This window comes from Pseudomonas sp. dw_612 (assembly GCF_018449725.1).
GTDB lineage: Bacteria > Pseudomonadota > Gammaproteobacteria > Pseudomonadales > Pseudomonadaceae > Aquipseudomonas.
The window spans coordinates 57,672-115,342 of record NZ_JAAVVC010000009.1 but is presented as its reverse complement, the minus strand read 5'-3'; the positions used below and the strand labels follow the sequence as shown (position 1 = coordinate 115,342).

At 55.9% G+C, this 57,671-nt stretch carries 50 protein-coding genes (2 of these 50 cut by a window edge); 23 read left to right on the top strand and 27 right to left on the bottom strand.

The genetic code is table 11. The annotated features are described in order from the left end of the window. The 6 genes from HB680_RS16010 to HB680_RS15985 all read right to left on the bottom strand — a co-directional run. Positions 1-1,147, bottom strand: partial view of a UvrD-helicase domain-containing protein gene (locus HB680_RS16010; RefSeq protein WP_346657400.1) — the 5' portion only. It extends 164 nt beyond the left edge of the window; 1,147 of the gene's 1,311 nt are visible here — the first part of the coding sequence; the start codon lies at positions 1,145-1,147; the stop codon falls past the left edge of the window. Positions 1,148-1,217: 70 nt separating this feature from the next. After that, positions 1,218-2,930: an AAA family ATPase gene (locus HB680_RS16005; RefSeq protein ID WP_213939590.1), complete on the bottom strand. Its 1,713-nt coding sequence runs from the start codon at positions 2,928-2,930 to the stop codon at positions 1,218-1,220. A gap of 240 nt (positions 2,931-3,170) precedes the next feature. Further along, complete coding sequence (locus HB680_RS16000; RefSeq protein ID WP_213939589.1) at positions 3,171-3,998, bottom strand: pentapeptide repeat-containing protein; 828 nt, start codon at positions 3,996-3,998, stop codon at positions 3,171-3,173. A gap of 769 nt (positions 3,999-4,767) precedes the next feature. Further along, positions 4,768-5,163, bottom strand: coding sequence for a hypothetical protein (locus HB680_RS15995; RefSeq protein WP_213939588.1), 396 nt, complete (start codon positions 5,161-5,163; stop codon positions 4,768-4,770). A 423-nt stretch (positions 5,164-5,586) separates the two neighbouring features. After that, entirely contained in the window at positions 5,587-5,982 is a 396-nt protein-coding gene (locus HB680_RS15990) for a hypothetical protein (RefSeq protein WP_213939587.1), read from the bottom strand. Positions 5,983-6,003: 21 nt separating this feature from the next. Then, on the bottom strand, positions 6,004-6,453 hold the full coding sequence (locus HB680_RS15985) for a hypothetical protein (protein ID WP_213939586.1): 450 nt from the start codon (positions 6,451-6,453) through the stop codon (positions 6,004-6,006). 192 nt (positions 6,454-6,645) lie between these two features. On the opposite strand from HB680_RS15985, the gene HB680_RS15980 reads away from it, so the two are divergent. Continuing rightward, positions 6,646-7,125, top strand: coding sequence for an XRE family transcriptional regulator (locus tag HB680_RS15980; protein WP_213939585.1), 480 nt, complete (start codon positions 6,646-6,648; stop codon positions 7,123-7,125). A 1,033-nt stretch (positions 7,126-8,158) separates the two neighbouring features. Here HB680_RS15980 and HB680_RS15975 read toward each other — a convergent pair. From HB680_RS15975 to HB680_RS15960, 4 genes are all read right to left on the bottom strand, one after another. Next, positions 8,159-9,181 carry a hypothetical protein gene (locus tag HB680_RS15975; protein WP_213939584.1) on the bottom strand — a complete coding sequence of 341 codons (1,023 nt, stop codon included), beginning with the start codon at positions 9,179-9,181 and terminating at the stop codon, positions 8,159-8,161. A gap of 86 nt (positions 9,182-9,267) precedes the next feature. Next, the gene (locus HB680_RS15970; protein WP_213939583.1) at positions 9,268-10,122 is read right to left on the bottom strand and encodes a hypothetical protein; all 855 of its coding nucleotides are present in this window, start codon (positions 10,120-10,122) and stop codon (positions 9,268-9,270) included. Between the two features lies 1 nt (position 10,123). Continuing rightward, on the bottom strand, positions 10,124-11,029 hold the full coding sequence (locus HB680_RS15965; protein WP_256735552.1) for a TniB family NTP-binding protein: 906 nt from the start codon (positions 11,027-11,029) through the stop codon (positions 10,124-10,126). Positions 11,030-11,137: 108 nt separating this feature from the next. After that, on the bottom strand, positions 11,138-12,913 hold the full coding sequence (locus tag HB680_RS15960) for a Mu transposase C-terminal domain-containing protein (protein ID WP_213939582.1): 1,776 nt from the start codon (positions 12,911-12,913) through the stop codon (positions 11,138-11,140). 1,337 nt (positions 12,914-14,250) lie between these two features. Between HB680_RS15960 and pstS the strand changes: the two genes are divergently transcribed. From pstS to HB680_RS15930, 6 genes are all read left to right on the top strand, one after another. Next, positions 14,251-15,282, top strand: a complete 1,032-nt coding sequence (gene pstS / locus HB680_RS15955) for a phosphate ABC transporter substrate-binding protein PstS (protein WP_213939581.1) — start codon at positions 14,251-14,253, stop codon at positions 15,280-15,282. Positions 15,283-15,356: 74 nt separating this feature from the next. Then, a complete protein-coding gene (pstC, locus tag HB680_RS15950) occupies positions 15,357-16,322 on the top strand; it encodes a phosphate ABC transporter permease subunit PstC (protein ID WP_213939580.1) in 966 nt (321 codons plus the stop codon). Continuing rightward, on the top strand, positions 16,322-17,215 hold the full coding sequence (gene pstA / locus HB680_RS15945; protein WP_213939579.1) for a phosphate ABC transporter permease PstA: 894 nt from the start codon (positions 16,322-16,324) through the stop codon (positions 17,213-17,215). Before pstC ends, pstA begins: the two co-directional genes overlap by 1 nt. A gap of 74 nt (positions 17,216-17,289) precedes the next feature. After that, entirely contained in the window at positions 17,290-18,051 is a 762-nt protein-coding gene (pstB, locus tag HB680_RS15940) for a phosphate ABC transporter ATP-binding protein PstB (protein ID WP_218232072.1), read from the top strand. A gap of 93 nt (positions 18,052-18,144) precedes the next feature. Continuing rightward, positions 18,145-18,843: a hypothetical protein gene (locus HB680_RS15935; RefSeq protein ID WP_213939577.1), complete on the top strand. Its 699-nt coding sequence runs from the start codon at positions 18,145-18,147 to the stop codon at positions 18,841-18,843. Between the two features lie 77 nt (positions 18,844-18,920). Continuing rightward, entirely contained in the window at positions 18,921-19,478 is a 558-nt protein-coding gene (locus tag HB680_RS15930; RefSeq protein ID WP_213939684.1) for a hypothetical protein, read from the top strand. A gap of 57 nt (positions 19,479-19,535) precedes the next feature. On the opposite strand, the gene HB680_RS15925 is transcribed toward HB680_RS15930, so the two are convergent. Next, on the bottom strand, positions 19,536-20,516 hold the full coding sequence (locus tag HB680_RS15925) for a 2-oxoglutarate and iron-dependent oxygenase domain-containing protein (protein WP_213939576.1): 981 nt from the start codon (positions 20,514-20,516) through the stop codon (positions 19,536-19,538). Positions 20,517-20,786: 270 nt separating this feature from the next. On the opposite strand from HB680_RS15925, the gene HB680_RS15920 reads away from it, so the two are divergent. After that, positions 20,787-22,823: an NADH:flavin oxidoreductase gene (locus tag HB680_RS15920; RefSeq protein WP_213939575.1), complete on the top strand. Its 2,037-nt coding sequence runs from the start codon at positions 20,787-20,789 to the stop codon at positions 22,821-22,823. Between the two features lie 90 nt (positions 22,824-22,913). Here HB680_RS15920 and HB680_RS15915 read toward each other — a convergent pair whose 3' ends face one another. Beyond that, positions 22,914-23,690: a pyrroline-5-carboxylate reductase dimerization domain-containing protein gene (locus HB680_RS15915; protein ID WP_213939574.1), complete on the bottom strand. Its 777-nt coding sequence runs from the start codon at positions 23,688-23,690 to the stop codon at positions 22,914-22,916. After that, positions 23,680-24,387, bottom strand: coding sequence for a TetR/AcrR family transcriptional regulator (locus tag HB680_RS15910; RefSeq protein ID WP_213939573.1), 708 nt, complete (start codon positions 24,385-24,387; stop codon positions 23,680-23,682). Before HB680_RS15910 ends, HB680_RS15915 begins: the two co-directional genes overlap by 11 nt. Before the next feature lie 339 nt (positions 24,388-24,726). Here HB680_RS15910 and HB680_RS15905 point away from each other — a divergent pair, with 339 nt between their 5' ends. Both HB680_RS15905 and HB680_RS15900 read left to right on the top strand, forming a co-directional pair. Next, complete coding sequence (locus HB680_RS15905; protein WP_213939572.1) at positions 24,727-25,494, top strand: SDR family NAD(P)-dependent oxidoreductase; 768 nt, start codon at positions 24,727-24,729, stop codon at positions 25,492-25,494. 11 nt (positions 25,495-25,505) lie between these two features. Continuing rightward, positions 25,506-26,261 (top strand): SDR family oxidoreductase, encoded by a 756-nt coding sequence (locus tag HB680_RS15900; protein ID WP_213939571.1) that lies wholly within the window; start codon positions 25,506-25,508, stop codon positions 26,259-26,261. Positions 26,262-26,378: 117 nt separating this feature from the next. Here the strand turns inward: HB680_RS15900 and HB680_RS15895 are convergent, their stop codons facing one another. Genes HB680_RS15895 through HB680_RS15880 form a run of 4 tightly spaced genes read right to left on the bottom strand, consistent with a single transcriptional unit; the run spans position 26,379 to position 31,094 of the window. Next, positions 26,379-27,296 carry a DMT family transporter gene (locus tag HB680_RS15895; RefSeq protein WP_213939570.1) on the bottom strand — a complete coding sequence of 306 codons (918 nt, stop codon included), beginning with the start codon at positions 27,294-27,296 and terminating at the stop codon, positions 26,379-26,381. A 33-nt stretch (positions 27,297-27,329) separates the two neighbouring features. Next, entirely contained in the window at positions 27,330-28,676 is a 1,347-nt protein-coding gene (locus HB680_RS15890) for an FAD-binding oxidoreductase (protein WP_213939569.1), read from the bottom strand. Next, positions 28,673-30,190 carry an aldehyde dehydrogenase gene (locus HB680_RS15885; RefSeq protein WP_213939568.1) on the bottom strand — a complete coding sequence of 506 codons (1,518 nt, stop codon included), beginning with the start codon at positions 30,188-30,190 and terminating at the stop codon, positions 28,673-28,675. Before HB680_RS15885 ends, HB680_RS15890 begins: the two co-directional genes overlap by 4 nt. After that, positions 30,183-31,094: a dihydrodipicolinate synthase family protein gene (locus HB680_RS15880; protein WP_213939567.1), complete on the bottom strand. Its 912-nt coding sequence runs from the start codon at positions 31,092-31,094 to the stop codon at positions 30,183-30,185. Before HB680_RS15880 ends, HB680_RS15885 begins: the two co-directional genes overlap by 8 nt. Positions 31,095-31,730: 636 nt before the next feature. Here HB680_RS15880 and HB680_RS15875 point away from each other — a divergent pair. After that, positions 31,731-32,966: an SRPBCC family protein gene (locus HB680_RS15875; RefSeq protein ID WP_213939683.1), complete on the top strand. Its 1,236-nt coding sequence runs from the start codon at positions 31,731-31,733 to the stop codon at positions 32,964-32,966. Between the two features lie 60 nt (positions 32,967-33,026). Here the strand turns inward: HB680_RS15875 and HB680_RS15870 are convergent, their stop codons facing one another. Then, the gene (locus HB680_RS15870; protein WP_213939566.1) at positions 33,027-33,980 is read right to left on the bottom strand and encodes a LysR family transcriptional regulator; all 954 of its coding nucleotides are present in this window, start codon (positions 33,978-33,980) and stop codon (positions 33,027-33,029) included. A 447-nt stretch (positions 33,981-34,427) separates the two neighbouring features. On the opposite strand from HB680_RS15870, the gene HB680_RS15865 reads away from it, so the two are divergent. The 6 genes from HB680_RS15865 (at position 34,428) to HB680_RS15840 (ending at position 41,264) form a co-directional block, all read left to right on the top strand. After that, complete coding sequence (locus HB680_RS15865; protein WP_213939565.1) at positions 34,428-35,465, top strand: glycine betaine/L-proline ABC transporter ATP-binding protein; 1,038 nt, start codon at positions 34,428-34,430, stop codon at positions 35,463-35,465. Positions 35,466-35,513: 48 nt separating this feature from the next. Then, positions 35,514-36,479, top strand: a complete 966-nt coding sequence (proW, locus tag HB680_RS15860; RefSeq protein WP_213939564.1) for a glycine betaine/L-proline ABC transporter permease ProW — start codon at positions 35,514-35,516, stop codon at positions 36,477-36,479. Between the two features lie 65 nt (positions 36,480-36,544). After that, complete coding sequence (gene proX / locus HB680_RS15855) at positions 36,545-37,588, top strand: glycine betaine/L-proline ABC transporter substrate-binding protein ProX (protein ID WP_213939563.1); 1,044 nt, start codon at positions 36,545-36,547, stop codon at positions 37,586-37,588. Positions 37,589-37,674: 86 nt separating this feature from the next. Continuing rightward, positions 37,675-39,024 carry an MmgE/PrpD family protein gene (locus HB680_RS15850; RefSeq protein WP_213939562.1) on the top strand — a complete coding sequence of 450 codons (1,350 nt, stop codon included), beginning with the start codon at positions 37,675-37,677 and terminating at the stop codon, positions 39,022-39,024. Positions 39,025-39,029: 5 nt separating this feature from the next. Further along, entirely contained in the window at positions 39,030-40,064 is a 1,035-nt protein-coding gene (locus HB680_RS15845; protein WP_213939561.1) for a GlxA family transcriptional regulator, read from the top strand. A 48-nt stretch (positions 40,065-40,112) separates the two neighbouring features. Further along, positions 40,113-41,264 carry an MFS transporter gene (locus tag HB680_RS15840; RefSeq protein WP_213939560.1) on the top strand — a complete coding sequence of 384 codons (1,152 nt, stop codon included), beginning with the start codon at positions 40,113-40,115 and terminating at the stop codon, positions 41,262-41,264. Positions 41,265-41,385: 121 nt separating this feature from the next. On the opposite strand, the gene HB680_RS15835 is transcribed toward HB680_RS15840, so the two are convergent. The 3 genes from HB680_RS15835 to HB680_RS15825 all read right to left on the bottom strand — a co-directional run bounded on the left by HB680_RS15835 (position 41,386) and on the right by HB680_RS15825 (position 44,746). Further along, complete coding sequence (locus HB680_RS15835) at positions 41,386-42,621, bottom strand: saccharopine dehydrogenase family protein (RefSeq protein WP_213939559.1); 1,236 nt, start codon at positions 42,619-42,621, stop codon at positions 41,386-41,388. Positions 42,622-42,650: 29 nt separating this feature from the next. Then, positions 42,651-43,748: a carboxynorspermidine decarboxylase gene (nspC, locus tag HB680_RS15830; protein WP_213939558.1), complete on the bottom strand. Its 1,098-nt coding sequence runs from the start codon at positions 43,746-43,748 to the stop codon at positions 42,651-42,653. 353 nt (positions 43,749-44,101) lie between these two features. Continuing rightward, positions 44,102-44,746 (bottom strand): dTMP kinase, encoded by a 645-nt coding sequence (locus HB680_RS15825; RefSeq protein WP_213939557.1) that lies wholly within the window; start codon positions 44,744-44,746, stop codon positions 44,102-44,104. A 208-nt stretch (positions 44,747-44,954) separates the two neighbouring features. On the opposite strand from HB680_RS15825, the gene potE reads away from it, so the two are divergent. Beyond that, positions 44,955-46,364: a putrescine-ornithine antiporter gene (gene potE / locus HB680_RS15820; RefSeq protein ID WP_213939556.1), complete on the top strand. Its 1,410-nt coding sequence runs from the start codon at positions 44,955-44,957 to the stop codon at positions 46,362-46,364. Continuing rightward, positions 46,361-48,646 (top strand): Orn/Lys/Arg decarboxylase N-terminal domain-containing protein, encoded by a 2,286-nt coding sequence (locus HB680_RS15815; RefSeq protein ID WP_213939555.1) that lies wholly within the window; start codon positions 46,361-46,363, stop codon positions 48,644-48,646. The genes potE and HB680_RS15815 overlap by 4 nt, the downstream gene beginning before the upstream one ends. A 71-nt stretch (positions 48,647-48,717) precedes the next feature. On the opposite strand, the gene HB680_RS15810 is transcribed toward HB680_RS15815, so the two are convergent. Continuing rightward, the gene (locus tag HB680_RS15810; RefSeq protein ID WP_256735551.1) at positions 48,718-49,923 is read right to left on the bottom strand and encodes an MBL fold metallo-hydrolase; all 1,206 of its coding nucleotides are present in this window, start codon (positions 49,921-49,923) and stop codon (positions 48,718-48,720) included. Between HB680_RS15810 and HB680_RS15805 the strand changes: the two genes are divergently transcribed. Continuing rightward, positions 49,910-50,560 carry an MliC family protein gene (locus tag HB680_RS15805; protein WP_213939554.1) on the top strand — a complete coding sequence of 217 codons (651 nt, stop codon included), beginning with the start codon at positions 49,910-49,912 and terminating at the stop codon, positions 50,558-50,560. The genes HB680_RS15810 and HB680_RS15805 overlap by 14 nt on opposite strands. A gap of 5 nt (positions 50,561-50,565) precedes the next feature. Here the strand turns inward: HB680_RS15805 and HB680_RS15800 are convergent, their stop codons facing one another. After that, positions 50,566-51,444: a LysR substrate-binding domain-containing protein gene (locus tag HB680_RS15800; RefSeq protein WP_213939553.1), complete on the bottom strand. Its 879-nt coding sequence runs from the start codon at positions 51,442-51,444 to the stop codon at positions 50,566-50,568. Positions 51,445-51,544: 100 nt separating this feature from the next. Here HB680_RS15800 and HB680_RS15795 point away from each other — a divergent pair, with 100 nt between their 5' ends. Next, entirely contained in the window at positions 51,545-51,961 is a 417-nt protein-coding gene (locus HB680_RS15795) for a nuclear transport factor 2 family protein (protein ID WP_213939552.1), read from the top strand. Here HB680_RS15795 and HB680_RS15790 read toward each other — a convergent pair. Then, a complete protein-coding gene (locus HB680_RS15790; protein ID WP_213939551.1) occupies positions 51,934-52,857 on the bottom strand; it encodes a DMT family transporter in 924 nt (307 codons plus the stop codon). The genes HB680_RS15795 and HB680_RS15790 overlap by 28 nt on opposite strands. Positions 52,858-52,983: 126 nt before the next feature. On the opposite strand from HB680_RS15790, the gene HB680_RS15785 reads away from it, so the two are divergent. Continuing rightward, complete coding sequence (locus HB680_RS15785; protein ID WP_213939550.1) at positions 52,984-53,841, top strand: LysR family transcriptional regulator; 858 nt, start codon at positions 52,984-52,986, stop codon at positions 53,839-53,841. On the opposite strand, the gene HB680_RS15780 is transcribed toward HB680_RS15785, so the two are convergent. The 3 genes from HB680_RS15780 to HB680_RS15770 all read right to left on the bottom strand — a co-directional run bounded on the left by HB680_RS15780 (position 53,838) and on the right by HB680_RS15770 (position 57,238). Continuing rightward, complete coding sequence (locus tag HB680_RS15780) at positions 53,838-55,022, bottom strand: patatin-like phospholipase family protein (RefSeq protein ID WP_256735550.1); 1,185 nt, start codon at positions 55,020-55,022, stop codon at positions 53,838-53,840. The two genes, HB680_RS15785 and HB680_RS15780, sit on opposite strands and share 4 nt — an antisense overlap. Before the next feature lie 127 nt (positions 55,023-55,149). Further along, positions 55,150-55,785 carry a response regulator transcription factor gene (locus tag HB680_RS15775; RefSeq protein ID WP_213939549.1) on the bottom strand — a complete coding sequence of 212 codons (636 nt, stop codon included), beginning with the start codon at positions 55,783-55,785 and terminating at the stop codon, positions 55,150-55,152. A 4-nt stretch (positions 55,786-55,789) separates the two neighbouring features. Beyond that, positions 55,790-57,238: a PAS domain S-box protein gene (locus tag HB680_RS15770; RefSeq protein WP_213939548.1), complete on the bottom strand. Its 1,449-nt coding sequence runs from the start codon at positions 57,236-57,238 to the stop codon at positions 55,790-55,792. 229 nt (positions 57,239-57,467) lie between these two features. Here HB680_RS15770 and HB680_RS15765 point away from each other — a divergent pair, with 229 nt between their 5' ends. Further along, a protein-coding gene (locus HB680_RS15765) for an acyl-CoA synthetase (protein WP_213939547.1) crosses the window boundary here: on the top strand, positions 57,468-57,671 show its 5' portion. 1,419 nt of this gene lie beyond the right edge of the window; the window shows 204 of its 1,623 coding nt (coding positions 1-204); its start codon is at positions 57,468-57,470; its stop codon lies beyond the right edge, outside the window.

The following is a 57,671-nucleotide window of genomic DNA, read 5'->3' as shown; positions in this document are numbered from 1 at the left end:
TGAGTAGCAACGGAGTAGAAACTACTCGTTTTGTCGGCCCACGCCCTGTATGGCTCAAACGCTGACGCGCCTGCTGACATGCGACCGTCAAGCAATCGCTGCGTCCGAACGAAACCTCTACCAAAGCCCGTCGCGCGTCGCTTAGCAGCTCGCCTCGGTGCGTACGGGATAGTGGATGAGCCTTCTCATGTGATAATACATCGGCAGCACTCTCTGCAGAGCCGGTGAGTTCAAATTTATCCCATGCGGCCTGTCGTCGAACATTAAGGTCGTATAGGTTATCAACTGCCGCTGGTTGATCGATGTCGCGAGCCATTGCGTCATCCAACAATGCGTTCAAAGCAGCAATTCTCTGCCACGCATTCACCGATGCATCCCATTGCTGACCAAACTGGATAAGGCGCGCGCCCGCCATTTCCTCAATGGCCTGATAAGCACCTCTACTGGTTCTAGCGAGGTTATCGCAAATCCCCCGCCGACAATGGATTGCAGCTGTCGATCCATTGCGCTCATCAATGCCTTCAAAGAAAAGCGACATATCGAAGGCATTAGCTGCGGCTCGATAGTTAATTGGCCCCTGCCTTAAATCAATGGGGCTACCCGCAAGTAGTCTCTGACGAACGTCGGCGATCCAGACACCTAACGCGGGGTTACAGGTGCTCCATCGATGTGGCTCGGTGAGTTCATACGCCACTGGAAAGCTCGGAACTACCTCGGCACTCCAACTAATTTTTGACTCCACAAACTCGAAAATACCCTGCATCGGATCACCGAAGATCAGCGTAGGGACAATGCGGGCCAAGGTATTGGCGATGGTGTGCTGGAAACTCTCGCAATCCTGATACTCATCGATGTAGATCCGATCGTAGGAAGACTGAACGATCCTTTGAGCTATGGGATTAGACAGTACATTTAGAGCCCCTTGGTAGACCTGGTTCCACTCAACACCTCTCGGATTTTTGGGTGGATGGTTGGCAAGTATTGGAAATGCATATGCGTAACGGCTTGCCCAGCTCGCAATGGTGTCGATTGCTACCCGCTCTTTGGGAATGCCCAGGCGCTTCACACGATCGCTAATGGCATGCACGCCGGCATGGGTATGAGTAAGAATTAGCGAACGTGGAAAGTAGGCGGCTGCCTTGGCCAAGATCTCCGTTTTTCCATATCCGGCTGGAGCTACGATTGAGCGACAACTCAAGTTGAAGAGCCAATCAAGGTCACTGGACATACAGCCACCGCTCTATTGCTTTAAGGCAAAGAGACAATCGGCTGGGTTGGCCTTGCTCTACAAGCTGATTAACAGAAGGTGCGATGGCGCGTCCCCGCTCTTCCGACTTGAACCAATTGTACTGAACCGCAAGCTCCGCAATGCGAGATTGGTTTCCCCCACTCCCCGGCGCTGCGGGAATCCAGTTAGCAAAGGGTGCGGTTACATCACTGCCTGGAAACGAAGGTCTCAGCTGCGCCAGGATAGTCGCTGACCCCAACGTATTCGTCGTAGCTCTAAGCAGCATATCAACGATGTCAGGCCAACTTGCTTGCAAAATGGCTTGCTCAGTACAAAGGTCGTCCCCGTACTCGAAAACTGCCACGTTTATCTGCTGGAGACTCGCGGAGGTTGCCGCAGGTAAACGCCGATCAGAGTCTCGAAACAATCCGGTGCTATACCCTAATCCTGCCAGCGCGAGTGCGAGTGAAGGGGCGGCTGCTCCATTACCATCGACGATAGCCGATCCAAGATGCTCAACTGGAACATCATTGTGGCGAGGCCTGTAGAGTTCTCGCAGCCCGAGAATCAGGCCAAGTTCAGTGGCGCCCTCACAGACAAGGATCCTGCGAGCGAATAAGGCTCTAGGCGCGTGCTTCAGGACTTTAGCCAACGCATCCGTCTGCGCCTGATTGATCCATGCGAGACCATTGAACCGACGCATTACAAAGATCGATTCGCTCTTCAGCTCTGAAAGTACTACATCCGAGTGGGTCGTAATCAGGAGTTGACCTGTCGCAACGCGTGCAGTGAATGCTCGCTCATGGGCCGTCCGAAGGGCCGAAACCGCTCCAAGAACACGATGAGGCTCAAGTCCCTGCTCCAACTCATCAACCAGGACGATGGCTCCTTCCATGATCGAGGCTCGCTGGATTGCGAGAGTTGCTAATCGACGCGTGCCTAGGCCGGACAGCCTAAGTGGTGTCGTACCATCATGCAGCGCGATAGATCCTGAGCTAAATCCGCCTCTACCGAGCTCAAGATCCGGAGCAAAGCCTTCCTTAACGTATGCGCCTAACTCCTTGGCCAATTGCTCAGCACGTTCGGCTGCCGCTACCAGCGAGGGAATTGATGACAGATTGGCTGTTTGCTTAGCGACCCGATACGCCTCTGCAAGTTGCTGCGCAGCGCCCTCTTGGTCGCCTGTCATCCTAGCAAGTACAGAGCCCTGCCCCCAGGTCAGATGACGAGCTTCTTCCCCGGCTAGGCGCACCACTCCAAAGAGAGAGCGATCACGGTTGGATAGAACACGCGGTGTTGGATAACGGTCGCAAACGAGTTCCCACACCGGTTCCATGGTCGCGTCGACAGTGAGCCTGACGCTCAGTACCGGCTCATGATCTGCCGCTGGTTCGTCATGAATAATTCCATCAGATCTCAGGCCTCTGATGTACAAGCCAAACCGCTGGTCGGAGAGTAACGCCTTAGATAGCTCCCCTATCGTGACCTCGATTTTTATGACGGACTGAGTGTCTCCCTCATGGAAGTCTGCTTCATTGAATGTGAACCACCTCGACGACAATGACGCTTCAACCGCATCCAAGACGGTGGTTTTTGCACTGTCGCCTGGGCCAATAATGCAACACAGCGCTTGAGACCCGGGAGACCAGACTAATAGTTTAATACCCCGAAAGTTTTGGACTTCAAGCTTTGCAATTCGCATAAGTCAGTCCTTCACGGTTAGCGTCCATATGAAAAGCCGGAGATTCGACACTCGATGATTTCTTACCGACTGGCCCACTTCTTTCGTCTGCACTAATCACAGAATGGAGACGGCGAATGCTGAGAAGCCTCTCGCCTACTTCGCGCGGGGTCATGGCTAACCTCACGCGAGCAGGAAGATTGCTGAGATTAGTCGAGTAACGAAATATCACCACAGCGCCTTGGCTATTTTTCGGCCTGACTAAGACTTAAGGTCATCGTCAGCAATAACAGCCCCACATGGGCCTACGTCCCAATCATCGTCTGGAACGTTACCGCTCACAAACGCCCGTTGAGCACGGTTGAAATTGCATTCGAAAATATTGGCATTTCGAAAATCCACTCCTTCCAAATTCGCGCTACAAAAACTCGCACCTCGAAGGTAGGATCCACGAAAATCCGCTCCAGTTAAGTCGGCATTGTCGAAATCTGCCATCCAACAATTGACCCCCGGGAGTACCAACGGATCGACGCTAATCGAATAGAATTTTGCATCTCTGAAATTGGATTTTCTAAAACTCTTTACGTCCAATATCCAGTGCGAGTGCACAAGACTTCCTGGCGCTTGAAGATTGCTGAAGTCCGGAAGTTTTTTCCGATCAAGCACTAGGCTGATTCTGCTGAAAAGCAGGCTGCTGAAGTGAAAGCCACTGAAATCTACATTTCTTTTTTTGGCTGCGACGGCAAGGGGCACCTGATCTCGTAGGCACTCAATAAGCGCATCAAACTGAAGCAGGAATCGAGCACGACGAAACTCGCCGCTGTAGGGCTGCCTCCAGTACCCCTGCGCATAGGAATGCTGCGCGTACCTAGAAATCAGCTGCTCTTCAGCTGTGATTTCCTCGTATGTGGTCTCGTATTCTCTGGCGATGGCTCGCAGGCATGTCGCGAGCTTGATTTCTGTCTTGGGACGAGACAAATACCGAGCAAGCCTTTTGGTGGCATCAGGACAACCGTCACGGAAATCGCGAAGCAGGACAGCTGCATCCGACTTGAAAGCACTGAGGGAGGGGGTAACAAAACGACTCATGGCCAAACCTCTCACGGCCAACGTTGAACCCTAGTATTCCGTTGACCATTCGAGATGGCTGGGATGAAGAAGTTGAAGCAACGGTGCAGAGGCTTTATCTAGCTAGGGCTGAACGCCACCGTCATTGGCGCAGTGGCAATACTGAAAATTCTCTCTCTAAAAGTCAAGTCGCAGACACTAGCCCAGCAGATCTATACATTACTGTACTTAATTCGTCCGTCGAGTCGCGGTTAGTGACATCAAAAAACTGATTTTCGCAGAAAGACCGCTGCATGCCGCTGCTTTGGGTTTGGTAGGCTGTGATTCGACTTGGGCGATTTGATGAGAGCGAAGGATGACGAATTGGATATGGGTTCTGCCATCTGAGGCAGTGGTGGGTAACGTGATTGCGGGTCGAAGAATTGTCAGAATCTCTAATAAGAAGAAAATGTTATCAACGAGCTTATGCAAGGTAACGCTTCGCTCAATGTGGCCTGGCTACTACCAAAGCGTGATGATCGAGTGAGTAAATTTTCCAGCCTCATGTTTAAAGCCGAAGGACTGAGAACCATCCACCCTCCCAGGTGAAGGACATTCAAATTCGCTTCAATTTCAAATCTAAAAATCGTTAGCACCGATCAGCGCCCCACGTAAGCGGAGCGCGCAGGCCTATGGCCGAAGACGTCAGGATGGAAGCCCGGCAGGGCCGAGACGCGGAGTGGCTCGGTTCACGACAGCCATCCGCGAAAGCGGCACGCCAGCCCAGTTAAACGAGTCGGATCCTACGGCTTTATTCGGTACTGCTACCGTCGTGGGTCGAACACAGCGTGCTAACCCACTGCCCTCCGACAAGGCTGCCAGGAGCCCCGCACCTTTCACAAGTTTTCAGCGAAAGCCCGGCTGCCAAATCAACTGCTCCACGGCAATACGCGTCACCACCGTCATAAAAGAAATGAAGCTCGCCAAATTTCGATTTGATCTGGGCGACAGTCACCGGCATGACATCAGGATGCCGTGTTAGATGCGACTGCAAGGTGTCGCAAAGGGACAAAAGAAGATCGCGCCAACCTGGATCACAGAAAATCTCATCGACTCTAGGATCCGAGAAAAGCTGCGGATAGCGCGCTCTGAACTCTTCAATCTTGATTTCAGGTAAGGCATGGCCGTTTGAAGGAATATCGTTCATGTTCAGCTCAGCAAGGTAGCTCCAGTTGAGGTTCTGCCGTTTTTAGATAATTCAGCAAACTCTCGCTTCCACCATCCGGTCGAAATGTTACAAGCACGTACCTGCTGCCCACCTCATCTGATAAGACCCAATAACCCCCTTCCTTCTGAGCCATCACCACAACACCGGTTTGAATAACCCGGCAGTCTTCGAACCTTCCGTGAGGGTCGTCGCCCTGATGTCCGAATAGGACTCCAACACATGTCCGGGACTTAATGAAGGCTTCAGTGAGGTATGCAGTAACCGGTTCAGCGAAGCCTTGGGAAACGGCTCCGGCTATGCACTGGAGATCAAAGTCAGAATGCTGTTTGCTGTGAAAATCTACATCGATGGAGCCGGGCATGAAGTGTCCTTACCAGATGGACTGACCACTGCTATACGCGATCAGAAAAAAGAGAAAATCGTTTTGAGACTCGCCGTTTGAAGTCGACCTGGGCCGACCAATACATACACCGTGTTCTTCGTCTCAGCCAGGATGCTACCGTCGGACGATGTGCACATACTCGACCGCACCCAATCGCCTGGCTGAAAGCGACCACGGCTATCTTCTATTACTCGATGGGCAAAGACCACCAATGGAAGATGCCCAGCGGCGTGAATCTTGGCCAGATCATCAGCGGATACGTCTGCCTGAAAAAGAGTCCACTGCTCGACCACGCAATAAGCTTTCCTCGGAAAGCGCTCAGACACTAGCTCACGAGCCTCATCCAGGCTCAGCGATAAGCCGTCTATAAAAGCATGGTCATCATTCAACAGCTCGTTATCGTCCGCGATAGCCATTCCCCCTGCACCTCTGACGAGTCAGTGCACGCCTCGCCCAGCGTTGCGATTGTAAAGAGTGCGCACGTTGGTCAACGTCTTTACATCCAGGCTGGAGCGATACGAGTCGTGATAAATCGAGCCGCCCTCAACCGTCACTACACTGACGGCGTCACCATCTGAATCTTGCCCCAAGGCCAAGCTCTCGACCTTCTCCATCCGCCAAGCGTCGCCACCATTCATGTTGGCCGGGGTGACAATCTGAATCTCTTTGACGAAGACCTCATCGTCTTGGGACTGGAGCACTTGATGGAGCTTTGGTTCGTCATTGACCATCAGCTCAAACTCTTGCGCCCTGCCCTTCACGATCATTTTGACGGAAAGGTGGAACCAATGCTTCCTGAGCATCCTGGAAACTGCATGCCAGTGCGCAAGGCCCTGCCCGAAAACTCCTGGGACGCCTGCCAAATCATTATCGTCTGTTCTAAACATCGGTTTCTCGTTGAATCCATCGCGACGGCGATGCATTGAGGGTTGAGGGTTGAGGGCAAGGGTCAGTGCACTACGGTGCAACCATCACGAGATGGCTGACGCTAAGGTTGGCCGTGACTTGCGAATAATACACTGTATTGACGTTTATTCGTGCGGGTCAATTGTGGCTATATCCTGAGTTTTGGGCAAGTCATGGAATTGAGAACCGCATTTGCAGGGGTGCTTCGTGCGCTCCGCGCAGTACGACATGCCCGGTATGCCGACGTCTCGGACGCCACCCACCGGCGTAAGGTAAGTGCTCTGGAGAATGCTGAAACGAGCATCACACTCGAGAAATTTGCAGAGCTGGCTGAGTCGCTTGAAATGAGTCCAGTGGCGATGCTTACTTTGTGCATTGCTCGCCAAGAGGGAAAGCAGCCTCTTGAAGTGATCCGTGGATCTGCAATCGAGGTTTCAAATTTCCAAACCGCTGGAGGAACGGAAGCGCTCAGTGAGCAATTTGACGGGGATGGCTCGCTTATAAAGCGAGGTCGGGGTAAGCCGTTGAATGCTGAGAATGAGAGAGCCGTGCTAGATCTTAAGGCGACCGGCGCGACTCAGCAGCAGGCAGCGGCACAGTTGGGATTAGCATTGTCGTCTGTACGAGAGTACTGGAAAAAAAACAGAAAATGATCCAGCTTGCACTGGATAACAATCAAATGCGTCTCCGCATAAATATGTCTAATTTCCTTTGTTTTGAGCGAATTTTTTTGTAAACGCTAGGTAAACCCAAACCAAGGCACTTATCTGAACCACGATCCTGTGCCCCCATTCTATTTCCGAAGTCAAACCTGATTATGCGACTAGATGCCAGAGTCGAGAAAGGTGTGGCCCTGCCAACAGCATCGGCAAATCAGAAACCCGTCGCCGGCCTCGCCTCACTGGTCGAGTTCAATGTGTGCATGGCACCGCCACGCGTCGGACAGGAACACAGTGTCAACACTCCCAGACTAAATTCCTGAGCGAGCCGTCCATTTTTCGCAAGGTGGATTACGGGGCTATTCCGATGCAACGAATAAGTGCGCAGCAGGTTTAATGCTCCAACGTCGGAGCCGTCCGCTGTGCCTACGTCGCGGCCTTGATTCATAATGCCGGCGGTTTGCGCAGGAAAACTCATATTTGATTTGACGTCGTACATATTGAACGAAGACTTTTTATTGTCGGTGAGCAACAGATAAATCAGCCCTGGGTGGTGCAAAATCCATTAGCGTATTCAACCGAGCGGTTGATTCTTTGGAGTAGAAGATTGTTGGAAGTCCGTATGGGACTATAGAGATGACCGAGGTGACTGGCGTTTAAATCGTAAAAACTTTTCATGAGGCGATTGGCTAAGAGGCCCAATTTAGCGGATGGAAATTTCCGGATGACGCGAAGAGGGCCAAAACTGTCGAAATCCCCCCTGGCAAGTCTTGGTGACGCCAAAACCGACGCCGTATGCCTATTCAAATCACATTGATCTGCTTGCCACAACCAGAAACCGTGAGGATTCAATGTATTGATCAAGGATGGCTTAGATATATCATCACACCCTTCCTTGAATTGGATAGAGTAGGTTAGGATCTCCAAGGTAATCAAGTCCACATGCAAGACAACAACGAAGTGATGATACGAAAAGGTACCAGGGCGATGCACTAGACACCCCGGCACCCAAGTGAGTGTACTGATCTTACGCATCGTAACGAATCCGAATCAATTTAGGGATCTCCATAGATTTTAAGTTTAGGTATGAAGTTTCATAAAGCTTAAGTTCAGAAAAAAGCAAGCTCAGAATTCCTGATGTCTTGTCGAGTATTGACCATATCGCGTCAGTGCTCCAAGGTGAAAAATAACCTTCATGAAGAGTCTTCCGCGCTTGTTCACTGGTAATCCAGCCCAAAATAATGGCGCTAAAATAAAGAGCGTACACCCGAGCCAACGAAGTGCTTCGATAGATTTCCTGGTAGAAATCGCCATGAAACCCCAGGCCCGCATACGGGTCGCTGCCACCCCAATGATGAAATGCGATTCTGGGATAGCCGTGATGGAGCGCAGGACTCATCATGGCCCTCATTAGTGTCACCATGAACATCTGAACATTGAAACTCTGTCCAGATTTGGACGCAAGTCTAGTCAGTTTGTGCAAGCGCTGTTGTGCTTTTAGCGCCAGGCTATTCCTCATCCTCCAGACGTCACAGATGGCATCGCAGTTCTCCTTAAACTTAGGCTCATCCCAGTAGGACACAAATGCCTGAATTGTGTAATCGTCATGATTTATAAAAAAAATCGAAGAGTCGTGCAGTGGAATATGATGTAAATCACAGAATGGCTTGGTTAGGTAGAACCACTGAACCTTACTGATCGGAGTGCCTACCTGTTCGAAGGACGCCATAAAGCATTGCGAACAAAACGCCCTTCTGAACTGGGTCGGTATGGTCGGTCGACTGAATTCAGGAAATCGCTCACTTAACCAACTCTGAGAGATATTGAATGTTTTTTTGAATAACTCAACATAAACGTTTTCATTCAATAGATCACGATCTTCAAACCGTTCAGCCCAGAGTTCCATTGAGTCGCGATTTTTGATCTCGCCTTCCGGCGAACTGAATCGCACATGGGAGATAATAGGTATTTGAGAGTTCACTCTCCACATCCATGAAGATAGGGTTTCGTCTGCTAGTGGTTCCGGCACTACGGGCTTTGTCGAATTCACTGGTGCTGTTCCTTTGTTGGAAAGTAAATCGTTGGCGACGCTGTCATTTGCGTAGCGTAATTTGCGGACACTGTGCTTGAGCTGTGTCAGCCGAACGCCTCATATTCAATGGCATGACGAAGGTCAGACAAATGATAAAGCGACTCAGAAGTGGATGGGTTTTTTGTAAAATCTGGCATCTTCTCGTTGAAACTGTTTGATATCTTCAAAAGTTCAGAGCAAAAAATGGTTTCACACGAATAAATAATACGGTCGATAGGCATATCTTGCTCACGTTTGAAGAGTTGAGAGATGCAGGGAAATTGAACGCAAGTATCGTATTGCCCATTGCACCAGTCGTAAAACCCTCGAACAACGTCTTTTACATCGGCTGCCGATATTATTCCAGACACTGGAACAACCATGCTTTTGATGCTCCTAACCCGGCAGTAATCACCGAGCAACCTCTTGTCCCTCGTAGACATAATGATCTTGAATTCACTTGGGCATCGTGCGAGCTGTTGGAGCTGGTCAAAGAGAACCTCATGCGTATCGTTTTGGTTAGAAATGATATCCAAATCGTCGAAAATAATAATTTTTCGCGCGGCCCGACGGAATTGCATCAAGCTGTTCGGTACGTATTTGTGGCTCCGAAAATTGCTATATGGAAAAAGAGCGTGAAGTACTTGGCCAATCATGTTTAGCCGTTTTGAATAAAGACGCGGCGTCACAAAAATTACCTGGCTACGGTATTTCGAAGCGAACTCTTTAAGTATTGAGCTTATTCCTGCCCCTGCCGCCCCCCGCAACATCAGAAAAATGGCTTCATCGGAATTGGCTACGCTGTCCAAAGCTTCGATAACGTCTCTGCGCTCAGGCCAGAGATACTGGAAGCCGTGGAGGCCTTCCAGTACTGCGCGGGCGATCTGGCGTTTTTTAAAAAGTGACAGATCATGCTTCATCTTATGCAGACTGCTCCTCTTCTTCCGGGGGCATCTCTGCGCCACGAAGTGCATAGTTAAAATTCGCCATGATCTCATCGATGTTATCAAGGTGAAGGTGGTTGATGTGTTCGGTACCATCAATGATGCTGGCCATCGCCGATGCCTGCAGGATTTTCACCACGTTGTCGGTGATACCCTGCCCTTTTTTCATGATTTTCAGGAAGAGCACTTGATCCTGGAAGTTGGTTTTTTTCTTCAGTGGCAAATGGTGGATATAGCTGGACACAAAGTTGCGAAACTCTGGGCCATTTTCCCACCCATTTAGGGCCACCACGGGATATCGACGTTCAAGCTGAGGATCCTGCCGAAGTACACGCGCTGCATCTGGAACCCCGAACGCAAACACCGAGAGGCCATAGGTGGAGCCAGACAAATTCTTCAAAAGCGAAAGATTGATGCGCTGCTGAAGCTCGGTTAATGTTAGTGCATCATGAATTTCATCAATAACGATGGCGCGAATATTTTCAGTCCTGATGATGTATTGAAGTTCAGGAGTAATGTTATGGCCTTGCCGCGCCCTTCGCCCTACCCCCAAACCAAGTTCGCCCAGGATAAGATCCTTTAGTGAGTAGCCGTTAGGGCTTTGGTGCATGGTCACGAAGATCATTTTGTTTTCATTCGTCGCATTCCGGGCCTTCATCTCACCAATCAAGGCAGTTTTGCCTCCTCCTCCAGGAGATGTAACGAGCATACTGGGTGCGTTGATCTTGTTCCGCATCTTCATTGCCATTTCCATCCTTAGTATGATTTTCTGAGCGTTAGGATGGTGCACCCAGAAATCGTTGGAACAGGTGATAAGACGAACATCGTCTGGCTCATTGAAGTGAATTTGAGATGCCGGGTGTACGTGCGAGTAATCTGTCATGGGAGTTCACAAAAGTGTGAGCGCATGAATGCCTCTAGACTGATGTCTAAATAATAGACAACAAAGATCAGCCCATGCGCTCAGGTTAAATACAATATAAGCGTTTAATTAGTTGCTATCGTAAAAAGTTGGAGGTTGGTTGTAGTCAACATTTTCGGTCTTTTTGAAGAAACCGCCAATATCAAAAATATTCGACTTCTTAGATGACTTGCCGGTTTGATTTGCCTTGCCGATAGTGCTGGGCGTGTTCGGAGTAATACGGCTCAGTGTGCTGTCACCTTCTAATTTTTTGCCGTGTAAACCTGCTTGTTTTTTATAGTCAGCTTTTCCTTTTACCGTTTTCCTCCTGCGCTTTTCCTGAGTAGTTAATTTTACCTCCTTATTTTTCTGCTTTGTAATTTCACCATAAGACTGCGCTCCTTCCTTCGTCATGGTGCCATCTCGATCTCCCTTCTGCTGGCGCTGCCAACGGTATATCTCATAGTCCGAACTCCTACAGAAACTATTGCGCACACAAGGAATTCTCTCGAAAATCTCGCCAAGTTTTACGTAAATGAAACTCAAATCGTGTGGATCATACTTAACTGTCACCTCGTCGCGAACCCTGTCCTTAAGTAAGCGACCGTAATAAAATCTGCGAAAAATCTCAATACCTCCCGGCACGACTTTCTTATTAGACACTTCTGGGTAAAACCGGTATTTGAAGTCTTCATACTGGGAAGTTTCCAAAACCCGACTGTTCGGTTTTTTAGAAAAGTGACCCTCCCATGCTTGCGCGGGAGTCTTATTTAGCTCCGAGTGTTTCGTCTGATGGTAGGCGTGTAGAGTATAGGCCAGCATACGGCGCAGCCCAGTTAGCCCTATTGCAGACTTCTTGTTACTTTTCAGATGTTTACCCTGCTGAGCATTGGAGCCTGTGGTGCCTGGCAGCGGATGGATCGTGTGGATCATCAACTTTCCAATCAGACTTTCAATATGGCCACCTTGGTGTTTTTCGGGAATATCTCGATGCTCAACGTCAATGCCAAAGTCCTTGGCGTTGAGGACGAATACGTCAGATATGAACTCCTTTGCATTATCAGTGTGGATGACTTCCGCCAATCCGTAGTAGGGAAGCAGGTGTTCGGGGAGTCCTAGGCTTTTCAGAAACTCCGCTTTGGGCAAGGCGCAGTTTTCCATAAGCATTGCAACAGATACAGCGCTTGGCGGAAGTAATGAAACGTAAAAACCCAGTATCACACGTGTATGCAAATCAACCGCTAAACTTATGTAAGGACGTCCCAAGACGACCGTTCTGTCTTCCTCATCCACTACCATAAGATCGACAACAGTGTGGTCAATCTGCACCCACTCCAACGGCTTCTTAGTAGCTTTATAACCGGGCTTTGCCCCATACCTTTGCTTATTTTGGTCTCCTGTGTGAGTCATCTCGTAAAGAAGCGACTCTGTTTTGGCCTTGATCCAAGTCGAAACGGTATGGTAACTCGGCCTAAGCGTCCGCCTATTATCGGCTTGAGTTTGACAATGTTTCCAAACCGCAGCGATGGTCTTGTGGCTAGGGTAATGTTCCTCGAACATCTCCTCTATTAACTTCAATGTCTCAGGATCTGTCACTGTCAGGCCTGGCTTTCTCCCTGTCACATTCGATACCAGTGCCCTGTAACTTTTAGCTCCCTTCATGTATTTCAGTAGTTTGTAAAAGCGAGACTTCTTGATGCACAGAATCTCCATAGCTACATCAGCACTAATTGTTCCTGTCAAATAGTCCTTGAGAATTTCGTATCGCCTAACCGCCTCCTCATGCCGTCTTATTTCGGCAATAGTACTGGTTGAATCTAGCTTCAGATTAGAAGCTTCCAAAATATGTCCAGGAAGATCTTTCAATTACCATTCCTCTAACATGTGGTCAGATCTATGGTTTCTATTTTTTTGACGCAATAATCGCCAAACCTTAGATCGACCACTTTCGATTTTTTAAAGAGCGGGTTGTAACCGTCCAGCTATTGGATGGCGAGCAGTAAACCCAAATCCATTTTGAAGGTCAAGAGCGTCTCTTGGCACTGTCAATACATGTAAACTAAATTTTTTCCTAAGCTTCACTTGGCACACTAAATCGCTGGAAGCCCCAAGTAACGGGCGCTCTAGAATTTTCGAATATTTTTTATTCCTAAAAAATACCCATACCTTTATGGTTATATTGACAGCCGATTAGGACTTCCAGTTAGTCATTTGAACTCAATGATGTTATTTAACGTCAAGACCTGTCGAAAATTCAGATGCAAATAACTTTGAAGTGCTAGAAAAAGCCGATGCTGAATATTTATGGATATATTGCCACTCTCCCCTTATTTCTTTCGGAGAGCGGGGACGGATAATTTATGAGTATTGACAGAAATCTTGGCAACCAAGTGCTCTGAGTGGCGCATGCGGAGACACAGGAGAGGTGAAGGCACGGGTTAGCTAGATTTTTTGCAGGACGCTTAGAGTGGTTTGAATTAATGAGTGGCAACTCACGAATTGGGCCTAAATAAACAAGCGGAAAATCATGATTTATTTTGTTTCTTGAATGGAAAAACCGTTATGGACTCCACTCATTTCCTTAAGAGGAGGGTTTGGAGTAGGAATTGCTGCGTTTCAGGGGGGTTCCACTCAAATCGCGATTGGCGCATATGCGCCTGCTATCCAGCCAACCTCTAGTTTTCGCAACATCGAAAATCTGGCCTTGTTCCATCAAGGTCAAAATGAGTTCGTCAGAAACTCGATAACGTCCACAGTCCGGACAATCTCTCTCTTCCCATGGGCCATGACCCTGTATGCGCTCAGCGACGCCAACACAAATTAGACAATTCATCACGATCACCTTTCTTGTACTTGTACCCGACCCATCGCCGGACCGTTGCGGCGCCTTGTACACAGAGCTGTACTTGTCTGCGTAGATGAAGCTCGTTTTTTGTCGACCGAAATAAACCTGCGAAAGTTCGGGATGTTGACGCTTTCAGTACAAATGGGTCGTATCTGCTCCCGGCCTGATCGAAGGTGGTCAATGGATTGCTTTGCTGCGCAGGCCGTTGGATTCGTAGCGTCAACATACGCCCTCACCTTTTTGGCCTGACTATCGGTGTTTCACAAGCGACAGGACTACTCCTGCAATTCAACATTCATAAAAGCTTAACGAAAGTGCTGCAGAGTTCGGAGGCCCGTTATCACAAGGAGTTCCTTCGATGAAAAATTTGATGAAGTCTGCTGCACTCGCCGTTGCGGTTTCTCTTTGTGCCAGCTCCATGGCTTTTGCTGAGGAAAGCGTTCGCCTGACCGGCTCAGGCGCCAGTTTCCCGGCACCGATCTACCTCACCTGGTTCAAGGATTTCAGCAAGAAAACCGCCGGCGTCACCGTGGATTACCAATCCAAGGGTAGCGGCGCGGGTGTGCAGGACTTCCTGAACAAAACCGTCGATTTCGCGGCCAGTGACTCGGCAATGAAAGACGAAGACATTGCCAAGGTTGCCGAGGGTGCGCAGTTGCTGCCGATGACTGCGGGTGAAATCGTGCTGGCCTACAACTTGCCGGGCAATCCCAAGGGCCTGAAGCTGCCACGCGACGTTTACTCCAACATCTTTCTGGGCAAGATCACGCGCTGGAACGATCCGCAGATCGCCGCCGCCAACCCGGGCCTGAAACTGACCGATACGCCGATCACCGTCGTCGTGCGTGCCGACTCCAGCGGTACCACCGCCGTATTCACCAAGCACCTGGCGGCGATCAACCCGGCGTTCCAGAAAGAGCTGGGTGAAGGCAACACCGTCAACTGGCCGGCCAGCGACAAATTCATCAAATCGCCCAAGAACGATGGTGTGACAGCCACCGTACGCCAGACCCCGGGTGCGATTGGCTACATTGAATACGGCTTCGCCAAGCTGGCCAAGGTTGACTTTGCCCAGTTGCAGAACAAGGCCGGTCAGTATGTTGTGCCGAACGCCGAAAGCGGTGCAGAAGCCCTGGCTGCAGTGAAGATGCCGGAAAGCCTGGTGGCCTGGCTGCCCGATCCAGATGGTGCCAAGTCCTACCCGATCACTTCCTACACCTGGATGATTTTCCGCAAGCAGAACGAGAGCCCGGCCAAGGCCAAAGCGATGCGCGCAATGGTCGAATACAGTCTGACTGAAGGTCAGAAAATCGCCGACTCGATGGGTTACATCCCCCTGCCGCAATCGGTCGTCGATCAGGTTCGCAAAGCTTCCGCCAACATCCAGTGACGCTCGCGAGGTCTCTTTCGGCGGGTGCTGTCAGCCTCGCCGAAGAGATTTCCCCCACGCTCCGGAATTAGCCCATGAACAAACCATTTGTCGTACCGGTTAATCCGGACTCTGCATGCCAACCCCCTTCTGCGAAGGATTTCCTGGTTGACCGCACCTTTCGCGCGCTGGCGCGCATCGGTGTGGTTCTCGTTCTGGCGCTGGTATTTGCCTTGGTGTTCGAGGTGGGACGCAAGGCACTTCCAGGCATGGAGAAGCACGGTCTGGACGTCCTTTTGGGTACCGTCTGGGATGTGAACCAAGGCAAGTACGGCATTCTGCCGGCCATTTGGGGCACGCTCTACAGCGCCCTGATCGCGTTGCTGATCGCAGGCTTTTTCGGCGTCAGCATGGCGATTTTCCTGACCCAGGATTTCCTGCCTGCCCAGCTTGCAGCCATTTTTCGCACCATTGTCGAATTGCTCGCGGCGATTCCCAGCGTCGTTTACGGCCTGTGGGGCATCTACGTGGTGATTCCGGCCATTCGGCCCCTCACGGATTGGTTAAACAGCGAGCTTGGCTGGATCCCCTTTTTCGGCACGACTTTGAGCGGACCGGGACTGTTACCCGCAGCCTTGGTGCTTGCCATCATGATCCTGCCGACGATTGCCGCCGTTTCTCAGGACGCCCTTACCGGCGTTCCGATGAAAACCAAGCAAGCTGCGTACGGCATGGGGACCACGCACTGGGAAGCGATTCTCAAGGTGATGGTGCCCTCCGCGGCCACCGGGATTTTCGGCTCACTGGTGCTGGGGCTGGGTCGGGCCTTGGGTGAAACCATGGCCCTGGCCATGCTGGTGGGCAACTCGAACAACATTTCCCTTTCTCTGTTTGCACCGGCCAATACACTGGCGGCTTTGCTAGCGCTGAATTTCCCGGAAGCGGGCCCGACCGAGATTGAGGTTTTGATGTATGCCGCACTGGTACTGATGTTTATCACGCTGCTGGTGAACATTATCGGTTCCATGATTATGGTCTATGCCCAACGTGGTACTAAATGATGACTGACCTCACTCCTTCCGCCGCCGCGTTGCCAAGTCTGCAGCGCAAATTCGAAGGCCGCGCCCTGCGCAGTCTGGTGCTGACTACGCTGGTCTGGGCTGGCGCCCTGCTGGCCAGCGTGCCCCTGATTTCCGTGCTCTACATGCTGATCACCCGTGGTGGTGCTCGCCTCAGCCTGGAGGTGTTCACCGAGCTGCCTCCGACCGGGTTCGAGACGGGCGGTGGTTTCGGCAACGCGATGGCGGGCACCTTTGTCATGGTCGGTATCGCGGCCGCGATCGCGGTGCCGGTCGGCATCATGGCGGCCATCTTTCTGGCTGAACTAGGGCCGGACAGCAAGCTGGCAAATGCCGCGCGCTTTGCCGCCAAGATGCTCACGGGCTTGCCATCCATTCTGGCCGGGGTGTTTGCCTACGCGCTGGTGGTGATGACCACCGGTACCTACTCGGCACCGGCGGGTGGCGTGGCACTGGCGGTACTGATGTTGCCCATCGTTGTACTTACCGCTGAAGAGTCGATGAGGATGGTGCCCAAGATCATGAAGGATGCCGCCTATGGCATGGGCTGCACCCGCTCGCAGGTGATCTGGAAAATCGTATTGCCTACCGGCATGCCGGCGATCCTGACGGGCGTAATGCTGGCGGTGGCACGGGCGGCCGGCGAAACCGCGCCATTGCTGTTTACCGCCCTGTTCAGCAACTACTGGATCTTCCACGACGGCAGCCTGGCGGTCATGAATCCGACCGCATCGCTGGCCGTACTGATTTACAACTTCTCTGGCATGCCGTTCGACAATCAGCTTGAGCTCGCATGGGCTGCGTCGCTGGTGTTGGTGATGATCGTGCTGATCGTGAATATCGTCAGCCGTATTTTCGGCAAGCCAAAGTTTTGAGAATGGGAGCAAATAGTGTGAACGTATTATCTGCGCAAAAAGTCGCCCCGCTCGAGGCCCAGGCACCTGTGGTCATGGACTGCAAACTGGACAAGATTTTCTACGGCAACTTCATGGCGGTACGTGACAGCCATGTGCCGATCGAAAAAAACAAGATCACCGGATTCATCGGCCCTTCCGGCTGTGGCAAGAGCACCGTGCTGCGCAGCCTCAATCGAATGAATGACCTGGTAAAAGGCTTTCGATTTGAAGGCCATGTGCATTTCCTCGGCCAGGACGTTTATGGCAAGGGCGTCGATCCAGTGGTCGTGCGTCGCTACATCGGGATGGTTTTCCAACAGCCGAACCCGTTCTCGATGAGCATTTTCGATAACGTTGCTTTTGGCCTGCGCCTCAATCGCTACCAAGGCGATCTGGGTGACCGCGTCAAGCACGCCCTGCAGGGTGCCGCGCTGTGGGATGAAGTCAAGGACAAGCTCAAGGTCAGCGGTCTGTCCCTCTCAGGGGGCCAGCAGCAACGACTCTGTATCGCCCGCGCCATCGCTACCGAACCGGAAGTGCTGTTGCTGGATGAGCCGTGCTCGGCACTCGACCCGATTGCCACCCGCCGTGTCGAGGAACTGATGGTCGAGCTGAAGAAGGATTACACCATCGCTCTGGTCACCCACAATATGCAGCAAGCGATCCGTGTCGCTGACACGACGGCATTTTTCTCGGTGGATATTTCCCAGGGCACGCGTACCGGCTATCTGGTTGAGATGGGCCCCACAGCCCAGATCTTCGACAATCCGCGCGAACAAATGACCAGCGACTACATCAGCGGCAAATTCAGCTGACCAACCACCCTCCGGTCCAGACCGAATGCAGCCAGGGGCCAACGGGCATTGGCGTGCATTCGGTTGTACCCCCCTCTTTCATCAGGATTGCCAATGTCTGCGAAGCGTCGTCTTGATTTGCCAGCGATCGAACGCGCACTGCGTGAGGTGCAAAGTCGTTTTGCCGAACTCAGCAGGCACTTCACCGAACAACGTGATCCCCTGACGGACGAAGTGCTGCAAAACGTGCTGGAGGGCTATGCCCTGATCGACGATTACGTCGCACGCGGGGTCGACCTGTTTGATCTTCAGCAGTTGAATCTGATGCTGGAAATCAATGCCACTGTCCTCTGCGGCCGAGACCCGGCGCGCCGGCTGGAATTCGCTCAACACCTGGCGGCCACCGAGCAACACTTCTTCAACAACGTGGAGGGGGGAATCAAGGACTTATACAACTGGTACTGCGCGTATCGCAGTGAGTCCGTCTGGAAGCGAGCGGCCGGTGTGTATGTTCGAATCCTCAGCAAACCGCAATTGTTCATTGAAGGTAATAACCGCAGCGGGTCGCTCATCGTCTCCTATCTGCTCATGCGCGCCGGGCATCCGCCGTTCGTGCTGACGCTGGACAACGCCGAGGGCTACTTCAACCCATCATCGGTCATCCGCAACTCCGCCAAACACGGCGTCAAGGCATTGTACGAATTGCCCAAGATCAAGAAAAAATATGCAGCTTTCCTGGAAGAAAAGGCCCCTGATCCAGAGGAGTTTTTTCTGAGCGATAAACCCATACCCGTCTACCTGGGAGGCATTTGATGAAAAGGTCTCCGACACTCGACAAATACCGGATTTGCGGCAGTCAGGCATGGCAAGCCATCAAGCGTCTTGTACCGATGCGCCTGTCCGGGCGTCCGCAAATACGTATCTCGTTTGATATTGATGACACGTTAGCCTGCCAGCGCCACCACTGCGCAACCGAGCACAGCAGGTTGCCGGTCTGTGTTCATCGCTGGTTGGGCGAACCGTTGCGCATGGGTACACGTTCGCTGACCCGGGAGCTGCGTCGCCAGGGTTGCAGCATCTGGGTCTACACCTCGTCCGGTCGGACACCGTCCTACATCAGGCGCTGGCTCTTGCTGTACGGTATCCACGTTGACGGTGTGGTCAACAGTGTTCGGCATAACCATGCCCTGACGGCGCATGGGCTTTCGAACTCCCCTTCGAAATTTCCACCGGCATTCGATATCGACTTGCATGTCGATGATTCAGAGGGTGTGCAGATTGAAGGCTATGACCACGGTTTTCGCGTTGTGGTCGTACATCCGAATGATGAGAACTGGGCGCAGAGCGTTTTAAAAGCAGTCGCTGAAGTCCAGGCACAGTTGGCCTGGCAGCAACCGCTCAGATACAAGGAGCTCGCGCAACAACGCGCAGAAGCTTTTTCCTCCTGAATGTCGAATCACCTCGTTCTACAACTTCACTGCAAACCCGCGACGGACACGGCCTCCCTACGCACCTTTCAAATGGGCATAGCTATCTACAAAACGCTTAAATTTATGTTGGCCGCACGTGTACGCGTCGTACTTCGCGGGCAATGCCTCACTCACACAAGTGGGCACCGGCTCGACAATCGCGTCGTAATCCAAATCAATAAAGAAAGGTATTGAATAACGCTCCAGGCCGCTCGTATTGATCACACGATGCATGGTCGAGGTGTAGCGATCGTTGGTGAGGGTCTGAACCAGATCACCAATATTGACGATAAACGTGCCTTCAACTGGTGGGGCGGTGACCCACTCCCCTGCTCGGTTCATGACTTGCAGACCGCCAACGGCGTCCTGGGACAGGACCGTCAGGAAACCATAGTCCGTGTGAGCCCCAATACCGATCTCCTCTTGGGTCACCCTGCCGATCTGCGGCGGATAACGCAAAATCCGCTGAATCGTGATGGGCTTGCGCTGACGCTGTTCAAAGTAGTCTTGCACCAAACCCAGGCTGAGCGCGATTCCGCCAATCAGCTTTCGTGCGAGGGCCAATACCGCGTGATGATAAGCCTCGGCCACCTGCTCGAATTGCGGCAGTGCAGACGGCATTTGATTCGGGCCAAAAAAGGGAGAAACCTCATCGTAATGGGCTCCACAATCAAAACACTCTTTGAAATCGCGGGTATTGGCCGGGTCGACGTTTTCCGCGTACATCGGAATGTAACCCCGTAGCGTCAGGCCGGAATTCACGATATTGAGTTTGTTCTTTTCTTCATACGAAAGTTTGAAAAAGCGTTTGGTGAAGGTGTACATCTCATCGATCAATTGCTGATCGATGCCATGATTTTTTATATAAAAGAACCCCACCTTCTCGCAGGCATCACCTATTTGACCGGCCACCTGCAGCGGATTTTCACCGTTGATGAGCGACGCTATATCGATGACGGGGATTTCAGTGAACGCGGTCTGTTTGCTCGCCAAACGAATATCAAATAACTCTGTCACTTTTGCTTTCCTCTGCAAAACATCAATAGGACAGAAGATTCAGAAAGCACAACGGCGCCCTCTTCATCTCACTGAGTCACATCTGAACCGTCACCTTTAAACACTCACTGTTCCATCCAGGTCTCAGTTTCGATTGGGCGGATGTTAATCCTGGATTTTTTGCCACGCAAGCAAAATGTACACCTGTGTCACCAATCGTTGACACAGGTGTACATTTATCCTAATTTCAAGTCACCGAGTCAGATAAAGCCCACTTTGGAGCGCACTGCGATGTCCAGTGATCCCTTGCTGCAACCCTATAAAATCAAGAACCTGACCCTTAGAAACCGGATCATGACCACCTCCCATGAACCGGCCTATCCTGTGGACGGCATGCCCAAGGATCTTTACCGCGCTTATCACGTGGAGCGCGCAAAAGCCGGAGTCGCCCTGACCATGACGGCCGGTTCCGCTGCCGTCTCAAGGGACAGCCCACCGGTGTTCAACAACGTGCTCGCCTACAAGGATGAAGTGGTCGGATGGTTGAAAGACCTGACCGATGAATGCCACGAACACGGTGCAGCGGTGATGATTCAACTGACGCACCTGGGCCGTCGCACCCGCTGGGACAAGGCCGACTGGTTACCCGTGGTGTCGCCTTCGCACCGCCGCGAGGCGTCGCACCGTTCCTTCCCGAAGAAAATGGAAGAATGGGACATCGAGCGGATCATCAAGGACTATGTGGACGCTGCGGAGCGCATGAAAGCGGCAGGTCTCGATGGCCTGGAGCTTCAGGCCTACGGGCATTTGATGGACCAGTTCTGGTCGCCGTTGACCAATGACCTCGACGGGCCTTACGGCGGCTCGCTGGAAAACCGCATGCGCTTTACCTTCGACGTCTTGCGTGGCATCCGCCAGCGGGTCGGCGAAGATTTCCTGCTGGGCGTTCGCTACACCGGTGATGAAGAGTTGCCTGGTGGCTTCACGGCCAGCGAGGGCATGCAGGTGTCTCACATGCTCAAGGACAGCGGGCTGGTCGACTTCCTGAACGTCGTGCGCGGTCATATTGATACGGATGCCGGCCTGACCGATGTGATCCCGATTCAGGGCATGCGCAACTCACCGCATCTCGACTTCGCGGGCGAGATCCGTTCGTCAACAGGCTTCCCGACCTTCCACGCGGCGAAGATTCCCGATGTGGCCACCGCGCGCTACGCGATCGCCTCGGGCAAAGTGGACATGGTGGGCATGACCCGCGCGCACATGACCGATCCGCACATCGTGCGCAAAATCATCGAGAAGCGCGAAGAAGACATTCGCCCCTGCGTGGGCGCCAACTACTGCCTGGATCGCATCTACCAGGGCGGCGCGGCCTATTGCATCCACAACGCAGCGACGGGGCGGGAAACCACCATGCCCCACGACATCCCCAAAGCCGCCATCAAGCGCAAGGTGCTGGTGGTCGGCAGCGGCCCGGCGGGGCTGGAAGCAGCGCGGGTCGCCGGTGAGCGCGGCCATGACGTGACGGTGCTCGAGGCGGCCGACCAACCCGGCGGGCAGATTCGTCTGACGGCGCTGAGCGAGCGGCGGCGTGAAATGATCAGCATCATTGATTGGCGCATGGCGCAATGCGAACGGCTGGGGGTGAAGTTTCACTTCAACACCTGGGCCGAAGCCGACACCGTGCAGGCCTTCGAGCCAGACGTGGTGATCGTTGCCACCGGCGGCCTGCCAGATACCGAGGTGCTCAGAGCAGGCAACGAACTCGTGGTTTCAACCTGGGACATCATTTCCGGCGACATCAAGCCCGGCCGCAACGTATTGATCTTCGACGATGCGGGGGATCATGCCGCCCTGCAGGCTGCCGAGGTCATCGCGCAAAGCGGTGCGACCGTGGAGATCGTCACGCCAGACCGCTCCTTTGCACCTGAAGTCATGGCCATGAACCTGGTGCCCTACATGCGCAGCCTGCAGGACCTGGCCGTCACCTTCACCGTCACCTACCGCGTCGATACGGTGGAAAAACGCGATGGCGGGTTCGTTGCAACTCTGGGCAGCGATTACGGCAAGGTCCACAAGCAACGCGTGGTCGATCAGGTGGTGGTCAACCACGGCACCCTTCCCCTCGACGACTTGTACTTCGACCTGCGTCCGCTCTCCAGCAATGGCGGCGCGGTGGAACAGCATGACCTGATCGCCGGCACGGCACAGAACATCGTCACGAATCCCGAGGGTCGCTTCCAGCTGTTCCGGATTGGCGACGCCGTGTCAGCTCGCAATACCCACGCCGCCATCTACGACGCTTTGCGCCTGGTGAAAGATCTTTGACTCCGCGCCTCCTTTCCGGGATGGAACGGAGGCTCGCGATTAAAAACAGAAGGCCCTTCAACGGGCCTTCAGTCCTCATTATTGCCCCGCCTACAAACCCCGCCGCGCCACTTCAGCGCCCGCCTGGATCGCCCGCCCGACGATGGACTCGATGTCTTGATCGGCCATCGACTGCAACGCGGCTGCCGTCACACCCCGGTAGGCCATCAACGATTCAATCATTTGCCGCGGATCGCGGTTGGCCAGCATCTGCCCGCCGCCCACCACCACGCCTTGTGCTGCACGCTGCGCGATGGCAAGAGGAATTCCCGCCGCCACCGCCTGATTAGTCAGCGCCATCTGCAACATTGCCGGGAACGCCGGCCCCGTCCCGGACAATGCACTGAGGTAATCAATACCGTCTTCGTCAGGCAGCTCGTCCGACGCACCGACGCACTCGAATAAACGCTGCACCCAATCACGGTCGCGTTCATCCAGGTTGACAGCGCTGTACCAGGGTGTGAACGATTGCCCGATTTCCACGGCCGCATTCGGCATGGCGCGCACGACGCCATCTGCACCGGTGGCCGCGCTGATGGCGGCCGCTGGAATGCCGGCCATCAAAGAAATTACCCGCTTGCCGCGAGCGTTGATCCGCAGTTCGCGAAACTGTTCTGGGCGCACGGACAGCACGACAATATCGCTGAGGTCCACCAACTGTTGGTTATCGGCCAGCAACCTCACGCCGGCCCCGAAGGTGCTGACACCGGAGCGGTTCGAGATCAACAACTGCTCAGGCCTGAGGAAACCGCGATCAAGGAGCGCCTCGGCAATCGCGCGCCCTAGCCAACCGGTGCCCCCGATGATGCCCAGGGTTTTATTCTCCATCGGCAGTGGCTTCCTCGAATGTTTCGACCAGGGGCACGAAAACGCCGGGCTCTTTTTCTGCGTAGCCGAACTTTCCATAAAAACGGTCCAGCTCGCGGCGCTTCGGCACCTTGCCGGTAAACACGCTCACGTACTGCGGAATCCGTCGAAATCGAATGACGATATCTTCACTGGTTTTCATGGAGATGTAGCCAATCTGCGTGAGGTAGATCGTCCTCGCCCGGACATCGGCGCCCTCCCCGTCGTAACCAAACCGGCGGAACATGGCGGCCAGGGCATTCATCCGCGCCTCATCGGCCAGCGCGATTTCAGCGCTGACCTCGGGCGATTGCAGCGCCCAGCTGCGCACGGCAAATTCAAATTGCGAGTCGAACAGCTCAGGGTTCACCCAGCATTCGAAGACGTTGAGAATCGCTTCGGAAATGCTTTCTGCGTAACTCTCACATTGGCTGACCATACCGCCGGTGTTCTTGTCCCGCCACCGCGCCAGGAGTGCCGCGAGCAGTTGCTCCCGATCTTCATAAAACCAATAGAAGCTGGTACGGGACAAATTCAAGCGTTTGGCCAGTGGCATCACCCGCACCGCATCCACCCCCGACTCTTTGAGCGCGTCGTAGGCGGCGTCCAGCCAACCATCGACGGAGCCGCGCCAGCCTGCGTCCTGCGCTTTGGTTTTCGCCCTGCCTGTCTGTGACATTCGGGTGCACCTTTTAGTCGGAATATTCCTCTGCACTGTACACCCCAGGATCTGTGGCGTACACGGCGTGTACACAGGCGTACATTTTCGAGACGCTCGCTCATTAATGCCAATGCGGATTTGTGGTGTTTGCTGCGCGCGCAAACAACAAACATAGCGGGCGGCTATTTGTTATCGATCATTACTTTCTACTTATAAAAACGCCCGCAAGAACTATCGAGCCAGAAAGATTCTGGATAACGGCAAGTTATCTTTGGCACGGTAAAAAAGTTGTTGGACGCTGCCATCCACTGAAACTAAATAATGACTGCGCCAATAAACTACGAGGCAGGTTGCCCGATGAAATTCAATAATAAAGTGGTGGTCATTACCGGCGCTGCCGGCGGTGTCGGACAGGCGCTGGCATTACTGTTCGCCCGGGAAGGCGCGAAGCTTGTCTTGTCTGATCTGGATGAAGCCGGTTGCACATCGATTTGCGCCAAAGTCCGAGACTTGGGTGCCGACGTGCACTACGTGGCCGGCGATTTACGCCGAAAAGAATATTGCGAAGCGATTGTCCAGACAGCCGTCGATGTTTTCTCGGGGATCGATATCGTATTGAACAATGCGGGCATCATTCCTCGCGGCACGATTGAGGAAACCACTGACGACATGTGGTTCGACGCCATGGGCGTCAACCTGAACGCGGTGTTCTTCATTTGCCGTGCCGCGATACCGCACATGAAAAATCGTCCGGGTGCCGCCATCGTCAACACTTCCTCCGTGTGGGGCATTTATCCGGGCCCCGCCCACGTGGCGTATTGCACGAGCAAAGGTGCGGTCGCGGCGCTGACCAAGAATCTGGGGCGCGACTGCGCCCCGCTGGGCATCCGGGTCAATGCCGTGTGCCCCCACGAAATCAACACGCCGATGATCCGCAGCGGCTTTGAGCGTCGCGGCCTGGACCCGGACAAGGCTGTGCAAGAGTTGAACAAGAGCGTGCCATTGGGCCGCATCGCCGAGCCGGAGGACATTGCGGATGTCATCGCATTCCTGGCGTCCGACGAGGCCAGGTACATCGCCGGTGAAACGGTAGAAGTCACGGGCGCCAAGCCGGTATCCGGCTAAGGAGAACAGCGATGCTCAAAGGTAAAAATGTCGTAGTGACCGGGGGCGGCAGAGGGATTGGTCGAGGGATCACCGAACGACTGCTTGAGGCGGGCGCGAGTGTCTTGATCGCTCAGCGCCAGGCGCTGGACGCCGACTTGCAGAATCACCCTAACGTCCATTTCATCGAGGCGGATCTCGCCTCGATGGAATCACCCAATCTGATCGCGCGGTTCGCTCAGGAGCAGTTGGGCGGAATTGATGTCTTGGTGAACAACGCCGGGTTCATGTTCGAGAAATCCATTGATGAGATGACCGAACAGGACTGGGATCGCATGATGGCGGTCAATCTGCGGGCACCGGCGTTCTTGTGCAAAGCATTGGTGCCGCAAATGCGTCAGCGCGGCGGTGGCAGCATCATCAACATCGGCTCGATCGAAGGGATCGGCGCCAATCCTGAACATGCCGCGTACTGTGCCTCCAAGGCCGGCATCCATGGGCTGACCCGTGCGTTGGCCATTGATCTGGGCCGGGATGGCATTCGCTGCAACGCCATTGCACCAGGCTGGATCAATTCCGAGCTGAGCGATGCCTACCTCGCCACTCAGGCTGATCCGCGTGCGGCGCGCCAGGCCCTCCTGCGCCTGCACCCGGTCGGGCGTACCGGGTTGCCGACGGATGTTGGCGGGACCGTCGTGTTCCTGGCCTGCGAATCGTCGGCCTTCATTACCGGACAGGTGTTGGTGGTGGATGGAGGGCGCACGGCGAAATTGCCACTGCCGTTTTGAGCGATCAGCCTGACTTGCGACGGAGGGAGTCACCTGCGCTCCTCCGCTGCAAGGTGTCGCGACAAGCCTGCATTGATTACGTGGAGGCTTTACTCTCGATCAGGATAAGTTGAATGTTCACGACCTCGCTTTAATCGCATACAGCCCCCCGACAATCACCAGCGTTGCGCCGACCAGCACCCAGGTATCCGGGCGCTCGGCAAAAACGATCACGCCAATTAATGTGGCGAACACCAGAAGCGCATAGTTGAACGGCTGCAGCGAAGAAGCGGTTGCGTATTTCAGTGCTTGAATAAAGAGAATCTGGGCAACTACGCCGGTCAACGACAGAATCCCCATCATGAGGCCCTGGGCCGGAGTCGGAGAAACCCAGGCGGGTAACCCCACAAATGTGACCGTCAGCGCTCCAACTCCTGCCATAAAGAGCATATTCGTCGCAAAGGAGTCGTGCTGGCTGATCCGCCGCGTCAGTACGTTGAACACCGCGAAAGCCAAAGCAGCCAGCAGAGGAATCAGCGCCGCGAGTTCAAAGACGCCGGCACCGGGTCGCAGGATAATCAGCGTCCCGGTAAACCCGATGGCGGCGGCAATCCAGCGCCGCACACCGATGAACTCCTCAAGCACGACCCCCGCCAATGCCAGCGCCATCAGCGGAAACACCGCATAAAGCGCGTGCATTTCGGCCAGGCCCAAATAGCGTAGCCCCACTGCGAACAGGACGGTTTCACCCACAGCCAACAACGCTCGAATGATTTGGAGCCAGGGGTGCCTACTGCGAAATGAGGTTTTGCCCCTGCCTTGGTAAACGGCATATCCGAGGGCGAAAATGACAAACACCCAATAACGCACCATGACCAATTGGGCAACCGGGAAGTCTTTGACAAGTACCTTGGTCAGTCCGTCCTGGCTCGCAAAGATCAGCATTGAAAGCAGGCACAAGAAGATTCCGAGTTGGGGCCTTACGGTTGCAAAACCAGCCGCAATGCTGGGCGAAGAATTTTTTGTCCCATCGCTATCCAATTGCACTTCGCTCATGCCCTCGTCCTTAATATTTCTGTACCTGCCCGACTAACCTTCTCGCCCGGCCAAAAACTCGTGCCAGCGAATCACCGAACTGACGCCCAGTTTCGTAATGATCCTGGGCGGAAGTCTGCTGGGTCCGGGTGCGTGACTGAAGCTTTCGAGAAATGCCGAACGCGAGCCCGATGCCAACTCCGCGACCATCACCCCGGCGAGGGTACTCTTGACAGTACCCAGTCCATTTTCGCAGCACGCCGAATACAGATTTTCCTCAATCTCGCCAAACGCAGCGGCGTTGTTTCGACTCAGACACAGCCGCCCGGCCCAACTGAACTCCAGTGCCGTGGATTTCAATTCGGGAAAGCGTGCATCCAGGGAATGTCGCTGTTCCTTGGCCACCGCAGCGACACGCTCCGGAGTGACCTGGATACTCGGGTCATAAGTGAATTTGGTGCGGATGACGATGCGCGAGAGGCCGTCTGAAGAAATCTTGCGCACGGTCGCGCCCATCGGATCGGCCGGCAACAAGGCCCACCTGGCTTTGCCCGGCACTGCTTGCCTGAAGGCATCATCACGGTAAGCCGCCGTCATGGACGCATAGGTAAAGACGTGCAGCAGGCGTCCTTGATAATGGCCAAAGTCTTCAATGTGGCCGTTCACCCCCAGGATGACCTTGGGTGCGTACACGGTCCCGTTAGGCGACCGCGCGCTCCAACCACTGCCTTGCCGGGTCAATTCAATAATCGGAGAGCGTTCGAACAGGGTGATTTTCCCTTCGAGCCCGGCGGCCAGGTCCCGGATGTATTGCGCCGGTTGAATCAACACGGCGCCGGGGGTGTAGATCCCGCCGTGGTAATAGGTCGATCCGGTAATTTCACCCATTTGCGCGGCATCCAACATTTCGAACTGCTCGCCAATGCGCTCAAGGGATTTGGCGTAATTGACGTTCAGCTTCAATCCGCGCTCAGTGGCGGCCGCGTTGATCTTTCCCGAGGGGTCGAAGGTGCCGGGTGACATGCCGTACTCGCGTGCGGCCTGCGCTGCGAAGTCGATTGCAAAGCGATTCTGCGAAATCTCCAACGCCGTCGCCGACTCACTGGCCACGGAGTATTCCCCGGACGACAAACTGTGCGGCACATCAATCATGAAGCCCGAGTTTCTGCCGGCTGGCCCCTTGGCGACTTCATGGGCATCCACCACCACAATGCTGTCGCCCGGGTGCAACTGTGACAGTCGGCGCGCAGCGGACAGGCCGGCAAAACCGGCACCGATAATCAGCCAGTCCGCCGTCACGTTTCCATCAAGCATGCGGACCGGCGCCGTGCGTGTGGAAATCGCCTCCCAACCCGAAACCCCAGTGTCTACCGGCAAGCGCTTGATGGTATGGGAGCTCATTTTTCGCTCTCTTCATCCGATCGATCAGAGACATCGATCCAGATCGTTTTGATTTCGGTGTACTGGTCGTGGGCAAAAATGGACTTGTCCCGACCACCGAAACCCGACTCGTTGTAGCCGCCGAAAGGCGTCGATGCGTCACCCTCACCAAAGCAGTTGACCGTGACGATGCCGGCGCGAATTTCCCGCGACAACTTGATCGCCCGGCGCAGGCTGCCGGTATACACCGAGGCTGCCAGGCCATACACCGTGTCATTCGCCAGGGCGATGGCTTCGGCCAGCGTATTGAACGTGGTGACCGACAGAATCGGGCCAAAAATCTCTTCCTTGAACAGCCGGTTGTCCGGGCTCACGCCGTCAATCACCGTCAGTTCGACAAACGCATCGTCTTTCGTCGCACCGCCGTAAACCACCTTCAACTTGCCAGCGGTGGCGTGCTCGAGATACGACTTCACTTTTGCGAAATGCTCGGGGCTGACCAGCGAGCCGACGCGGTTTTGCGGATCGAGTGGGTCGCCCATCTTCCATTCACGGATGTGGGCGCCCATGCGCTCAAGCAATTCGTCTTTAACCGATGCGTGGACGATCAGACGTGATGTCGCGGAGCAGTTTTCGCCCATGTTCCAGAACGCGCCGTTGACCACATGCTGGGCGACGAGGTCCAGGTCCTGCGCATCGTCCATCACCACGGCCGGATTTTTTCCGCCGCATTCAAGCACGATGCGTTTGAGGTTCGAATCAGCGGCGTAATGCAGGAAGCGGCGGCCGGTCGCGGTGGAACCGGTAAAGCTCACCATGTCGACGTCGTTGTGCAAACCAATCGGCTCACCGACCTCTTTGCCCGTGCCGGTGACGATGTTGAGTACGCCTGCGGGAACGCCGGCTTCAAACGCCAGTTGCGCCACACGCAACGTGGTCAGCGACGTTTGTTCGGCCGGTTTGACGATCACCGAACAGCCGGCAGCGAGTGCCGGGCCGATTTTCCAGGCCAGCATCAGCAGCGGAAAGTTCCAGGGCAATACGCAGCCCACCACACCGATCGGCTCCCGCACCACCAGGGTCAGTGCGTCGCTGCCGACGGGGGCGGTGTTGTCATAAATCTTGTCGATCAGTTCTGCGTGCCAGCGCAAGGTGTGGATCGTGTCCGGCACATCGACCAACTGACACTCACTCACCGGCTTGCCGCTATCGAGGCTCTCAAGCACGGCCAGTTCGTGCTGATGACTTTCGAGCAGGTTCGCGAACTTCAACAGAACCGCTTTGCGCTCACGGGGAGCAATCGAACGCCAGCGTCCATCCTCGAACGCCTCCTTGGCATTGGCGACGGCAAAGTCCACGTCCTCGGAGGAACAGGCCGCGACGTCAGCCAAAAACGCTCCCGTCGCCGGATTGTGCGTGGCGAAGGTCTTACCCGAGATTGCAGGCTTGAACGCGCCATTGATGAACGCGTTGGATGGCAACGAAATGTCTTTGGCCAGCGCGGCATAGTCGGCCTTGCTCAGAAGATCACCCATGGCTGGCTCCCGACGTAATGTTGGCGACGTTGCGTTTAAGTTCGGCGATGACTGATGCCAGGCTTTGCTGTTCTGCGGCTTCAAGCGGCTGCAGCGGCAAGCGCACGTCGCCTACTGTCAGCCCGGCAACTTCGCAGCCGTATTTGATCGACTGCACGAACTTGCCGCCGTCCAGCGCGTTCATCAGCGGCATCATCGCCGACATGATTTGCCGGCCTTTGACGAAGTCGTTTTCGATCACGCAGGCCTCGTAAAGCGCCACGTGTTCCCTGGGAAGGAAGTTGGAGCCGGCGCACACCCAGCTTCTGGCGCCCCAGGCAAAGAATTCCAACGCTTGATCGTCCCAGCCGCACGACAGGCCGATATTCGGAAACTCGCGAGCGAGTAGATGCACGCGCCCCATATCGCCGGAGCTTTCCTTGATGGCAATCACGTTTTTCGATTCGCTCACCCGGCGCAGGTATTGCTCGTCCATCGATACGCACATGCGACCGGGGTAGTTGTAAAGCATGATCGGCAGGTTGGCGGCGCGATCGATGGTCAGCGCGTGGATCGCGTTTTCCTGGGACGTTGGCAGCGCGTACGGCGGCGACGTGACGAGAATGGCGTCCGCCTTGATCGCTTTGGCATCCTTGGCGTATTGAACGGCATCTTCGGTGCGAATCGCCCCGGTACTGACGATCAGTTGCACCCGTGTGCCGATGACATCCTTGGCATAAGCGGCCAGCTCGGTACGCTCTTCTGAAGTCTGCGCATAATATTCGCCGGTCGACCCGCCGATAATAATGCCGTGGACCTTCGCCTCAATCAGCGACTCCAGAACTTGCGAATACACACTCCAGTCGATCTCGCCGTCTGGCTTATAGGGCGTTACTGCTGGCGTATAAATACCTTCGAATTTCAAGATAAATGCTCCGACTGTGAAGGGTGTGGAAGATCAACGCGTGTGTCAGCCCGAATACCTTGAGGCGTAATAAAACGCCCCGGGGTTTCACCGGACAGTTGCCAATGTTCAGGCACGAGAATAACGACGGCACTTACCGGTGCCCGGCAGTTCGAGATTGTTTACCGACTAGCGCGAATAACTGTTGAATCCAGACTGGCATGGGGCAAGAAGGTGGTCAATAGAGTGTATTTCTAGTGCTGGCGCCTTTTAACGGCGTAATCCACGAACAACGATAATTTTTATTATTTGATTTTCAATAGCTTACCGATAACGCACTGACGCCAAACGCTCAATTGATAACATTTGTTTATGCATTGATCAGCGTAAAAGTTTCTTGTTGGCACATGATTAGCGTCGTAGCCTTACAACAGCGATATTTTACCAACGAATCCGCGGCGAAGTTTTTACACGCTCGCCTCATTAGTTAGGATTCACTTGCCCGGGCTCGAATAAGGTGAAGTGCAAGTATTGTTCTAAATACCCACGTCTACCTTCTGGTCCGAGGACAACAAAACGAAATAAGTGACCCTTCAGCCTTATCACGCTGAGCAGGCTGAATGTATCGCCCCCTTGATATTTTGGAGTGTGTTGACCGTGAGCACTAAATCGGCCGTTTCAAATCTTGTTGCGCAGCGCAAACCTGACCACGCGCTGCCAGGTGCCCTTTACAGCGATCCAGACGTTTACCGGCAGGATCTGCAACAGATCTGGCACAAAAGCTGGATCTTCGCCGGGCACACCTTTGAGCTGGAGAAGCCGGGCCAATACCTGTCGCTGCAACTCGGCGATTACCCGGTCGCGGTCGTCCGTGGCGCCGATCTACAGATTCGCGCCTTCCACAACGCGTGTCGGCATCGCGGTTCCAAGGTGTGCCCGGAACCCAGCGGCAAAGTGGCGAAGCTCGTCTGCCCCTACCATAAGTGGACCTATGAACTGGATGGCAGGCTGCTGTTCGCCGGGAACATGGGCGACGATTTCGATAAGTCGCAGCTTGGCTTGAAACCCGTGCATTGCGAGGTCGTCGAGACCTACATCTATGTGTGCGTGGCTGACGTCGCGCCGGATTTTTCTTCGTTCAGGAAGTCCGTCACCCCTTTCGTTGCACCGCATAACCTGGACGACTGCAAAGTCGCGTTCGAGTCGAACATCATCGAAAAAGGCAACTGGAAACTGGTCTTCGAGAACAACCGCGAGTGCTATCACTGCGATTTCACGCATCCGGAATTGATGCATTCCTTCGTGGACAACCCCTCCGTGGGTGGCGCGGGGGGTGACGAAGATCTTGAACTCAAGGAGCATTGGGACCGCTGCGAAGCGGCAGGCCTGCCGAGCCGCCTGGTCATGGATGATAAGGGTCGCTTCCGCATGACGCGCATCCCGCTGTTTTCGGGCGCCGTCAGCTACACCATGGATGGCAAGCCTGCGGTCGCTGGCCGGTTGGACACCTCCGGCGAAGCCAATATCGGGGCGCTGCTTTATTTCAACTACCCGTCAACCTGGAACCACTTTCTGGGCGATCACGCGCTGAGCTTCCGCGTGCTGCCGATCGGGCCGAACGAGACGATGGTCACGACTAAATGGATTGTTAAAAAGACCGCGCAGGAAGGCGTCGACTACGACATCGATCGACTGACTAAAGTATGGCTCGCCACCAATGACCAGGACCGCATCCTGGTTGAAGGCGCGCAAGTCGGCGTCAACTCTCCGGCTTTCGAACCGGGCCCGTTATCGGTGGCCAGCGAAATTGGCGTGTGCCAGTTTGATGATTGGTACTGCGAAACGATGCTTGAACAACTCAATGACACGATCCCGTTAAGGTCTGTCGGCTAAGTGCATCATTGCCGGTGGTGAGCACCACCGGCCTCCCCTTCATGCCAATCTCTCATCGGCTCAGGGAAACTGGGCCAGAATCCAGTCCCGCAGCCGGCAACACGCGTCGTCATTGATCCGGTCTTCACGAAAGGTCAGGTAGTGCTGACTTTCATGCAGAACCACTTCTTCTTCGATCGGCCGAATCAGCGTGCCGTTTTCAATCAGGTTGGCCACCAGGTGATTCCATCCGAGGGCGACGCCCTGGTGGGTCAGCACCATGCTGATCACCAGGTTGTAGTCATTCGCGTTGAAAACATGCGGGCTGTCGTGGGGGCGTTTCTCGATATCCACATCGTGATAAGCCAGCCAGACGCCCCAATCCACGTGCTCCGCCACCTGGGATCTGCCGTAGGGGCTGAGGTTCAGCAACACCCCATCGCGCAATCCTTCCAGGCTGGAAAGTTCGGGATGCTCTTCTTTATATCGAGGGGTGCACACCGGGTAGATCACGTCATGAAACAACGGATAACTGCGGTAGCCATCCTGAATCCTGGCCATTTTGGTGATGAAGATGTCGGGCGTTACACCCGGCTCCATCGACAAAAAGTTTTGCGTGGTGACCAGATTGAGGTCGATGTCGGCGTTCTTGGTAAAGAACCCTGGCAACTTGGCGGCGAGCCACAGGGCTGAAAACGCCGGAGAACAGCAAAGCGTCAGCGTGCGCTTGCCTGCATTGTTGGTGCGAATGCGCTCCGCCGCCTGGGAAATGTTGACGAAGGATATCTGCGCCGCATCGAAAAATATGGTGCCGGCTTCCGTCAACTCAACGGCTCGCCCCACTCGCTTGAACAGGTCCACGCCCAGGTACGCCTCCAACTCCCGAATCTGCCGGCTGATCGCCGCTTGAGTAACGCACAGCGCTTCAGCCGCCCGGGTGAAGCTCTGATACTTGGCAGCGGCCACGAATGACTTCACGGCTTTCAGCGACGGCATTTTCAGCAGCGTCATATCTGGATCAATGTGCTTAACCATAACCTAGAGTATTGGATATCCGGTTCGGGGCCCTTCGAAGGCCGTGAGGGACGAGATCAGCGCGAAGAGTCCATCTGGAGCATAGGCTGGAGCGTAGCGCAAAGAGAGGGTCTAAGACAGGGCCAGCAGCCGTCGCCTTCGCAACTAGCGCTCTCGCCGTCGCAAATAGACCTGATTAAATGATTGATAACATCACGTTATTGATTGGCCAGAAGAAATGTTGTTAGACGTTGTCTCTATTAGGTAATAACTTGGCTCTCAAGGTTCTGCTTAATTCAGCACTGATAAAACAAGAATAATAAACATCCAATAATAAAGAGGATGGTCACAATGACTAACTCCCAATCTTTCTTCCCGCTTGACTGCCCTTACACGCACCGTCTTAACTGATCAAGACACGACTACCTAACTACTTGATCTTACGTCGTATTTGCAGCAGGAGGGGTTATGAGTCTTGGTGACGAGATACTCTCGGTAAACAACATTTACAAAGTCTTCGGCACTCAGCCGAAGCTCGCGATGGAGATGCTGGCTCGCGGTGCTGACAAGAATGAAATCTTCAGCAAAACCGGCCAGGTCGTTGGCGTGTTCAATGCCAGTTTCTCCGTAAAACGTGGAGAGATTTTCGTCATCATGGGCCTTTCCGGTTCCGGAAAGTCGACGATGGTGCGGTTGTTCAATCGACTGATCGAGCCCACCTCCGGCACCATCCATTTGAACGGACAGGAAATTACCGGTCTGTCGGACGCCGACCTGCTTAGTGTCCGCCGCAAAGACATGAGCATGGTGTTTCAGTCGTTCGCCCTGATGCCGCATATGAGCGTGATCGACAACGTTGCCTTCGGCCTGGAAATCTCCGGTGTCGAGGAGAACGAGCGTCGCAAACGCGCACTGGAGGCACTCAAACAAGTCGGGCTCGAGGGCCACGCTTACAGCTATCCGCACCAGCTGTCTGGCGGTATGCAACAGCGCGTCGGCCTGGCCCGGGCGCTGGCCAATGACCCTGCCATCCTGCTGATGGATGAAGCGTTCTCTGCACTCGACCCGTTGATTCGCAGCGAAATGCAAGGCGAACTGATTCGCCTGCAAGCAGAACAACATCGCACCATCATCTTTATCTCCCATGACATTGACGAGGCGATTCGCATCGGACATCGGATCGCGATCATGGAGGGTGGCCGGGTCGTACAGATCGGCACGCCCCAAGAGCTGCTGTGCAACCCGGCGAATGATTACGTCAGAGCATTCTTCAAAGGTTTCGATGCCTCGAAGATCCTCAAGGCTGGCGACGTGGCCAAAATCTGCGCAGAGCATCCGTACGCCGTGGATCAGACCACGCCGACGTTGCGCGACGACGTGCTGCTGCAGGATGTCTTTCACATTGTGGCCGACGCCGTTAATCCCGTGGCCGTGCTGGATCGCCAGGGTGTGTTCAAAGGCACGATTTCCAAGAGCCTTCTGCTCCAGACAATGAGCCGTCACTAGTCGTCTCTACTCGCTGGCTTGCCAGGCTCGGATATTCAGGTGATTAGCATGAACGAATTCAGTTTTCTCGACCCGTTTCAATCCATCAACGTCCCTTTGGGCCAATGGGTAGAAATTGCCCTGAATTATCTGGTCCACAACTTCCGCGAGATCTTTCGCTCGATTAGATGGCCGATCGACCAAGTCCTAAATGGTATCCAGTACGGGTTGTTGGCTATTCCCCCGTCCATATTCATTATTATCGCGACGCTCTTTGGCTGGCAGGTCGGCGGAAGAAAAATAGGCATTCTTTGCTTCGTCACCCTCACGTTATTAGGCGTTATCGGCGTATGGAATGACGCCATGATTACCCTCGCTCTGGTGCTTACTTCGCTGTTTTTCTGTGCGGTTATTGGCATACCGCTGGGTGTTTTGTGCGCTCGGAGTGACCGACTGGAGATGCTGCTGCGCCCGGTCCTCGATGCCATGCAAACCCTGCCTGCTTTTGTTTATCTGGTGCCCGTGGTGATGCTGTTCGGGATTGGCAACGTGCCCGGCGTACTGGTCACGATCATCTTTTCGGTGGCGCCACTGGTAAGGCTCACCAATCTGGGAATCCGGCAAGTGCCGGAAGATAAGGTCGAGGCCGCCCGGGCGTTCGGATGCACGCCCTACCAAATGCTGAAGCGCGTTCAACTGCCTTTGGCTGCACCGACGATCATGGCGGGTTTGAACCAGGCGTTGATGTTGTCACTGTCGATGGTGGTGATCGCCTCGATGATTTCGGTGGGCGGGCTGGGAATGATGGTGCTTCGCGGGATTGGCCGACTTGACATGGGCTTGGCCACCGTCGGCGGCTTGGGCCTGGTCTTGCTGGCGATCTTCCTTGATCGCCTGACTCAAGCGATGGGCGAGCGCAGTAACCGGGCAACCCAGGGTGAGCACTGGTACCAGACAGGCCCTGCAGGTTTCGTATATCGCCTGAAAAGAAAAACTCCTAGTACAAAAATAGTGGTGAGCCCCAAAGAAAGTTAACTCGCTTAGCGGCGCGTCGTGAACCAAAAAATGCCAGCTCCTTAATCCACATCAGGTAAACGATAATGAAATTCACAACCTGCGCACTCAAACAAAATCTTATTCGTTCCGTGGCACTTCTAGCATTAGCGGTATCACCTGTTTTCGCCTCCGCCGCGACAGCGCAACAGCCTGGCAAAGGGGTTTCCATCACCCCCATTTTTCCGTCAATCGCCGAAGAGCGCTTTCGCGGCGAGATTGCCATGGCGGGCCTGAAAGAGCTGGGCTACAACGTTCAGGCGCCGAAGGAGACCGAATACTCAACCATGTTTGTCGCGCTCTCCAGTGGCGATGCCGACTTCACCGTCCATATGTGGGAAAAACTGCATGAGTCGTTCTACGACAAGGCCGGCGGCGACGACACGATGGTTAAATCCGGCGATATCATGCCGGGGGTATTGCAGGGCTACATGATCGATAAAAAAACCGCGGATGAGCACAACATCAAGTCGCTCGAAGACTTGCAGAAACCCGAGATTGCCAAGTTGTTCGATGGCGACGGTGACGGTAAGGCCGACCTGACGGGTTGCAACCCTGGCTGGGGCTGTGAACTGATCATTGCCCACCAGATGAAAGCGTATGGCCTGACCAAGACCGTTTCCAATAACCAGGGCTCCTACTTTGCGCTGATGGCCGACACCATTGCCCGTTACAAGCAAGGCAAGTCCATCCTCTATTACACCTGGGTGCCTCAGTGGATTTCCGGTGTATTGGTCGAGGGTAAAGACGTTGTCTGGCTGACCGTGCCGCGTACCGATCTTCCGAGTGGTAAAAATGATACCAACACCACATTCAACGGCAAAAACCTGGGTTTCCCGGTCGACACGGTCAAGGCTGTGCTGAACAAAGAGTTTGCCGAAAAGAACCCAGTGGCCACCAAGTTCTTGTCTGAAATGCAAATCACCACCGATGATGAAAGCGCACAAAACCTGAAAATGCACAACGGCGAAAAAAGTGCCGCGGACATTACCCGGCATGCCGCGGAATGGATCGCCGCGCATCGTGCGGCCTACGATAGTTGGTTAGCCGATGCACGCTCCGCTGCCAATACAGCCACCGCACAAAAATAGTTTCCTCGCTTAAAGCAACCTGAAAAGTTGCCCTCGATCGGGCAACTTTTTATCTATCGCGGCATTCATCCTTCAGGAATCTTGCAATGCAGTTGTATTCGTTCGTCCAGAATTTCAGTTACAAGGACGCGCCCCTGCATACACGCGAGCTGGTTAAAACGTGCCTGCTCGACATTATTGGCGTGGCCGCCGGCGCTCGCGACAACCAAACCAGCGTGATGCTCAAAACCTACGCGGACACCCACTACAGCGCCAACAAGTTGTCCAGCCGCCTCTGGTTCGACGGGCGAGCCGTGCATCCATTGGGCGCGGCGTACGCGGGTGGTTTTTGCGTCGATAGCCTGGATGCCCATGAAGGTCACTTCACCTCCAAGGGGCATGCGGGTGCAACCGTTGTCCCGGCGATTATTGCCTTGGTGGACGCGTATCTTCGTCAAGGTCAGGACATCAGCGGCGAGGAGTTCTTCAGCGCCCTGTGCATCGGCTACGAAACCGGTTTGCGTGCGGGCCAGGCCCTGATGGCCACGGCCCCGGAATATCATGCCTCTGGGGCCTTTTCCGGGATCGGGGTGGTTTGCGCCGGCGCCCGTCTGCTCAAGCTGGATGAAGCGACGTTCCGACATGCGCTGGGGATCGCGGAATACTTTGGCCCGCGGTGCCCGATGATGCGCCTGGTGAGCTTTCCAACGATGTTGCGCGATGCCCACGGCGCCGGTGCCTATGCCGGGCTGAACGCATTGCTGATGGCACAGTTGGGTGTCACTGGCGCCCCAGCCGCCACGGTCGAGCCTTCAGAGGTTTCCGCGTTCTGGCAGGACATCGGAACCCGCTGGGAGATCGACGAACAATATTTCAAACCGTGGCCGGTCTGTCGCTGGGCGCAACCGGCCCTCACGGCCATGACCGATTTGATGCGCGCGCATCCCGTGATCACGGCTGAGTTGATCGAGAGCATCGATGTCGAAACATTCCATGAGTCGGTGTGCTTGCAGGGGCATTTTCCGAAGAATGCAGACGAGGCTCAGTACGCACTGGCGTTCCCGCTGGCAGCCTTGATCGTTCGCGGCAGGCTGGGCCCGAAAGAGGTCACTGGCGATTCGATTCATGCGCCAGACATCTTGAGCATCAGCGCGAAAATAACCCTTCATGAAGCACCTGATCTGTCCGCCCGGTTCCCGGAAGAAATACTCTCCCGCGTCAGCGTTACCCTGAAAGATGGCACGCGTCTGACGAGCCCGACCGCGACGGCCAAGGGCGACCCCGGCAACCCGATGTCGAGTGCCGAACTCATAACCAAATACCATTTACTGGCGGATGACAGCCTGGGCACCCCACTCAGCCATGCCATCAAACACAGTGTTGAAACACTGCCCGAACGCGACGACTGCCACGCTTTCCTTGAGTTGTTGCTGTCCGCCGCAAAAACCGCGGTCTAGATGGCATGCCATTCGTATTCGAGAGCGTGCTCAAAGACAAAAACAGGGGGTATGCCTGCGCCACGGAGAAACCAATAAAGCCGCAGGCGGTGACCCATGTCGCGTTCGTGCTGCTGAACCATTTCTCGATGATGTCGTTCACCGGCGCCATCGATGCGCTGGTGACCGCCAACCTGATGAGCGAGGCGCCGACGTTCGAGGTGTTGACGGTCGGCATCAGGAGCCGTCTGGTCATGAGCGACCTGGGCATCGCCATTTCAGCCGACCTGGAGCTGTCCCAATTACCCGAGCGTATTGACGTGCTGATCGTCGCCGGTGGTTTGCGAGTGAAGCTGATCAGCGACCCACTCTTACGGCGCAAGCTGCGTAACGCCGCCTCGCTCGGAGCGACCATGGGCGGGTTGTGGAACGGCGCATTTTTTCTGGCGGACGCGCAATTGATGGACGGTGTCGAGTGTGCCTTCCATCCCGATGGGCGCGCGATGATGGAAGATGTTTTCCCCAAGGTGCGAGTCTCCTGTCGAACCCACGTCATCGACAGAAACCGCATCACCTGCGCCGGCGCCAGCAGCTCGTTACGCATGATGCTGGAACTCATCAGCGCCAGACACGGCCTGTCGCTGACCCACGCGGTCGAGGAAATACTCAGTTGCGATCAAACGTCTGAAGTGTCGGGGATCTCGACGGTCATGCTTGACTCTGACCCTACCCTGCCGCAAACCCTGAAGCTCGCATTGGAGCTGATGCAAAAGAACATTGAAGAGCCGCTGTCGATCGATGAACTGGCCGGGTGTGTGAACATTTCCCGGCGACAACTGGAGCGTCGCTTCTGCCGCTTTGTGGGCGCCACGCCCACACGCTATTACCTTGAGCTGCGCTTGACCCGAGCGCGACAACTTATTCTGCAGAGCAATCGGCCGATCACGGATATCGCGATTGCGACCGGTTTCTGTAGTTTTGCCAACTTTCATATGCGCTTTCGCGACTTCTTTGGCGTCGCGCCCAGTAGCTATAGAGCGACGTATGAGCGCAGGCGCTAAGGTTTCCGAAACCCTGGCCGGCATGATCGATAAGGATGACCGAGCACTATGAATGCGACATCACCGGTGTTGATTTCCACGGCCAACCACAGCGAGCGAATGTCCACGCGCATCGCCTTTCTTATCGCGGGCTTGCTCATGTCCGCATGGGCGCCCCTGGTGCCATTGGTCAAAGCACGTGCGGGCCTGGACGATGGCAGCCTGGGGTTGCTGCTGCTGGGCCTGGGCGGCGGCTCTATCGTGGCCATGCCCTTCGCCGGGTATCTGACGGCACGCCATGGATGCCGTCCGGTCGTCATCTGGGCGACGCTGGTCTTGTGTGCCGTGTTCGTGCTGTTGAGCACGGTGGCGTGGCTACCGGGTCTGGTCATCACCGTGATTATTTTCGGCGCCAGCATGGGCATGCTCGATTGCGCCATGAACATCCAGTCCGTCATCGTCGAGAAAAACAGTGGCCAGGCGCTTCAGTCCGGCTTCCATGGCCTTTACAGCGTCGGAGGCATTGTGGGTGCCGGGGCGATGACCGTGTTCCTGACACTCGGACTGGGTCCATTGATAGCGGCGCTGTGTATTGTTTTCATCGTTTTGGGATCGCTGTACAAGGCTGCACCGGCGTTGCTGACCTATGGCACTGAACAGGGCGGGCCCTTGTTCGCGGTGCCCAGGGGGATCGTGCTGTTGTTAGGGACGCTGTGTTTCATCGTCTTCCTCACGGAAGGCGCCATGCTCGACTGGAGCGCGGTGTTCCTCATCTCGAACCGGGGACTGGAGCCGAGCATCGCCGGCCTGGGCTACGCGTCCTTCGCCGCAGCGATGACGGTGGGCCGTCTGACAGGCGACTCGATCGTCAGCAAACTCGGCGGCGTGCGCGTGGTTGCGCTGGGCGGACTCTGCGCAGCCGTCGGCATGCTCGTGTCGCTGGGTACCGATAGCTGGCCTGCGTCCTTGATTGGCTACGCCCTGGTCGGGGCAGGCTGCTCGAACATTGTCCCGGTGATCTTTACCGCTATCGGACGGCAGCAGCGTATGCCCCAAGCGGTGGCCATCCCTGCGGTCATCTCGATGGGTTACGCGGGGATTCTGATCGGCCCTGTATTTATCGGGGCGGTCGCGCATCTGAGCAGTTTGCCATTCGCGTTGGGCGGTTTGATCTTTCTACTGGTGTTTGTCAGCGCGACGGCCCGATTGATTCGTCATTGATCCACCGACAAGGCGCGCCCTGCCCCGCTGATGCGCAAACCAAAACGCCGCTCAAAGAGCGGCGTTTTTGTGTCTGGAGCAAGCTTGGAGACTCACCTGCAGGCAGGGAGTCTCAGCGGTTTCAGCTCCAGGGACGGTCTCCATTCTCGTCCTTGATGCGAGTCGGCAGGCCCATTACGTCCAGCGCCTTGAGGAACGGCTCAGCCGGCAGTTCCTCGACGTTGACCATACGCTGCACATCCCACTCGCCACGGGCAACCAACAGGGCTGCGGCGACTGGCGGCACGCCTGCGGTGTAGGAAATGCCCTGACTGTCGGTTTCCGCGTAGGCGTCTTCATGATCGGCCACGTTGTAGATGAACACTTCGCGAGGCTGGCCATCCTTGGTGCCCTTGACCAGGTCGCCGATGCAGGTCTTGCCGGTGTAACCCGGCGCCAGCGAACTCGGATCAGGCAGCACGGCCTTCACCACTTTCAACGGCACAACCTCCAGGCCTTCGGCGGTCTTGACCGGTTGCTCGGAGAGCAGGCCAAGGTTCCTGAGTACGGTGAACACATTGATGTAGTGCTCGCCAAAGCTCATCCAGAAACGCACGTTGGGCACGTCGAGGTTCTTCGACAGCGAGTGCACTTCATCGTGGCCGGTCAGGTACAGGTTCTGTGCCCCTACGACCGGCAGATCGTCGGTGCGTTTGACTTCGAACATGGTGTTGCTGGTCCACTGACTGTTCTGCCAGCTCCACACCTGTCCGGTGAACTCGCGGAAATTGATTTCCGGGTCGAAATTGGTGGCGAAATACTTGCCATGGGAACCGGCGTTGACGTCGAGAATGTCGATCGAATCAATGCGGTCAAAATACTGTTGCTGCGCCAGCGCCGCATAGGCGTTGACCACACCCGGGTCGAAGCCCACACCGAGAATGGCGGTGATGTTCTTCTCTTTGCACTCCTCAAGGTGGTTCCACTCGTAGTTGCCGTACCAGGGCGGCGTCTCGCAAACCTTGCCCGGCTCTTCGTGAATAGCGGTGTCGAGGTAAGCCACGCCGGTATCGATGCAGGCACGCAGCACCGACATGTTTAGGAAGGAGGAGCCGACGTTGATGACAATCTGCGATCCGGTTTCACGGATCAGCGCCTTGGTCGCTTCGACATCCATGGCGTCCAGCGAGAAAGCCTTGATGTCGGCGGGCACTTTGAGGCTACCCTTGGCCTTGACGCTGTCGATGATGGCCTGGCATTTGGAGATGTTGCGCGACGCGATAGCAATACGACCGAGTTCGTCGTTGTGCTGCGCGCACTTGTGGGCCACCACCTTGGCGACACCTCCTGCACCAATGATAAGAACATTCTTTTTCAATTGCTTGAGCTCTCCTTTATCTGTCCGCTTTACGAAAGGCTGGACAGGTAGTCTTGGTAACCAAATTCACGAACCACTTCGACTGTACCGTCGAGTTGTTTCACCACGATGGACGGCATTTTCAGACCGTTAAACCAGTTTTTCTTGACCATGGTGTAACCGGCGGTGTCGATAAACGACAGACGGTCACCGATGGCCAACGGACGGTCAAATTGATACTCGCCGAAGATGTCCCCGGCCAGGCACGATTTGCCGCATACCATGTAGGTGTGCTCACCCTCGCTCGGCGCCAGTTTGGCATTCAGGCGATAGATCAGCAGGTCAAGCAGGTGGGCTTCGATGGAGCTGTCCACCACGGCGAGGTTTTTGCCGTTGTAGAGCGTGTCGAGCACGGTGACTTCCAGCGAGGCGCTGTTGGTGATCGCCGCTTCGCCCGGCTCCAGGTAGACCTGCACGCCGTACTTTTGCGAAAACGCCTTGAGCCGCGCGCAGAACGCGTCGATTGCGTAGCCTTCACCGGTGAAGTGAATGCCGCCACCGAGGCTGACCCAGTTGACCTTGTGCAACAGTTCGCCGAAGCGTTCTTCGATGGTGCTGAGCATCTGGTCGAACAGGCCGAAGTCGCCGTTCTCGCAGTTGTTGTGGAACATGAAACCGGAGATCTGGTCGATAACGCCGTCGATCTTCACCGGGTCCCATTCGCCCAGACGGCTGAACGGGCGCGCCGGATCGGCCAGCAGGTAATCGGAGCTGCTCACTTGCGGATTGACCCGCAGGCCGCGGATCTTGCCTTCGGAACGCTCGGCAAAGCGTTGCAGTTGGCTGATGGAGTTGAAGATGATCTTGTCGCAGTTGTCGAGCATCTCCTCGATCTCATCGTCGGCCCAGGCCACGCTGTAGGCGTGCGCTTCACCTTCGAACTTCTCGCGGCCGAGCTTGAGCTCGTAGAGCGACGACGACGTGGTGCCGTCCATGTATTGCTGCATCAGGTCGAACACCGACCAGGTGGCGAAGCACTTGAGCGCCAGCAGGGCCTTGGCCCCGGATTTTTCGCGGACATAAGCGATCTTCTGCATGTTCGCCAGCAGCTTTTGTTTGTCGATAAGGTAGTACGGGGTTTTGATCATTTCGAGGCCTCCGGCAAGGCCAGCCAAAAAAGGATGCGCATTGTGCCCTCGCTGACGACATATCGAAAGAGCAGAAGTTACAGTTCACAGAGTGATGCGAGTGCTCAGAGCGTCATTTACTGCCTGTGACGCGTAACACACGGATATAAAAGCGAAGGCATTCAGCTTTAGACAAGGCTGGGCCGCGTCCTTGATTGGCCGCGGTGCTGGAGGCTCAAGTGCTCTGACGATTCGAATGTGGCGTTACATGACGTTGTAGGTGTAGTTGAAGATTAACCGGCTTACGTGATGGAAAGGTGCGCCGCCAGATCGCCCTGGAAACACGCCGTTTAACGTGAGTCGAGCTCCGGAATTCAAGGATCCACCTGGACCGTTACGCGGCTTTCTCTTCGAAGGGCTCTATAGATCTCAGAAACCACCAGCATCGTTGCCTCTTCAATCGTTCCTTCATTACGGCATAAAACCCAGCCGTGATCTGCAATCGCTTGCTCGAACGCCGTGGTACAAGCGACATGTTCTTCCAGCTTGTGCATCACAGTACTGCTCAGCCCACGCCGTCGTGCCGCTGCCCTCGCCCATGAAATATCAGGGGCGGTGACAATCCCGACATGCAGGTCTGGCACTTGCACGTTCCGGTCAATGTTCAACTGCAGAATCTCTGCAAACGGGACTATCCGGCGAAACGCGGCATCAGACGGGTACCAGCGATCGATCAGGATGATGCTGTCTGGTGGCTGTTTAGTCAGCACGTGCCGGGAAATCCAGGAACGGCTATCAGCAAAGCGCTCACAAACCTCCAACTCCAAATCCCGGGAGGGATTTCTGACGAGTTGGTTAACGAGGGCCATTGTGTCACCCCGATAGGGATCGCTTTTACTCTCGCTAAGTCGGATTACCTTTTTATTGTCGGCCCTCAATGCTTTCGTAACGGCTTCCAACAGTGTGGTTTTACCGGTTCCCTTGGGACCATCCAGAGAAATAAACAGCGGACGATTCATTCTTCACATAACGATTGATTTACGGTTTTTATTGCCCGGCTCGTTCGCTGAAGCCGCTTGGCGCGACGACGCGAATCGAGTGGAGGCCCTTTTAACAGACTCGATGAACACTCTAACGTAATTCGCCATTGAACCTTCCCACTCCTTGCAGCCTCTGCATCCTTTGCTATATCTAAAACTCCCCAACCCAACTTAATGAGGCAACGGAATGTCAGTCGCGAAGAAAATGAGTGTGGGGCAACTGACGATGTTGACGGCCGTCAACATGTTGGGCTCCGGCATTGTGCTGCTACCCACCAAACTCGCCGAAGTCGGCGCCATTTCCATTCTTTCCTGGCTGATTACGGCCACTGGTTCGCTGGCTCTGGCGTATGCCTTTGCCCGTTGCGGGATGCTCAGTCGCAAGACCGGCGGCATGGGTGGTTATGCCGAATACACCTTCGGTAAAGCCGGTAACTACCTGACCAACTACACCTATGGTGTGTCGCTGTTGATTGCCAATGTGGCGATCAGCATTACGGCGGTTGGCTACATTCAGGTGCTGTTCGACGTGAAACTGGATTCACTGCAAGTGGGCCTCGCGACGATTGCGTTGCTATGGGTCACCACCTTCGCCAACTTCGGTGGCGCGCGGATTACCGGGCGGATCGGCGCGGTGACTGTCTGGGGTGTCATCGCTCCGGTGGTTCTGGTGTCGACAATCGGCTGGTTCTGGTTTGACAGCAGTGTCTACGCCGCTGGCTGGAACCCCCACGACAAGGGCTGGTTCGAAGCCGCCGGTGCTTCGGTGGCGATAACCTTGTGGGCATTTCTCGGGCTGGAATCGGCGTGCGCCAACACAGACGCCGTGGAAAACCCCGAGAAGAACGTACCGATCGCCGTGCTCGGCGGCACCCTGGGTGCGGCAGTCATCTACATTGTTTCAACCAATGTCATCGCCGGCATCGTCTCCAACCCGGAACTGGCCTCCTCCACGGCCCCGTTCGGGCTGGTGTTCGCCAAGATGTTCACCCCTCTGATCGGCGATATCGTGATGGCGGCGATGATTCTGGCCTGCATCGGCTCGCTGCTCGGTTGGCAATTCACCATTGCCCAGGTGTTCAAAAGCTCGGCGGACACCGGCTACTTCCTGCCGATCTTCGCCAAAGCCAACAAGGCCGGCACGCCGATTGTCGGCATGTTGATTCTCCTCGCCGGCCAGACCGCGTTGGGCCTGCTCACCATCAGCCCGGACCTGAGCAAGCAGTTCGACACCCTCGTCAACCTGGCGGTGGTGACCAACCTGGTGCCGTACATCCTGTCCATGGCGGCGCTGGCAACGATGCAGAAAGTCTCCAACGTGCCGGCCGGCAAGGCTTTGGCCACCAACATCATTGCCTGGGTGGCGGCGGCGTACAGCTATCTGGCGCTCTACAGTTCCGGCGAGCAAGCGCTGATGCTCGGCGGCGTCGCGACGATCTTCGGCTACACGCTGTTCGGCTTCGTCAATAACCGTCTGATCCGTCTCGAAGCACTCAATAACAGCGTGCCGACCCAGACCGTCAGTGCGCAGCACATCACGGGCGAGCCGGTGCCGGTCAACCACTTGCAATCCGCCACTTTGGAGCCTCAATCATGACGGAATATAGACAAACCCTCGGGATGCTCACGCTGTTGGTGAGCAACCCGCCGGACAAACGCACCGTCTTCGGTCGCGCCCTGGATCAGTTGATCCATGATGTGGAAGAACGTGCGGTCAACGTCATCGCCTCGGAAAGCCTGAGCGACGCCACCTCGATCCTGCGTTCCGATTCCGCCATTCAATGCGTGCTGCTCAGCTGGGAAATGGACAAAAGCGAAAGCCACGAGGAATGCATCAAACTGTTGGTCAGCCTGCGCGAACGCAATACCCGCGTCCCGGTGTTCCTGATCAGCGACCGCAGCACCGCGTCGAGTATCCCGCTGGTGGTCATGCAACACGCCGACGACTTTATCTGGCTGCCCGAGGACACCAGTCGCTTCCTCAGCGGCCGCATCCTGGCCGCCATCGAACGCTATCGCCAAGCCGCGCTGCCACCGATGTTCGGTGCGCTGGTGAAATTTGCCCGAACCTACGAATACTCATGGCACACCCCGGGTCATGCCGGCGGCACGGCGTTCCTGAAAAGCACCGCCGGCCGCGCGTTCTACGAATTCTTCGGGGAAAACCTGCTGCGCTCCGACCTGTCGATCTCGGTCGGCGAACTCGGTTCGCTGCTCGATCACAGCGGCCCGATCGGCCAGGGCGAGCGCTACGCCGCCAAGGTCTTCGGCGCCCACCGCACCTATTACGTCACCAATGGTTCGTCGACGTCCAACCGCGTCATCCTGATGGCCAGCGTCACACGCAATCAGGTTGCCCTGTGCGACCGCAATTGCCACAAGTCCGCCGAACACGCGATGACCTTGTCCGGCGCCATTCCGACGTACCTGGTACCGACCCGCAACCGCTACGGCATCATCGGCCCGATTCTGCCGCAAACCCTGAGCGCCGAGGGCGTGAAAGCCGCCATCGCCAACAACCCGTTGGTCAAGGACGGGATCGACCCGACGCCGATTCACGCGATCATCACCAACTCCACCTACGACGGCCTGACCTACAACGTCACCCGCGTCGAGGAACTGTTGGGCCAGAGCGTCGACCGTCTGCATTTCGATGAAGCCTGGTACGGCTACGCGCGGTTCAACCCGTTGTATCGAGAGCGCTTCGCCATGCACGGCAGCCCGGACGATCACGACGCTACGAAACCGACGGTGTTCGCCACCCAGTCGACCCACAAACTGCTGGCCGCCCTCTCTCAGGCTTCGATGATTCACGTGCGCAACGGCCGCAACCCCATCGAACACGGGCGTTTCAACGAGTCGTTCATGATGCACGCCTCGACCTCGCCCAACTACGCGATCATGGCCTCGTGCGACGTCAGTTCGGCCATGATGGAAGCCCCGAGCGGTCAGATCCTCACCAGCGAGTCCATCGAAGAAGCCGTCTCGTTCCGCCAGGTCATCTCGCGCATGCACAACGAGATGCTGAGCAAGAACGATTGGTTCTTCACCTGCTGGCAGCCGCCGACCGTGCAAGTGGGCAACGCCACGGTGCCGTTCCATGAAGTCGATCCGGTCCTGCTGAAAACCGAGCCGAACTGCTGGGTCCTGCACCCGAACGAGGTGTGGCACGGTTTCGGCGACATCGAGGACGGCTATTGCATGCTGGACCCGATCAAGGTCTCGGTGCTCAGCCCCGGCATGGGCGATGACGGTAATCTGCTCGATTCGGGTATCCCGGCCTGTGTGCTCACGGCGTACCTCGGTCGCCAGGGCATCGTGGTCGAGAAAACCACTGACTTCACCATCCTGTTCCTGTTCTCGATCGGCATCACCAAAGGCAAATGGGGCACCCTGGTCAACGCCCTCCTCGACTTCAAGCGCGATTACGACGACAACGTCGAACTGGAACTGTGCCTGCCGGACCTGCTGGCCGCCAATCAGACACGATACGCGGGCATGGGCCTCAAGGACCTGGCCGACGACATCTTCGCCGCCATGAAGAAACACAAGACCACCGCCAACATGGCCCAGGCCTTCGGCATGCTGCCCAAAGCCGAATTCAGCCCGGTGGAGGCCTACGAAAAACTGGTGCGCAATGACATCGAGCGGGTCACCCTGGAAGAAGCCGCCGGGCGCATCGTCGCCACCGGCATCGTGCCGTATCCACCCGGCATTCCATTGTTAATGCCGGGCGAGAACGCCGGGCCTGCGGACGGGCCGTTGCTGGCGTATCTCAAGGCTCTGGAGGCTTTCGACAAATCCTTCCCCGGTTTCACCCACGACACCCATGGGATCGAAAGCGAGGCCGGGGTTTATACCTTGCTGGTGTTGAAGTGAGGTAAGCGGGCTCGGTTGTCCTGAACCTAGAAACGCCCTGACGACCTGTCGGGGCGTTTTTGTATCCGGATTCAAATACTCCCGCACTTCCCTTCCGGCCCTCTGCGTCCGCTGGGATCAGGCGCAGGAAGCGGGACATCCGTGAGCGGATACGGCATGACAACCGGAAGTTGAGGATGAGTCTCGCAGATCTTTTTGATCAACTCCGGTTCCTTTTGCAGCCTCGAAACTTCAGGTTTGTACGGATCGTTTCCAAAAAAATCCTCCCAGTGCCCTAGTGCAAGCAATCGCGGTCTGGTCACCCTCAACAACGCCGAAGGATATTGATTGACCTGACTCCATGACGCTGCTGCGAGGATTTCAACGTCAACGCGCTTTGCGTCTACCGATAGGGGAGGAAAACCCATGGGCGGGCTACTGGCGGAGTCTTGATAGTGGATGCGATAGACCGTTTTTCCAGTGTCGTCGACCAGATCCACAAGCCATGCGAGTGTAGTGCCCTCCTTCCACCCCCACACTGTTCTGGGGAATGTCGACAGGTCTTGGCAATAGGCGCCCGGAAGTAAATCCATTCCCAAGATATGCGGGGCATGCTTGCTTTCGATGGGCATGAAACGGAAAGGCCCGGCGCTTATCCAGGTTCCGGTCTTTGCCGCACGGCAGTGTGTTTCTCCATCTTCGTTACAGGTCACTTTCGCCATCTTCGGCTCAACATTTTCAAAGTTCAGTCGAGGCCGGGCAGCCGCCAGTATGTGGCCGGCTGTCTCCGGTCCGTAGGCTTTGGCACGAGGAGTGTATTTCTGCATGACCCGGGGAACATCCAACAGGTGATCGTAGTGGGAATGGCCAATAAGCAGGACAGTCACGTCGGATGCCTTTGGCATGTACCGATCAATCCTTTCATGATCTGGCGAAACCAGAATGGGCGGAAACGACGGGTTGCTGAATGAGGGAGCAAACAGCAGGGCTTCGTTTCTCCATTGCACCAACCATCCGCCTACTCCCAGGTAAGTCAGTTTCGGCACCTTAAGCTGGGTGATCTGGGTAGTCGGTAGCTTGAGGTCGGCAACATCTTGGGTGCAGCCGGTGATGCACAGCCATATAAGCAGGGTGATCAGGCGCATTTCCATTCCCTCAAGATGGATGCCTACAGCGTAGTGCACGCTTCGTCTCGAACCGAAGCATCCGGGCGACGTATCTGAGTGGAACTTCACCCGCTTGGGGTTATAGTCCATTTCAGTCAATGTTCCGGGTGAAGCCACCATGAATACGGTCACGGCCCTTTTCACCTGTCTGTTCGCTGCCAACGTGTATGCGGCGACGGATGCCGACGCTGAGCCTCCTGCGCCGATCAAGACCACTTTCGACTGCACCCAGGCAAAGGCCTCCGTCGAGAAGCTGATCTGTCGCGACCCGCAATTGAAGCAGATGGATATCGAACTGATGCGTCTCTATCGCCTGGCGCTCACCGATGAACGTGCCGTTCCGCGCCCGGACAAAATCGTGATCGACCAGCAGTTCTGGATGAACGACCGCAATCAGTGTGGCGCCGATCCGGATCCCAAGGCCTGTGCGATCCGCAGCTATGCAGCGCGCGCTCACCAGTTGCGTCAAGGCTCGGCAATCGTGAGAACCAAGGATCCCGACAGACTCACCGAAGGCCCACTGGCTTTTCGCTGCAGCGGGTTGAACGCGCTGATTGCTGCCACGTTCTACCTCACTCAACCCGGTGCCGTGTACCTGAAATGGGCGAATAGCTCGATCACCCTGAACCAGGTGCCGAGCGATTCGGGCACCCGATACACCGGCAAGGATAAACAGGGGAGCTACAGCTTCTGGCAAACCGACAACGGGGTGCTTTTCCAGAAGCCAGGTTCAGCGGCCATGAGTTGTACGGCCGAGCCGGTCGGCTGAGTTCATCAAGTCAGCCGAGTGCCCGACATCAGCCCTTCCGTCAGCAGCGACACCAGAGGCTGGACAAGATGCCGGGTGCGGACGTCGTCGCCAATCACCGACACTTCGGTGCTGGGTAAGGTAGGCAACTTTTCCGACGGTTCCAGAATCCGCATGCCTTCTTGCAGAAACGACGTTCCCAACGCGGTAATCCCCAGCCCGCCGGCAACGGCGGCCTGAACCCCCATCAAGTTGCTGGCCACGCACGCCGAAACCCATTCCCGTCGCACCGAAGCCAGGGCGTCGATCATGATGGCCCGGTACGCGCAGGGCGGCCGCATCATCACCAGCCGCACGGGTCTGGAGGCTTCCATGGCGTAATCCTTCGCGGCGATCCAGACCAACGGTTCGCGCCAGATGACTCGACCCCGCTGCGCCGTCGGACCGGCTCTTTGCTTGGCAATCACCACGTCCAGCAACCCGGCTTCGTGATCGGCCAGCAAGTCGTGGCTCAGGCCGGTGGTGAGCTCCAGTTGAATATCGGGATACACCTTGCAAAAGCGCGATAACAACGTGGGCAGTTGCGTAAGCACCAGGTTCTCAGAGATCCCCAGACGCAGCAGTGTCACCGTTGCAGGCGCCTTGATATCGCGGATGAAGGTATCGAAATGCACCATCAACTTACGCGCCCCCACCAGCAGACGTTCGCCATCGGGCGTCAGGGTCAGCGCGCGGCTGGTGCGCTCGAATACACGAAAACCGAGTATGTCTTCCAGCCGGATAACCTTCTGGCTGACCGCCGATTGTGATCGCGCAATCACGTCCCCTGCGGCAGTAAAACTGCCCGTTTCCGCCACCGCAATAAATGCCCGCAGCAGGTCGATCTCAAGGTCGCTGGTTTGCATGATGAATTCGCCTTTCAACTGGATGCCATAAGATTTATGCGTTTGAGTTCTGGATAGCAAGCACCGAACATCGTACTCAATCTGAAACGAGGGGTTCGAAATGACTAACAACACAGCCGTAGAAATCGTAGAAAGCTTTTGGCGCGAGGTGTGGCAGGCAAAAGACCCGCAAGCTGCCGCGCGCTTCGTCGCCGAAGACTTCGTGATCACGTCCGGTGGTATGGATATCGTCGGTCGCGAAGCCTTCATCCGCTGGATTGGCGCCTTCCTGTCGACGATCGAAGACTTCGAATTCGGCGCCATCGAGACGTTCCAGAATGCCCAAGGCACCCGCGTCGCCTCGCGCTGGAAACTGGCCGGGAAGAACCGTGGGTTTATCGGTGGCCGTTCCTGCAACAGCCCTTTCGAAATGCTTGGAACCGCCGTCTGGGAAGTGCGTCCGGACGGCCTGCTGGCGCACAACTGGGTGGAACGTAATGCCCTGGAGGTTCACCGGGACATGATCGGCTTGGGTTGATCGGGGCTGAAGACCAGACCCGAAGCAAACACCACCCCCAGGATGACGCCAGCCGCACCGAGCAATTGCCAGACATTGGGCAACACCCCCAGGATCGACGACACCAACATGGTGAACACAGGCGCCAGGTTGAAGAAAATCGAGGTCCGCGCGGCGCCAATGGCATGGATGCCTTTGAACCACAGCAAGTACGCGATCAATGAACCAAAGACCGCCAGGTAGATGACCGCACCATGAATGGCCAGCGACGCGTTGCGGATATCGGCCAGCGGATCTTCATAGATGAAGCCCAGCACGATCAATCCGATGACCCCGAACAACATGGAAAACGTCGTCGTTTCCAGCGGCGTCGAGTCTTTGACAAAGCGCCGGGTGCCGACCATGTTCGCCGCCCAGGCCATGCTGCCGGCCAGGATCATCGCGTCACCGCTCGCCATTTTCAGCCCGAGCAGCACCTGGATATCCCCGCGAGTGATCACCAGGCCAACGCCCAGCAAGCCCAATATCAGGCCGATGGCGCGGCCGCGATCAATGCGTTCGCCTTCCAGCAATACGGCAAAGATCATGGTCCACAGCGGCGTAGTCGCCAGGATCAGCGCGCCGTTAATCGGTGTGGTGGTTTGCAGGCCAAAGAAGGTCGCGAGGCTGAACGCGGTGAATCCGAGCAGGCCCAAACCGATAAAGGCCGGCAGATTGTTTTTCAGCGTGCTGAGCCGCAGTTTTCCGGCCAGACTGAAAATCAGCACCAGCAACAGGGTCGAGAGGGCAAAGCGCTCAATGGACGCGCTGATCGGTGCCATGCTCTTGATGATGTACGCGCCTGCATTGAAGTTGGTGCCCCAGAAAAACGTGGCGCCGACAATACCGGCGTACGCGAGCGGCGTTGATTTAGACATGACTGTTTCCTCGGCAAAGCGTGCGGTGAACGTTCAAACCTGCTCATCAGGTTTTGAAGGATTCTTGCAGGCTTGCCGATGGGGCAAAATTCCCTGTTTATTCACCCTTAATGTGAGAAAACGCCCATGTTCGATTGGGAGGATCTGCGCTATTTCATCGTTTTCGCCCAGGAACAGTCGTTATCGGCGGCGGCCCGCACGCTCAAGGTCGACCATGCCACGGTGGCGCGGCGCATCAGTGCACTGGAGAGTTCGCTGAACCTCAAGTTGGTGGACCGGCGCCCGCGCGCCTACGTCATCACCGAGGACGGCGAACGTATTGCGCAGTTGGGAAGACGCATGGAAAGCGAGTCCTTCGCGGTTCAGCGCACCGCATTGGCCGGGCAGGACAGCTACGTCGGCGAAGTCACGGTCAGTGCCCCGCCCGCCCTGGCCTGCGCGTTGATAGCGCCGCACCTCAATGAGTTGCGGGCGAACTATCCGCAGTTGTCGTTGCAACTGATTGGCAGCCTGGGCAGTGCTTCGTTGTCGCGGCGCGAAGCCGATATTGCCGTGCGCCTGAGCCGCCCCAAGGAACCGGACCTGGTGGCCCGCAAGGTCGCGACACTGGCGTTTTACCTGTACGGCTCGGCGGACTATTTAGCCACGACCGCCGCGCAAGACCTGGCCTTCATCGCCTACGACGAAACCATGGAACAATCCCCGCAACAGGCCTGGCTGAAGCAGCAGGCGGGGGATCGACCGATCCTGCTGCGCAGCAATGATTTGAACATCCAGGCCACCGCCGCCCAGGCAGGCGCCGGTGTTGCGGCATTGCCCGGTTTTCTGGGTGAACGCTATGGTTTGCAAGCGCTGCCGTCCGTGGGGGCGGATCTGACCCGTGATGTGTGGCTGGTGGTGCACAACGACATCCGCCACATCCCGGCGGTCCAGGCGGTGATGGGTTTTCTGGTGTCCTGCTTTGACAAACAGACGCTCGCTTAGCTGTTCGGCGATTTGTGCCACGGATAGCCTTTCGCGCTGCGTTCAAAGGCGTAATCGAACAGGCGCTTCATGTACTCGCCATCGAATTTATGATTGCGCGGACAGAGAAAATCCGCACCGATGTACGCCAGATTGAAGTCCGCCCCGTCCTGCTGCGCAATTCGGTAAATTCGATCCAGGTCGCTGATGCCTTGGGTCTGGATCAACGTGCTGATGGCTCGACCGCCGATGCTCAAGGTGCGGCGCTTGGTGCCGGACCATTGCGGTTCGAGTTTGCCGTTGCGAATGACATAGAAATGCCGCTCCCGACGCAGGCGCGCGCCGGGCACTTTGTTCAGCTCCATGACGGTGGCCGGCGGGTAAAGGAACACCTGAGTCAGGACGCCGCCATCGACGTGCATTTCCTGGAACTGTTTACCGTCAACTTCGACATCGATCATGACCGGTGACACGGCACCGGGAATGCTCATCGACGCGACCATGATGTTGCGAAACAGCGCGAGCGCCCCCGGTGCGTCGCTGGCGGCAATCGCGCCCATGTTCCAGGTGACCGGGCGCCCTGCGTCCAGGTCGGTGGTGCCAATCATCAGCAGGCGTCCTTTGGCGTATTGCGCGGCAATGGCCGCCAGCACTTCGGCAGTGACGTACTTGGCGATCAGCCGCGACAGTGGCTTGCTGTCCGCGATGCCGTCGCTGGCCAGGCGGGTCAGCACATTTCGCGAATGGAACACGTCTTTCGGGCCGATACCGTTGCAGATCCCTTGAATCACCGCGTCGTACTCGGGCCCCAGGTAAGCGAACGGCGCGACCAAAGCCCCCGCACTGATGCCGGTGACGACTTTGAACACCGGCCGGGTGCCACTCAACGTCCACCCCGCAATCATGCCCGCCGCGAAAGTACCGGCGTCGCCGCCCCCCGAAACGGCCAGCATATCGGCCAGCGGCAGCATGTCATTCGGTTCCTCGGTACTGCCGAACGCCTCGTACTCTCGAACATTGGCCTCACCTGCATCCCGGATAAAGGACGACAGGTCATGGTCCAGCCAGTAGCGGGCATTGGGGATGCCGGGGATGAGCGCTTTTTCCGTTAACGTTTGCGGCACAGCATCAAGGCGTTGCAGGCACCCTTGGCGCAACATGTTCAGCGTTGAGGTGCTGGGCCTGGGCAGTAATGGTTTCAAGACGCCTCCTCCCGTCCCCGAAATCGACAGAGAACGCGCTCGACTACTTGGCGATGAACGATTTGTTCATCTTTCATGCTAGCGCACGCCCGGGCAGTCAGGACGCCGGCAGGACGTCCGGTCTGGCTTAGCGCAGTTTCAGTGGATCGACCAATTGCGCCGCGATGGCCATGCCCACCAGATCCGGCAAGGTATTGGCCTGCATGCGCTTCATTACCCGCGAGCGATACAGGTCGACGGTTTTGGCGCTGACGCCCAGTTGTTCGGCGATTTCCCGGGTGGTGTAACCCTGCACCAACGGCAGCAATACATCGCGCTCCCGGGGTGTCAGCGTGAGCAGGCGGGTCTGTAATTCTTCGTGGCCGACATTGCCCGAGCGATTCGCCGCGCAGTTGCTCAGGGCCTGCTGCACGCTGTCGAGCAGCAACTGTTCGTTGTAGGGTTTTTCGATGAAGTCATGGGCACCGGCCTTGAAGGCACGGACCACGATAGGCACATCGGCATGGCCGCTGACGAAGATAATCGGTAATTTTAGTTCGCGCTCGCGCATGGCTTCCTGCACGTTCAAACCGCCCATGCCGGGCATGCGCACATCCAGCAGCACGCAGGCATTGAGCTTCGCATCACAGGCCTCGAGAAATTCGACGCCGCTGGTGAACGGCAAGGCTTTCAAACCCACCGACTCCAGTAACCAGACCGTCGAATCGAGCATGCCTTGATCATCGTCGACCACGTACACCACGTGCTCCGTCACTGCTGCCATTGCGTTATTCCTGTTGTTGTTTTGTTGGGCCGGCCAGCGGCAAGCGGCAATACACCAGCAGCCCGAGCGGTTGCCGGCGCGCCTGCAATTCGCCGCCGAAACCTTCGATGATGCTGCGGCTCATGGACAAGCCAAGGCCCAGGCCATCGGGCTTGCTGGTGTAGAACGGGGTGAAGATCTGCTCAAGCTGTGACTCGCTGACACCCGGCCCCTGATCGTGCACGCTGATCTCCACCGCTGCGCCCCCGACCTGCCCCGCCGCCATCACGATCAGTGACGGCCGGCCCGGATGTTGTTCGCGGTTGGCATCGATGGCATTGCGCAACAGATTGAGCAGCACCTGCTCCAGCTGCACCCGGTCGGCATAAACGGGCGGCAGATTATCCGGTAGGCGATCTTCAATTGTCACGTGGCACTGAGTCGCCTCCCAGGCACACAAACGCACGGCGCCACGGGCGACATCGGCCACGTTCAGCGCCTGCATGCGCCGTTGGCCCTTGCGCAGAAATCCGCGCAATCGGCGAATGACTTCCGAGGCGTGAGTGGCGTGCAAGGTGATGCGTTCCAGGCCTTGGGCCACCCGCTCGGCGGCTTGCGGATTGGTGCCCAGGGCCTGCAAATAGCGTTGGCTGGCGTTGGCATAGTTCACCACCGCCGCCAGTGGCTGGTTGATTTCATGGGCAATGCCCGAGGCCAGTTCCCCCAGCGTCACCAGGCGCGCGGTATGCGCCAGTTCGTCTTCCAGACGCCGGCGGTTTTCTTCGGATTGCACGCGGGCGGTGATGTCCCGGGAGACGCAGACCACTTCCACCACCGCCCCGGTGTAGGTTTCACGAATCGCCCGGCTGGCGGTTTCGAACCACAGGTAATGCCCGTCGCGATGGCGGATGCGATAGGTCATCGTGTGATAACCGTCCTGCTCCAGCGCATCGCGGGCGGTTTGCACCAGGTTGGCCAGGTCCTGGCCGTGGAACAGGCCTTGGGCCATTTGCCCGCGCAACTGTTCGGGCCAATAGCCGAGCAAGGTCCAGGACGCCGGCGACGCATCGAGAAAACGTCCGTCGGGGGTATGCCGGGAAATCAGGTCAGTGGTGTTCTCGATGATCAACCGATACAGGCGCCGCGCCGTGGCCGCCTCGCGTTCTGCCAAGACTTGCGTCGTCGCCACCTGGCAGCGGCCGAGCACGCGGTTGTTCTGCGGGTCCGGGATAAACGTCCAGATCAGAATTTGCGCCTGGAACTCCGCCTCGACCCCTTCGATGGCGCGCTGCTGCGCCAGACAGGCGCGCACCAGGTCCCGATGATTCTTTGGCAAGAACCCGAGCACGTGGCTGTGCGGATTCTGCTCGAGCAAGGCCAGCAGCGCCGCGTTCAACTCCAGCGGTTGACCCTGGCTATCGAGCAGCACACTCGGCTGTGGGTCATAGCTCAATAAGGGAGAGTCAGGCGTCATCACAGGTCCGCTACGTTAGGGAAACCAAGGATATACCGGCCTTGGAGGAATGGCCGCATTCATTTAGCGCCAGAAGAATAATCTATAGTACATATACTATACAACGTAGGTTGTACTTCCATATATTCGGTAGATTGTTATATAAAGCACACCGGACATAAAAGTTGACTTCAGCGGCTACGCTGAAAGGTCAGCCATAGAGCTAACAATCAGCCACCGAGTACCCGTCATGTCGATCTTCGAACAAGGGCTTAGCCCTACGGCTGTCAATCATATTGCCTTGTCGCCGCTCAGCTTCCTCGAGCGCACCGCCCACGTTTACCCCGACTACCCCGCCGTCATCCACGGTTCGATCCGCCGTACCTGGGCGCAGACCTACAGCCGCTGCCGACGCCTGGCGTCGGCGCTGGCCGGGCGCGGGATCGGCAAGGAC

Coding starts and splice junctions, on each gene's coding strand:
- HB680_RS16005 (WP_213939590.1), bottom strand. CDS start 2,930: ATGCGAATTGCAAAGCTTGAAGTCCAAAACTTTCGGGGTATTAAACTA.
- HB680_RS16000 (WP_213939589.1), bottom strand. CDS start 3,998: ATGAGTCGTTTTGTTACCCCCTCCCTCAGTGCTTTCAAGTCGGATGCA.
- HB680_RS15995 (WP_213939588.1), bottom strand. CDS start 5,163: ATGAACGATATTCCTTCAAACGGCCATGCCTTACCTGAAATCAAGATT.
- HB680_RS15990 (WP_213939587.1), bottom strand. CDS start 5,982: ATGGCTATCGCGGACGATAACGAGCTGTTGAATGATGACCATGCTTTT.
- HB680_RS15985 (WP_213939586.1), bottom strand. CDS start 6,453: ATGTTTAGAACAGACGATAATGATTTGGCAGGCGTCCCAGGAGTTTTC.
- HB680_RS15980 (WP_213939585.1), top strand. CDS start 6,646: ATGGAATTGAGAACCGCATTTGCAGGGGTGCTTCGTGCGCTCCGCGCA.
- HB680_RS15970 (WP_213939583.1), bottom strand. CDS start 10,122: ATGAAGCATGATCTGTCACTTTTTAAAAAACGCCAGATCGCCCGCGCA.
- HB680_RS15965 (WP_256735552.1), bottom strand. CDS start 11,029: ATGACAGATTACTCGCACGTACACCCGGCATCTCAAATTCACTTCAAT.
- pstS (WP_213939581.1), top strand. CDS start 14,251: ATGAAAAATTTGATGAAGTCTGCTGCACTCGCCGTTGCGGTTTCTCTT.
- pstC (WP_213939580.1), top strand. CDS start 15,357: ATGAACAAACCATTTGTCGTACCGGTTAATCCGGACTCTGCATGCCAA.
- pstA (WP_213939579.1), top strand. CDS start 16,322: ATGACTGACCTCACTCCTTCCGCCGCCGCGTTGCCAAGTCTGCAGCGC.
- pstB (WP_218232072.1), top strand. CDS start 17,290: ATGGACTGCAAACTGGACAAGATTTTCTACGGCAACTTCATGGCGGTA.
- HB680_RS15935 (WP_213939577.1), top strand. CDS start 18,145: ATGTCTGCGAAGCGTCGTCTTGATTTGCCAGCGATCGAACGCGCACTG.
- HB680_RS15930 (WP_213939684.1), top strand. CDS start 18,921: ATGCGCCTGTCCGGGCGTCCGCAAATACGTATCTCGTTTGATATTGAT.
- HB680_RS15920 (WP_213939575.1), top strand. CDS start 20,787: ATGTCCAGTGATCCCTTGCTGCAACCCTATAAAATCAAGAACCTGACC.
- HB680_RS15915 (WP_213939574.1), bottom strand. CDS start 23,690: ATGGAGAATAAAACCCTGGGCATCATCGGGGGCACCGGTTGGCTAGGG.
- HB680_RS15910 (WP_213939573.1), bottom strand. CDS start 24,387: ATGTCACAGACAGGCAGGGCGAAAACCAAAGCGCAGGACGCAGGCTGG.
- HB680_RS15905 (WP_213939572.1), top strand. CDS start 24,727: ATGAAATTCAATAATAAAGTGGTGGTCATTACCGGCGCTGCCGGCGGT.
- HB680_RS15900 (WP_213939571.1), top strand. CDS start 25,506: ATGCTCAAAGGTAAAAATGTCGTAGTGACCGGGGGCGGCAGAGGGATT.
- HB680_RS15895 (WP_213939570.1), bottom strand. CDS start 27,296: ATGAGCGAAGTGCAATTGGATAGCGATGGGACAAAAAATTCTTCGCCC.
- HB680_RS15890 (WP_213939569.1), bottom strand. CDS start 28,676: ATGAGCTCCCATACCATCAAGCGCTTGCCGGTAGACACTGGGGTTTCG.
- HB680_RS15885 (WP_213939568.1), bottom strand. CDS start 30,190: ATGGGTGATCTTCTGAGCAAGGCCGACTATGCCGCGCTGGCCAAAGAC.
- HB680_RS15870 (WP_213939566.1), bottom strand. CDS start 33,980: ATGGTTAAGCACATTGATCCAGATATGACGCTGCTGAAAATGCCGTCG.
- HB680_RS15865 (WP_213939565.1), top strand. CDS start 34,428: ATGAGTCTTGGTGACGAGATACTCTCGGTAAACAACATTTACAAAGTC.
- proW (WP_213939564.1), top strand. CDS start 35,514: ATGAACGAATTCAGTTTTCTCGACCCGTTTCAATCCATCAACGTCCCT.
- proX (WP_213939563.1), top strand. CDS start 36,545: ATGAAATTCACAACCTGCGCACTCAAACAAAATCTTATTCGTTCCGTG.
- HB680_RS15850 (WP_213939562.1), top strand. CDS start 37,675: ATGCAGTTGTATTCGTTCGTCCAGAATTTCAGTTACAAGGACGCGCCC.
- HB680_RS15845 (WP_213939561.1), top strand. CDS start 39,030: ATGCCATTCGTATTCGAGAGCGTGCTCAAAGACAAAAACAGGGGGTAT.
- HB680_RS15840 (WP_213939560.1), top strand. CDS start 40,113: ATGAATGCGACATCACCGGTGTTGATTTCCACGGCCAACCACAGCGAG.
- nspC (WP_213939558.1), bottom strand. CDS start 43,748: ATGATCAAAACCCCGTACTACCTTATCGACAAACAAAAGCTGCTGGCG.
- HB680_RS15825 (WP_213939557.1), bottom strand. CDS start 44,746: ATGAATCGTCCGCTGTTTATTTCTCTGGATGGTCCCAAGGGAACCGGT.
- potE (WP_213939556.1), top strand. CDS start 44,955: ATGTCAGTCGCGAAGAAAATGAGTGTGGGGCAACTGACGATGTTGACG.
- HB680_RS15815 (WP_213939555.1), top strand. CDS start 46,361: ATGACGGAATATAGACAAACCCTCGGGATGCTCACGCTGTTGGTGAGC.
- HB680_RS15805 (WP_213939554.1), top strand. CDS start 49,910: ATGAATACGGTCACGGCCCTTTTCACCTGTCTGTTCGCTGCCAACGTG.
- HB680_RS15800 (WP_213939553.1), bottom strand. CDS start 51,444: ATGCAAACCAGCGACCTTGAGATCGACCTGCTGCGGGCATTTATTGCG.
- HB680_RS15795 (WP_213939552.1), top strand. CDS start 51,545: ATGACTAACAACACAGCCGTAGAAATCGTAGAAAGCTTTTGGCGCGAG.
- HB680_RS15790 (WP_213939551.1), bottom strand. CDS start 52,857: ATGTCTAAATCAACGCCGCTCGCGTACGCCGGTATTGTCGGCGCCACG.
- HB680_RS15785 (WP_213939550.1), top strand. CDS start 52,984: ATGTTCGATTGGGAGGATCTGCGCTATTTCATCGTTTTCGCCCAGGAA.
- HB680_RS15775 (WP_213939549.1), bottom strand. CDS start 55,785: ATGGCAGCAGTGACGGAGCACGTGGTGTACGTGGTCGACGATGATCAA.
- HB680_RS15770 (WP_213939548.1), bottom strand. CDS start 57,238: ATGACGCCTGACTCTCCCTTATTGAGCTATGACCCACAGCCGAGTGTG.